57 protein-coding genes (2 of these 57 cut by a window edge) are annotated in these 55,615 nt (G+C 63.3%); 24 read left to right on the top strand and 33 right to left on the bottom strand.

The window, feature by feature from the left end; translation table 11 throughout:
• The 7 genes from FNA67_RS16485 to FNA67_RS16515 all read left to right on the top strand — a co-directional run.
• Positions 1-455, top strand: the 3' end of a protein-coding gene (locus FNA67_RS16485) for an ABC transporter substrate-binding protein (RefSeq protein WP_147657023.1). 655 nt of this gene lie to the left of the window's left edge; 455 of the gene's 1,110 nt are visible here — the last part of the coding sequence; its start codon lies off the left edge, out of view; it ends in the stop codon at positions 453-455.
• Between the two features lie 100 nt (positions 456-555).
• The gene (locus FNA67_RS16490) at positions 556-1,395 is read left to right on the top strand and encodes an ABC transporter permease (protein ID WP_147658225.1); all 840 of its coding nucleotides are present in this window, start codon (positions 556-558) and stop codon (positions 1,393-1,395) included.
• Entirely contained in the window at positions 1,392-2,186 is a 795-nt protein-coding gene (locus tag FNA67_RS16495; protein ID WP_147657025.1) for an ABC transporter permease, read from the top strand. The genes FNA67_RS16490 and FNA67_RS16495 overlap by 4 nt, the downstream gene beginning before the upstream one ends.
• On the top strand, positions 2,186-3,250 hold the full coding sequence (locus FNA67_RS16500) for an ABC transporter ATP-binding protein (RefSeq protein WP_147657027.1): 1,065 nt from the start codon (positions 2,186-2,188) through the stop codon (positions 3,248-3,250). Before FNA67_RS16495 ends, FNA67_RS16500 begins: the two co-directional genes overlap by 1 nt.
• Positions 3,251-3,332: 82 nt before the next feature.
• Positions 3,333-4,163 (top strand): 3-mercaptopyruvate sulfurtransferase, encoded by an 831-nt coding sequence (sseA, locus tag FNA67_RS16505; protein ID WP_147657030.1) that lies wholly within the window; start codon positions 3,333-3,335, stop codon positions 4,161-4,163.
• A 164-nt stretch (positions 4,164-4,327) separates the two neighbouring features.
• Positions 4,328-5,623: an efflux RND transporter periplasmic adaptor subunit gene (locus tag FNA67_RS16510; RefSeq protein WP_147657032.1), complete on the top strand. Its 1,296-nt coding sequence runs from the start codon at positions 4,328-4,330 to the stop codon at positions 5,621-5,623.
• A 14-nt stretch (positions 5,624-5,637) separates the two neighbouring features.
• The gene (locus FNA67_RS16515; RefSeq protein WP_049706193.1) at positions 5,638-8,826 is read left to right on the top strand and encodes an efflux RND transporter permease subunit; all 3,189 of its coding nucleotides are present in this window, start codon (positions 5,638-5,640) and stop codon (positions 8,824-8,826) included.
• Between the two features lie 53 nt (positions 8,827-8,879).
• Here the strand turns inward: FNA67_RS16515 and mmsB are convergent, their stop codons facing one another.
• The 3 genes from mmsB to chvE form a co-directional block, all read right to left on the bottom strand.
• The gene (gene mmsB, locus FNA67_RS16520) at positions 8,880-10,094 is read right to left on the bottom strand and encodes a multiple monosaccharide ABC transporter permease (protein WP_049706194.1); all 1,215 of its coding nucleotides are present in this window, start codon (positions 10,092-10,094) and stop codon (positions 8,880-8,882) included.
• Entirely contained in the window at positions 10,091-11,623 is a 1,533-nt protein-coding gene (gene mmsA / locus FNA67_RS16525; RefSeq protein ID WP_049706195.1) for a multiple monosaccharide ABC transporter ATP-binding protein, read from the bottom strand. The genes mmsB and mmsA overlap by 4 nt, the downstream gene beginning before the upstream one ends.
• Before the next feature lie 115 nt (positions 11,624-11,738).
• Entirely contained in the window at positions 11,739-12,791 is a 1,053-nt protein-coding gene (chvE, locus tag FNA67_RS16530; RefSeq protein ID WP_049708096.1) for a multiple monosaccharide ABC transporter substrate-binding protein, read from the bottom strand.
• A gap of 468 nt (positions 12,792-13,259) precedes the next feature.
• On the opposite strand from chvE, the gene FNA67_RS16535 reads away from it, so the two are divergent.
• Entirely contained in the window at positions 13,260-14,042 is a 783-nt protein-coding gene (locus FNA67_RS16535) for a FadR/GntR family transcriptional regulator (RefSeq protein ID WP_147657034.1), read from the top strand.
• Here FNA67_RS16535 and FNA67_RS16540 read toward each other — a convergent pair.
• The 7 genes from FNA67_RS16540 to FNA67_RS16570 all read right to left on the bottom strand — a co-directional run bounded on the left by FNA67_RS16540 (position 14,035) and on the right by FNA67_RS16570 (position 21,000).
• Positions 14,035-14,526, bottom strand: a complete 492-nt coding sequence (locus FNA67_RS16540) for an ester cyclase (protein WP_147657036.1) — start codon at positions 14,524-14,526, stop codon at positions 14,035-14,037. The two genes, FNA67_RS16535 and FNA67_RS16540, sit on opposite strands and share 8 nt — an antisense overlap.
• A 17-nt stretch (positions 14,527-14,543) precedes the next feature.
• A complete protein-coding gene (locus tag FNA67_RS16545) occupies positions 14,544-15,971 on the bottom strand; it encodes a gamma-aminobutyraldehyde dehydrogenase (protein WP_147657038.1) in 1,428 nt (475 codons plus the stop codon).
• Between the two features lie 19 nt (positions 15,972-15,990).
• The gene (locus tag FNA67_RS16550) at positions 15,991-16,803 is read right to left on the bottom strand and encodes an ABC transporter permease (protein WP_147657041.1); all 813 of its coding nucleotides are present in this window, start codon (positions 16,801-16,803) and stop codon (positions 15,991-15,993) included.
• Positions 16,793-17,749: an ABC transporter permease gene (locus FNA67_RS16555; protein ID WP_147657043.1), complete on the bottom strand. Its 957-nt coding sequence runs from the start codon at positions 17,747-17,749 to the stop codon at positions 16,793-16,795. The genes FNA67_RS16550 and FNA67_RS16555 overlap by 11 nt, the downstream gene beginning before the upstream one ends.
• Complete coding sequence (locus FNA67_RS16560; protein ID WP_049706201.1) at positions 17,746-18,735, bottom strand: ABC transporter ATP-binding protein; 990 nt, start codon at positions 18,733-18,735, stop codon at positions 17,746-17,748. The genes FNA67_RS16555 and FNA67_RS16560 overlap by 4 nt, the downstream gene beginning before the upstream one ends.
• Positions 18,736-18,808: 73 nt before the next feature.
• A complete protein-coding gene (locus FNA67_RS16565; RefSeq protein ID WP_371874371.1) occupies positions 18,809-19,924 on the bottom strand; it encodes an ABC transporter substrate-binding protein in 1,116 nt (371 codons plus the stop codon).
• Between the two features lie 152 nt (positions 19,925-20,076).
• Positions 20,077-21,000 carry a LysR family transcriptional regulator gene (locus tag FNA67_RS16570; protein WP_147657047.1) on the bottom strand — a complete coding sequence of 308 codons (924 nt, stop codon included), beginning with the start codon at positions 20,998-21,000 and terminating at the stop codon, positions 20,077-20,079.
• 123 nt (positions 21,001-21,123) lie between these two features.
• On the opposite strand from FNA67_RS16570, the gene FNA67_RS16575 reads away from it, so the two are divergent.
• A complete protein-coding gene (locus tag FNA67_RS16575) occupies positions 21,124-21,318 on the top strand; it encodes a hypothetical protein (RefSeq protein ID WP_145976777.1) in 195 nt (64 codons plus the stop codon).
• On the opposite strand, the gene FNA67_RS16580 is transcribed toward FNA67_RS16575, so the two are convergent.
• A complete protein-coding gene (locus FNA67_RS16580) occupies positions 21,310-21,846 on the bottom strand; it encodes a hypothetical protein (protein WP_147657049.1) in 537 nt (178 codons plus the stop codon). The two genes, FNA67_RS16575 and FNA67_RS16580, sit on opposite strands and share 9 nt — an antisense overlap.
• Positions 21,847-22,069: 223 nt before the next feature.
• Here FNA67_RS16580 and FNA67_RS21980 point away from each other — a divergent pair, with 223 nt between their 5' ends.
• From FNA67_RS21980 to FNA67_RS16595, 4 genes are all read left to right on the top strand, one after another.
• Entirely contained in the window at positions 22,070-22,219 is a 150-nt protein-coding gene (locus FNA67_RS21980; protein WP_170267341.1) for a hypothetical protein, read from the top strand.
• A gap of 27 nt (positions 22,220-22,246) precedes the next feature.
• Positions 22,247-22,405: a DUF3309 family protein gene (locus tag FNA67_RS16585; protein ID WP_082202202.1), complete on the top strand. Its 159-nt coding sequence runs from the start codon at positions 22,247-22,249 to the stop codon at positions 22,403-22,405.
• 174 nt (positions 22,406-22,579) lie between these two features.
• A complete protein-coding gene (locus tag FNA67_RS16590) occupies positions 22,580-22,960 on the top strand; it encodes an ElaB/YgaM/YqjD family protein (RefSeq protein WP_147657051.1) in 381 nt (126 codons plus the stop codon).
• Positions 22,961-22,963: 3 nt separating this feature from the next.
• Positions 22,964-23,410 carry a phage holin family protein gene (locus tag FNA67_RS16595; protein ID WP_049706206.1) on the top strand — a complete coding sequence of 149 codons (447 nt, stop codon included), beginning with the start codon at positions 22,964-22,966 and terminating at the stop codon, positions 23,408-23,410.
• Here FNA67_RS16595 and FNA67_RS16600 read toward each other — a convergent pair.
• Complete coding sequence (locus FNA67_RS16600) at positions 23,407-24,831, bottom strand: sensor histidine kinase (protein WP_170267342.1); 1,425 nt, start codon at positions 24,829-24,831, stop codon at positions 23,407-23,409. The two genes, FNA67_RS16595 and FNA67_RS16600, sit on opposite strands and share 4 nt — an antisense overlap.
• Positions 24,832-25,047: 216 nt before the next feature.
• Between FNA67_RS16600 and FNA67_RS16605 the strand changes: the two genes are divergently transcribed.
• Positions 25,048-25,287 (top strand): hypothetical protein, encoded by a 240-nt coding sequence (locus FNA67_RS16605; protein ID WP_049706207.1) that lies wholly within the window; start codon positions 25,048-25,050, stop codon positions 25,285-25,287.
• Here FNA67_RS16605 and FNA67_RS16610 read toward each other — a convergent pair.
• Together FNA67_RS16610 and FNA67_RS16615 are read right to left on the bottom strand one after the other, a co-directional pair.
• Positions 25,243-26,187, bottom strand: a complete 945-nt coding sequence (locus FNA67_RS16610) for a diacylglycerol/lipid kinase family protein (RefSeq protein ID WP_147657055.1) — start codon at positions 26,185-26,187, stop codon at positions 25,243-25,245. The two genes, FNA67_RS16605 and FNA67_RS16610, sit on opposite strands and share 45 nt — an antisense overlap.
• Positions 26,188-26,202: 15 nt before the next feature.
• Complete coding sequence (locus FNA67_RS16615) at positions 26,203-26,955, bottom strand: Crp/Fnr family transcriptional regulator (protein WP_147657057.1); 753 nt, start codon at positions 26,953-26,955, stop codon at positions 26,203-26,205.
• A gap of 92 nt (positions 26,956-27,047) precedes the next feature.
• Here FNA67_RS16615 and FNA67_RS16620 point away from each other — a divergent pair, with 92 nt between their 5' ends.
• Positions 27,048-27,425 (top strand): response regulator, encoded by a 378-nt coding sequence (locus tag FNA67_RS16620; RefSeq protein ID WP_147657059.1) that lies wholly within the window; start codon positions 27,048-27,050, stop codon positions 27,423-27,425.
• On the opposite strand, the gene FNA67_RS16625 is transcribed toward FNA67_RS16620, so the two are convergent.
• Together FNA67_RS16625 and FNA67_RS16630 are read right to left on the bottom strand one after the other, a co-directional pair.
• Entirely contained in the window at positions 27,406-27,954 is a 549-nt protein-coding gene (locus tag FNA67_RS16625) for an RNA polymerase sigma factor (RefSeq protein ID WP_147657061.1), read from the bottom strand. The two genes, FNA67_RS16620 and FNA67_RS16625, sit on opposite strands and share 20 nt — an antisense overlap.
• A gap of 4 nt (positions 27,955-27,958) precedes the next feature.
• Positions 27,959-28,168, bottom strand: a complete 210-nt coding sequence (locus FNA67_RS16630; RefSeq protein ID WP_049708099.1) for a NepR family anti-sigma factor — start codon at positions 28,166-28,168, stop codon at positions 27,959-27,961.
• Between the two features lie 150 nt (positions 28,169-28,318).
• On the opposite strand from FNA67_RS16630, the gene FNA67_RS16635 reads away from it, so the two are divergent.
• Positions 28,319-29,113 carry a response regulator gene (locus tag FNA67_RS16635; RefSeq protein ID WP_147657063.1) on the top strand — a complete coding sequence of 265 codons (795 nt, stop codon included), beginning with the start codon at positions 28,319-28,321 and terminating at the stop codon, positions 29,111-29,113.
• A 119-nt stretch (positions 29,114-29,232) separates the two neighbouring features.
• The gene (locus FNA67_RS16640) at positions 29,233-29,397 is read left to right on the top strand and encodes a DUF1328 domain-containing protein (protein ID WP_049706213.1); all 165 of its coding nucleotides are present in this window, start codon (positions 29,233-29,235) and stop codon (positions 29,395-29,397) included.
• Between the two features lie 58 nt (positions 29,398-29,455).
• Here the strand turns inward: FNA67_RS16640 and FNA67_RS16645 are convergent, their stop codons facing one another.
• Positions 29,456-30,205, bottom strand: a complete 750-nt coding sequence (locus FNA67_RS16645) for a YdcF family protein (RefSeq protein WP_308499087.1) — start codon at positions 30,203-30,205, stop codon at positions 29,456-29,458.
• Positions 30,206-30,362: 157 nt separating this feature from the next.
• Here FNA67_RS16645 and FNA67_RS16650 point away from each other — a divergent pair, with 157 nt between their 5' ends.
• The 5 genes from FNA67_RS16650 to FNA67_RS16670 all read left to right on the top strand — a co-directional run bounded on the left by FNA67_RS16650 (position 30,363) and on the right by FNA67_RS16670 (position 34,033).
• A complete protein-coding gene (locus tag FNA67_RS16650; RefSeq protein ID WP_147657067.1) occupies positions 30,363-31,181 on the top strand; it encodes an ABC transporter ATP-binding protein in 819 nt (272 codons plus the stop codon).
• 47 nt (positions 31,182-31,228) lie between these two features.
• Positions 31,229-31,978, top strand: coding sequence for a transporter substrate-binding domain-containing protein (locus FNA67_RS16655; RefSeq protein ID WP_147657069.1), 750 nt, complete (start codon positions 31,229-31,231; stop codon positions 31,976-31,978).
• Positions 31,979-32,026: 48 nt separating this feature from the next.
• Entirely contained in the window at positions 32,027-32,869 is an 843-nt protein-coding gene (locus tag FNA67_RS16660) for an ABC transporter permease subunit (protein WP_147657072.1), read from the top strand.
• A 2-nt stretch (positions 32,870-32,871) separates the two neighbouring features.
• Complete coding sequence (locus FNA67_RS16665; protein WP_147657074.1) at positions 32,872-33,618, top strand: ABC transporter permease subunit; 747 nt, start codon at positions 32,872-32,874, stop codon at positions 33,616-33,618.
• 94 nt (positions 33,619-33,712) lie between these two features.
• The gene (locus FNA67_RS16670; protein ID WP_049706219.1) at positions 33,713-34,033 is read left to right on the top strand and encodes a hypothetical protein; all 321 of its coding nucleotides are present in this window, start codon (positions 33,713-33,715) and stop codon (positions 34,031-34,033) included.
• 14 nt (positions 34,034-34,047) lie between these two features.
• Here FNA67_RS16670 and FNA67_RS16675 read toward each other — a convergent pair whose 3' ends face one another.
• A complete protein-coding gene (locus tag FNA67_RS16675) occupies positions 34,048-36,468 on the bottom strand; it encodes a putative bifunctional diguanylate cyclase/phosphodiesterase (RefSeq protein ID WP_147657076.1) in 2,421 nt (806 codons plus the stop codon).
• A 171-nt stretch (positions 36,469-36,639) separates the two neighbouring features.
• Here FNA67_RS16675 and FNA67_RS16680 point away from each other — a divergent pair, with 171 nt between their 5' ends.
• The gene (locus FNA67_RS16680) at positions 36,640-37,950 is read left to right on the top strand and encodes an aminotransferase class I/II-fold pyridoxal phosphate-dependent enzyme (RefSeq protein ID WP_147657078.1); all 1,311 of its coding nucleotides are present in this window, start codon (positions 36,640-36,642) and stop codon (positions 37,948-37,950) included.
• Here the strand turns inward: FNA67_RS16680 and FNA67_RS16685 are convergent.
• The 8 genes from FNA67_RS16685 to FNA67_RS16720 form a co-directional block, all read right to left on the bottom strand.
• Positions 37,935-38,309 carry a response regulator gene (locus FNA67_RS16685; protein ID WP_049706222.1) on the bottom strand — a complete coding sequence of 125 codons (375 nt, stop codon included), beginning with the start codon at positions 38,307-38,309 and terminating at the stop codon, positions 37,935-37,937. The two genes, FNA67_RS16680 and FNA67_RS16685, sit on opposite strands and share 16 nt — an antisense overlap.
• A gap of 3 nt (positions 38,310-38,312) precedes the next feature.
• Entirely contained in the window at positions 38,313-40,202 is a 1,890-nt protein-coding gene (locus tag FNA67_RS16690; RefSeq protein ID WP_147657080.1) for an ATP-binding response regulator, read from the bottom strand.
• 67 nt (positions 40,203-40,269) lie between these two features.
• Positions 40,270-40,665: a DUF4326 domain-containing protein gene (locus FNA67_RS16695; RefSeq protein WP_412761877.1), complete on the bottom strand. Its 396-nt coding sequence runs from the start codon at positions 40,663-40,665 to the stop codon at positions 40,270-40,272.
• Positions 40,622-41,272, bottom strand: coding sequence for a trimeric intracellular cation channel family protein (locus FNA67_RS16700; protein ID WP_049706225.1), 651 nt, complete (start codon positions 41,270-41,272; stop codon positions 40,622-40,624). Before FNA67_RS16700 ends, FNA67_RS16695 begins: the two co-directional genes overlap by 44 nt.
• A gap of 68 nt (positions 41,273-41,340) precedes the next feature.
• Entirely contained in the window at positions 41,341-42,351 is a 1,011-nt protein-coding gene (locus tag FNA67_RS16705; RefSeq protein WP_147657082.1) for an ABC transporter ATP-binding protein, read from the bottom strand.
• 5 nt (positions 42,352-42,356) lie between these two features.
• Positions 42,357-43,202, bottom strand: coding sequence for a carbohydrate ABC transporter permease (locus tag FNA67_RS16710; RefSeq protein WP_049706227.1), 846 nt, complete (start codon positions 43,200-43,202; stop codon positions 42,357-42,359).
• Positions 43,202-44,176 (bottom strand): carbohydrate ABC transporter permease, encoded by a 975-nt coding sequence (locus FNA67_RS16715; RefSeq protein ID WP_371874370.1) that lies wholly within the window; start codon positions 44,174-44,176, stop codon positions 43,202-43,204. Before FNA67_RS16715 ends, FNA67_RS16710 begins: the two co-directional genes overlap by 1 nt.
• Positions 44,177-44,281: 105 nt before the next feature.
• Positions 44,282-45,547, bottom strand: coding sequence for an ABC transporter substrate-binding protein (locus FNA67_RS16720; protein WP_049706229.1), 1,266 nt, complete (start codon positions 45,545-45,547; stop codon positions 44,282-44,284).
• Positions 45,548-46,018: 471 nt separating this feature from the next.
• Between FNA67_RS16720 and FNA67_RS16725 the strand changes: the two genes are divergently transcribed.
• The gene (locus FNA67_RS16725; RefSeq protein ID WP_147657084.1) at positions 46,019-47,041 is read left to right on the top strand and encodes a substrate-binding domain-containing protein; all 1,023 of its coding nucleotides are present in this window, start codon (positions 46,019-46,021) and stop codon (positions 47,039-47,041) included.
• 16 nt (positions 47,042-47,057) lie between these two features.
• Here the strand turns inward: FNA67_RS16725 and FNA67_RS16730 are convergent, their stop codons facing one another.
• From FNA67_RS16730 to FNA67_RS16760, 7 genes are all read right to left on the bottom strand, one after another.
• On the bottom strand, positions 47,058-47,888 hold the full coding sequence (locus FNA67_RS16730; RefSeq protein ID WP_147657086.1) for an HpcH/HpaI aldolase/citrate lyase family protein: 831 nt from the start codon (positions 47,886-47,888) through the stop codon (positions 47,058-47,060).
• Positions 47,885-49,081 (bottom strand): CaiB/BaiF CoA transferase family protein, encoded by a 1,197-nt coding sequence (locus FNA67_RS16735; protein WP_147657088.1) that lies wholly within the window; start codon positions 49,079-49,081, stop codon positions 47,885-47,887. Before FNA67_RS16735 ends, FNA67_RS16730 begins: the two co-directional genes overlap by 4 nt.
• Before the next feature lie 153 nt (positions 49,082-49,234).
• Positions 49,235-51,334, bottom strand: coding sequence for an ADP-ribosylglycohydrolase family protein (locus FNA67_RS16740; protein WP_147657090.1), 2,100 nt, complete (start codon positions 51,332-51,334; stop codon positions 49,235-49,237).
• A gap of 19 nt (positions 51,335-51,353) precedes the next feature.
• A complete protein-coding gene (locus FNA67_RS16745; protein WP_147657092.1) occupies positions 51,354-52,565 on the bottom strand; it encodes an ADP-ribosylglycohydrolase family protein in 1,212 nt (403 codons plus the stop codon).
• Complete coding sequence (locus FNA67_RS16750) at positions 52,555-53,973, bottom strand: extracellular solute-binding protein (RefSeq protein WP_244616373.1); 1,419 nt, start codon at positions 53,971-53,973, stop codon at positions 52,555-52,557. Before FNA67_RS16750 ends, FNA67_RS16745 begins: the two co-directional genes overlap by 11 nt.
• Positions 53,974-54,018: 45 nt before the next feature.
• Positions 54,019-54,921, bottom strand: a complete 903-nt coding sequence (locus tag FNA67_RS16755) for a carbohydrate ABC transporter permease (protein WP_147657094.1) — start codon at positions 54,919-54,921, stop codon at positions 54,019-54,021.
• Positions 54,921-55,615 carry the 3' portion of an ABC transporter permease gene (locus FNA67_RS16760; RefSeq protein ID WP_244616374.1) on the bottom strand. The gene runs 268 nt beyond the window's last position, so 695 of the gene's 963 nt are visible here — the last part of the coding sequence; its start codon lies beyond the right edge, outside the window; the stop codon is at positions 54,921-54,923. The genes FNA67_RS16755 and FNA67_RS16760 overlap by 1 nt, the downstream gene beginning before the upstream one ends.

Raw genomic sequence — 55,615 nt, forward strand, 5'->3', positions numbered from 1 at the left:
CCAAGGGCAACTTCGTGCCCGTGATCGGCAAGGCCGCCTCGCTTGCCCAGGGCACCACCCCGATTGTCATCGCCTGGGATTACAACGCCCTGGCCTGGCGCGATGGCTTTGCAGGCAACCCCAAGGCCGAAGTCATCATCCCGTCCGATGCGGTGGTCGCCGGTGTCTACGTCCAGGCCATCTCGGCCTACGCCCCGCACCCCAACGCGGCCAAGCTCTGGATGGAGTATCTCTATTCGGACGAAGGTCAGCTTGGCTGGCTCAAGGGCTATTGCCACCCGATCCGCTTCAACGACCTGGCCGACAACGGCAAGATCCCGCAGGAACTGCTCGACGCACTTCCGCCGGCCGCCAACTACGCCAAGGCCGTCTTCCCAACCGTGGATGAACAGAACGCCGCCAAGGCGATCATCACCAAGGATTGGGACTCGGTCGTCGGGGCCAATGTCCAGTAATACGGACACCGCTGGCCCGATCGCCAACAAGACGGCCGGCTCGGAGCAATCCGGGCCGGTTGTCGCCGCCTCCCCCAACCCCTTGAGCTTTTTCGGCGGCATGCGCCTGAGCGAGTTCCTCGGGGTTGTGCCGTTTCTCGTCTTTGCCGTGATGTTCCTGATCGCCCCCACGCTGTTTCTCGTGGGCGCGGCGTTCCTCGACGATGCCGGCAACTTCACGCTTCAGAACATCCTCGACCTGGGCTCTCCCCAGATCGTCGCCTCCTTCTGGATTTCCATCCGCGTTTCGGCCGCCTCCGCCTTTCTCGGCGCAGTGATCGGCCTGGTGATCGCGCTCGCCGTGATCCGCGGGCGGCTCCCGGAGGGTATCCGCTCGGCCGTCCTCACCTTTTCGGGCGTGGCCTCGAACTTCGCCGGCATTCCGCTGGCCTTCGCCTTCCTCGCCACCCTCGGGCGGTTGGGGCTGATGACCGTGATCCTCAAGCTGATCGGCCTGGATATCTACAAGGCCGGCTTCAACATCCTCAGTTTCTGGGGCCTGACGATTACCTACCTCTACTTCCAGATACCGCTGATGATCCTCATCATCGCGCCGGCCATCGATGGCCTCAAGAAGGAATGGAGCGAGGCAGCGGCGACGCTTGGCGCAACACCGGCACAATTCTGGCGCTATGTCGGCTTGCCGGTGCTCTGGCCCAACCTACTGGGCACGCTCTCGCTGCTCTTCGCCAATGCCTTCGGCGCCATCGCCACGGCCTACGCGCTGACCGGCTCCTCGCTCAACATCGTGCCGATCCTGCTCTATGCGCAGATCCGTGGCGACGTCCTGCACAACCCTGGCCTCGGCGCCGCACTGGCTCTGGGCATGATCGTGGTCACCGCGTTCGCCAACGTGCTCTATCTCATCGTCCGGACGCGGGCGGAACGGTGGCTGAAATGAAGAAGCGCGGACAACCCTGGGCCTGGGTGATCTTCGCCCTAGGCGCCGCCTATTTCCTCATCCCATTGCTGGCAACGTTCGAATTCTCCCTGCGCATCCGTCGCGAGGGCTACACGTTCGATGCCTACATGAACGTCTTCTCGGACGGTCGCTTCCAGGCGACGTTCACCTACTCGCTCGTGGTGGGGTTGGCGGCCATCCTGGTCGGTGTCTTCATCGTCGTGCCCGCCGCCTACCTGGTGCGCCTGCGCCTTCCGGCCCTTCGGCCGATCATCGAGTTCGTGACGCTCCTGCCGTTGATCATTCCCGCCATCATCCTCGTCTTCGGCTACATCAAGCTCTACAACTCCTCGAGCTGGCTGCCCCTGACGGGCAGTGCGCTGGGCACCGACATCCTGCTGACTTTCGGGTACGTGGCGCTGGCGCTGCCCTACATGTATCGGGCGGTCGACACGGGCTTGCGCACCATCGACGTGCAGACGCTCACCGAAGCGGCCAATATCCTGGGCGCCAACCAGTTCACCATCATTTCCCGGGTCATCTTCCCCAACATCATCGTGGCGGTGCTCTCGGGCGCCTTCCTGACGCTCGCCATCGTCATGGGCGAGTTCACCATCGCCAGCCTCCTCAATCGCCCGGCCTTCGGCCCCTACCTCCAGAACGTAGGCGCCAACCGCGCCTTTGAGCCGGCAGCGCTGGCGATCATTTCGTTCGTCTTCACCTGGGGCGCCATGGGCATGATCCAGCTTCTCGCCCGCTTCGCCCCCAAAACCGCCGCCAGGACCGATTGATGGCCACGCCGTTTCTTTCCATCGAGAACATCGTCAAGAAATTCGGCGAAAACACCGTCATCCACGGAGTCGACCTGGCCTTCGACAAGGGCGAGTTCATCTCCCTCCTCGGCCCCTCGGGCTGCGGCAAGACCACGATCCTGCGCATGATCGCCGGCTTCGAGCGCCCGACGACCGGACGCATCGTCGTGGACGGCAAGGACATTACCGACCTCAACCCGAACCAGCGCCAGATCGGCATGGTCTTCCAGGCCTACGCCCTCTTCCCCAACATGAATGTCGCCGACAACGTCGCTTTCGGCCTCAAGGTCGCCGGCGTCGGCAAGGAAGAGCGGCAGTCCCGTGTGGCCGAAATGCTCAAGCTGATCGGTCTCTCCGGCTTCGATAAGCGGTTTCCCTTCGAACTGTCGGGAGGCCAGCAGCAGCGCGTTGCCCTCGCTCGCGCCCTGGCCCCGCGCCCACGCATGCTGCTACTCGACGAGCCGCTCTCGGCGCTTGATGCCAAGATCCGCGTCTCGCTGCGCCAGGAGATCCGGGCCATCCAGCGTGACCTGGGCATCACGACCGTTTTCGTGACGCACGATCAGGAAGAGGCGCTCTCGATCTCCGACCGCATCGTGGTGCTCAATGCCGGCCATGTCGAACAGGTCGGCGCCCCGTTCGAAATCTATAATCGCCCACAGACGAAATTCGTCGCCCAGTTCGTCGGCACCCTCAATACGATCGAGGCGACGGTGACTGATGCTGCAGCGCGGCGCGTTTCGATCGATGGGCAATCCGCCGTGCTCGCCAGTCTGCCTCCCGACATCGCCACCAATTCCGCGATATCGCTGACATTGCGCCCCGAGGCGGTGACGCTAGGCAAGCCCAATGGGCAGGACATCGAACTCGAAGGCACGGTTTCGGAAGTGCATTTCCTGGGGTCCGTCATCCGCCTGCGCGTCGACCTCGGCAAGAACTCGGTGAGCCTGGATACGTTCAACGACAAGCATACCCCGCCCCCAGCCCTCAACGAGCGGGTGAAAGTGGCGATCAATTCCGACGACATCCTGCTTCTCAACTGAGATACGCCACTGAGGCGCGGCCAGGCCCCTTGCATCAACCGTGGTGCTCCGTATCCTTCCGGGCAGCTCTGGAGTCTCGATCTTGTCCCCTTTCGTCACTACCGATTGGCTCGCCGCCAACCTGCATTCTTCGTCTGTCGCGCTTGTCGACGCGAGCTGGTACATGCCAGCGGCCAAGCGCGACCCGGCAGCCGACTTTCTCGTCAGCCATCTTCCCGGCGCCGTCTTCTTCGACATTGACGCGATAGCCGACAAGACCACCGACCTGCCGCACATGCTCCCCACTCCGGAGGAGTTCGAGCGCATGGTCGGCGCCCTCGGCATCAGCGACAGGCAGACGATCGTCATCTATGACGAGATCGGGCTCCAATCCGCTCCGCGCGTGTGGTGGACCTTCCGGGCCATGGGTGCCCCAGATGTGCGTATCCTCGAGGGCGGAGCGCCCAAATGGCGCGCCGAGCAGCGCCCGCTCGAAAGCGGCGCGCCCAGCATCGAGTCTGCCAGCTTCTCGGCGCATTTCGATGCCGACTTCGTCCGCTCGCTCGACCAGATGCTGGACAATGTCCAGACCAACGCCCGCCAGGTGGTGGATGCACGATCGGCTGGGCGCTTCGCGGGCACCGAGCCCGAACCGCGCGCGGGGCTCAGGTCCGGGCACATCCCGGGCAGCCTCAACGTCCCCGTGGGGCTTCTGACGCAGGACGGCATCCTCAAGCCGGCCGATGAGTTGAAGGCCCTGTTCGCGCAAAGCGGCATAGACCTGGAAAAGCCCATCACGACCTCATGCGGTTCGGGCATTACCGCATCGACGCTGGCCCTGGCGCTCGAAGTTGCCGGGGCTCGCGACGTGGCGGTTTACGACGGGTCCTGGACGGAATGGGGCGGTGCGCCCTCCACGCCTGTCGAGCGATAGCTTCCTTACCAAGCGTTAGCGCGCCTTACCGCGATTTAACGTGCAGCGTTTCAAGGCGCTGCTAGGCTTTTCGCAGGTCCGCCCTTTCTCGCGGCCGCTGGTACCGGCGCGGCCGCGATACTGGCAATTGCGACCATTTTTGATAAAAGCCAAGGAATATCAGCTTGTTAAAGCAACTGCTCGTAACCATTGTCGTTTTGGTCCTGGCGGTTGCCGGCTATGTGTTCCTGGTGCCCGGCGCGCGCGAAAACCTCGCCCGGGTCGGGATCACCCTCCCCGGCGGCGAAACGTCGCAGCAGAGCGGGGGGCAAACGGCAGGCGCGCCCCAGGGTCGCGGCGCCGGCGGCCAGGGCGGCCAGGGTGCTCCCGGCGGGCAACGGGGCGGCGGCGCGCGGACGATTACGGTCGCTACCAAGCCGGTCACCTCCTCCATCATCAACAACAAGCTTTCTGCCATCGGCGACGGCTCGGCGCTGCACTCGGTGACCGTCACCTCGCAATCGGGCGGTACGCTCAATGAGCTGCTGGTTTCACCCGGCGACGTGGTCAAGGCAGGCGACATTATCGGCCACCTCGACTCCCAGGCCGAACAGATCGCGTTCGACAAGGCCTCCCTCGCTGCCAAGAATGCAGAGGACGCACTCAAGCGCAGCACGGAACTGCAGAAGTCCAACTCGGTCTCGGCAGCGGCGCTCACGACCGCCCAACTCGCCAACGACCAGGCTGCTCTCGACTTCCGCAACGCCAAGCTGGCACTCGATCGTCGCTCGATCGTGGCCCCCATCGGCGGCACTGTGGGGCTGATGCAGGTGACGCCCGGCAACTATCTCAGCTCGAACGCCGCGGTGACGACGATCGAGGACGATTCCCAGCTCCTGGTGACCTTCTGGGTACCCGAGCGTTTCGCTCCCCTGATCAAGCCCGGCATGGCCATCGAAGCCAGCGCCACGGCGCTCCCCGGCCAGACCTTTACCGGTTCGGTCAATGCCATCGATAACCGCGTCGATCCGGCAAGCCGCACCCTGCAGGTCCAGGCGCTCATTCCCAACGATCAGAAGCTGATGCGCGCAGGCATGTCGTTCGCCGTGACGCTCGACTTCCCCGGCGAGCAGTTCGCTTCGGTCGACCCCCTGGCGATCCAGTGGTCGGCAGCCGGGCCCTATGTCTGGAAGCTGGCCGAGGGCAAGGTCGGCAAGGGCATGGTGCAGATCGTCCAGCGCAACAGCGATGGCATCCTTGTGACGGGCGACGTCAAGGAAGGTGAGGAGGTCGTCACCGAAGGCGTGCTACAACTTTCCGACGGCAGTGCGGTCCGCGTGCTTGGGCAGGGTGGCGGACAGCAAGGCCAGGGGAACGGGCAGCAGGGTCAGGGACAAGGCCAGGGCGCGCAGGGCCAAGGCCAGACCCAGGGCAATACCCACAAGGGCGGCGGCCAGCAGCCCGCGGCGACACAGCAGTAATTGGGGACAGGCCGATGTCGATCAAATCCCAAAATGAGCGCGGCGGTGTCCTCGCCCAACTGTTTGTTCGCCGCCCGGTTCTGGCCGTCGTCATCAACGCGCTGATCGTGGTGGCAGGCATCGCCGCGTTCTTCGGCGTCGAAGTGCGCGAACTGCCCAGCGTGGAGCAACCCCAGCTCTCGATCCAGACAAGCTATACCGGCGCGGCGGCTGAAACCGTCGACCGCGAGATCACCTCGGTCATCGAAGGTGCCGTGGCCCGCGTTCCGGGCGTCGCCTCGATCTCATCGAGTTCCTCATTCGGCAACTCGCGCGTTTCGATCGGCTTCACCGATGGCACCAACCTCGATAACGCCACCTCCGACGTCCGCGACGCGCTTTCGCGCATCACCAACCGTTTTCCGGACAACGTCAACACGCCCACGATCGTGAAGGCGGATTCGAACGCCAGCGCCATCATCCAACTCGCCGTGACCTCGGACACAATGAGCATCGGCGATCTGACGGACCTGGTGAACAACACGATCTCCGAGCGCCTGGCGGCCGTGCCAGGCGTTGCCGACGTTCAGATCTACGGGACGCAGAACAACGTGTTCCAGGTCGATATCGACCAGGTCAAGCTCGCCAGCCTGGGCCTCACCGTCGCCGACGTGCGCAATGCGCTCTCCACTGTCGCGTTCGATACGCCCACGGGGTCGCTCAACGGCGCCAACCAGAACATCAACGTCCGCGCCGTCGCCGACGTCAACACGCCCCAGGAATTCGAGAACCTCATCATCAAGGGCAAGACCCGGCTGGGCGATGTCGCCACGGTGGTCTTTGCGCCGAACTCCGCCTCCTCCGGCCTGCGATCGGATGGCAAGCAGGGCATCGGCCTAGGGATCATCCGCCAGGCCCAATCCAATACCGTGCAGATCTCCCAGGGCATTCATGCCGCCGTCGCCGCCATGCAGCCCTCGCTGCCGCCCGGTGTCAGCGTCAAGATTTCCAGCGACGATTCCGTCTTCATCAACGGTGCCATCGAAGAAGTCCAGCGCTCCCTGATCATCGCCGTGGTCGTGGTGGTGGGCGTCATCTTCCTGTTCTTGCTCGATTGGCGCGCCACTCTGGTGCCCGCCATTTCCATGCCCGTCGCCCTGATCGGGGCGATGGCCGGCATCTATCTGGCCGGTTTCTCGATCAACATCCTTACCCTGCTGGCCCTCGTCCTCGCGACGGGCCTGGTGGTGGATGACGCCATCGTCGTGCTCGAAAATATCGTGCGACGAAGGGGCATGGGCATAGGCCCTCGCGCTGCCGCTGTTCTCGGGACGCAGGAGGTGTTCTTTGCTGTCATCGCGACGACCGCCACCCTCGCGGCCGTTTTCATCCCGCTTTCGTTCCTGCCCGGCCAGACCGGACGCCTTTTCCGGGAGTTCGGCTTCACCCTCGCCATGGCGGTGGGCCTGTCTGCCGTCGTCGCCCTCTCGCTCGGGCCGATGCTCGCCTCGCGCATGCTCAAGCATGCTGACGACATGCACGGTTCGGCTGGCAAGCCCGGCTTGTTCCACCGGGCGCTTTCCTATGTGGGCAACCTCTTCGGCGGCTTTTACCGCCGCACGGTCCATATCTGCCTCAACTATCCCTTCCCGGTGCTGATGGTGGCCGTACTGTTCGCCGGCTCCGCCTACCTGGTCTTCGGCACGCTCAAGCAGGAGCTGACGCCCACCGAGGACCGCTCGGCGATCATGCTGCGTGTGCAGGCGCCGAACACCGTGAGCCTCGACTTCACCCGCACCCAGATGCGCAAGATCGAGGACCTGCTCCAGCCCTACCGAGACTCCGGGGAAATCCAGTCGATCTTCTCCATCTCCGGCTTTGGCTCCAACACCAGCAATGGCTTCATGACGCTGACCCTGGCACCCTGGGACCAGCGTCACCGCAGCCAGCAGCAGATCATGGGCGAGATCAACAACCTGCTCACCCAGGTTCCCGGGGTCACGGCACGCGCCATGTCGCCAAACAGCCTCGGCATTCGCGGCGGCGGCAGTGGCCTGCAATTCGCGGTGGCGGGCAGCGACTACGCCCAGCTCTCCGATACGGCCAACAAGATCGTCGCCGAACTGCAGAAGGACCCGCGCTTCGGGCGCGTGAGCTCCAACTACGATACGACCCAGCCTCAGCTCACTCTCACGGTCGACCGTGAAAAGGCCGCGGCGCTCGGCATCGACATCAATGGCCTGGCAACAACCATGCAGGCGATGATCGACGGTACTGACGTCGGCTCTGTCTTCATCAACGACGAGAGCTACTCGGTCACCATGATGTCCACCACCAACAAGGTGAACGATCCGGGCGACCTGGAATCGATCTTCGTCAAGACCAGCGACGGCCGATACGTGCCGATCTCTAGCATCGCCACGCTCAAGGAAGCCCCGATCGCGCCCTCGCTCGGCCGCGAACAGCAGCGCCGCGCCGTTTCGGTCACGGCGAGCCTGGATGGCCTGCCGCTGGGCGACGCCTACAACATGGCCCTCGCCATCGCCAAGCCGCTCCTGCCCGAAGGGACGACCATCCTGCCGCTAGCCGAGGCGCGCACGCTGGGCGAATCCAACAACGGCCTGCTGATCACCTTCAGCTTCGCCCTCGTGGTGATCCTTCTGGTGCTGGCGGCGCAGTTCGAAAGCGTGTGGTCGGCCATCATCGTGATGGCGACGGTGCCGTTCGGTCTCGCCTGCGCGGTCTATGCCCTGTTGCTGACGGGCCAGACGCTCAACGTCTACAGCCAGATCGGCCTCATATTGGTCGTGGGCATCATGGCCAAGAACGGCATCCTGATCGTCGAATTCGCCAACCAGTTGCGCGACCGCGGCCTATCGGTGCGCGAGGCCGTCGAGCAGGCCTCCAATATCCGCCTGCGGCCAGTGCTCATGACCATGATTGCAACGGTGCTCGGCGGCCTGCCGCTCGTCATCGCCCACGGCGCCGGCGCGGAATCGCGCGCGGCCCTCGGCTGGGTGATCATCGGCGGCCTCGGTCCGGCAGCCGTCTCGACGCTCTACCTGACGCCTGTCGCCTACCTGCTGCTGGCCCGCTTCTCCAAGCCAAAGGCCGAGGAAGAGCACCGGCTGGAACGCGAGCTCGACGACGCGAATGCCTCCGGTGCGGCACACGAGCCCGAGCCCCTGCCGACGCCGGTCCTGGCGGCCAAGGCCGCCGAATAGGCAAAACGAAAGGGCGCCCCTCGGGCGCCCTTTTGCATTGGCCGAAATCCCGCTCAGCCCTTGTTCTTGTTGTAGACGTCGAACACCACGGCGGCCAGCAGCACCAAGCCCTTGATGACCTGCTGCCAGTCGATATTGACGCCCATGATCGACATGCCGTTGTTCATCACGCCCATGATGAAGGCGCCGATGACCGCGCCGGCCACCTGCCCCACCCCACCCATCGCCGAGGCTCCGCCGATGAAGACGGCCGCGATGACGTCGAGCTCGAAGCCCTGCCCGGCCTTGGGCGTGGCGGTGTTGAGGCGCGCCGCAAAAATGAGGCCCGCCAGGGCGGCGAGCACGCCCATGTTGACGAAGGTCAGGAACGTCAGGCGCTCGGTCTTGATGCCCGAAAGCTTGGCGGCCTTCTCGTTGCCGCCCATCGCATAGATCCGCCGGCCGATCGTGGTGCGCCGCGTCACGAAGACGAAAAGCGCGATAAGGATAGACATGACCACGAGGACGTTGGGCAGGCCCTTGTAGGACGCGAGAAGCCAGGTCAGCACCAGCACCAGCGCGCCGATGATCAGGTTCTTGGTGACGAAGAGCGGGAACGGCTCTGCCTCGTATCCATGGCGCTCGCGATTGGCGCGGCTGCGGATGCCGAAATAGAGCATGGCGACCACGCCCGCGATGCCGATGACCATAGTCGTGGTGTGCAACGTCACGCCGAACAGGGTCGTCGGTCCGATGACGTCGGGGATGAAGCCGGCCGAAAGCAGCTGGAACTCTGTCGGGAAAGGCCCGACCGATGCACCGCCGAGCAGCGCCAGCGACAGCCCCTTGAAGACCAGCATGCCGGCCAGCGTCACGATGAAGGACGGTATCTTGTGATAGGCGATCCAGTACCCCTGCGCCGCCCCGATGATGCCGCCCGCCACGAGGCACAGAAGTCCCGCCGGGATCGGCGGTACCTTGTATTGCACCATGAGCACAGCGGCGAGCGCGCCGATGAAGCCGGAGACCGAGCCCACCGAAAGGTCGATGTGGCCAGCCACGATCACCAGCAACATGCCGAGCGCCATGATGATGATGTAGGAGTTCTGCAGCACCAGGTTGGTGAGGTTCACCGGCTTGAACAGCGTGCCGTTCGTGGTGATCTGGAAGAACACCATGATCAGGATCAGCGCCAGCAACAGGCCATAGTCGCGCAGGTTCGCCTGCAGTGCCGACTGGATGGAGGTCTTCTCCGGCTGCGCGGCCGGGGTCGCGGTTTCGGTAGTCATGATGCCTTTCCTTCAGCGCGGACGATGGCGCGCATGATCTTTTCCTGAGAAGCTTCGTTGCCGGCCATCTCGCCCACGATCCTTCCCTCGTTCATAACGTAGATGCGATCGCAGATGCCCAGGAGCTCGGGCATCTCGGATGAGATCACCACGATACCCTTCCCCTCGTTGGCGAGCTGGTTGATGATCGTATAGATCTCGTACTTGGCCCCCACGTCGATGCCGCGCGTGGGCTCGTCCAGGATCAGCACCTCGGGGTCGGCGAAGAGCCACTTGGACAGGACGACTTTCTGCTGGTTGCCGCCCGACAGGTTCACCGTCTTCTGGTAGACGCTCGACGAGCGGATATTGGTCTTCTTGCGGTAATCGTTGGCGACCTTGAGCTCCCGCAGGTCATCGATCACCGCGCCGCTCGACACACCCTTGAGGTTCGAGAGCGTGACGTTGTGCTTGATGTGGTCGATGAGGATAAGCCCGTAATTCTTGCGGTCCTCGGTCACGTAGGCGATGCCGTTGTCGACCGCTCGCCCGACGGTCGAAACGTCGACGGGCTTGCCGTGCATGAGCACCTCGCCCGAAATGTTCCTGCCGTAGGACTTGCCGAAAAGGCTCATCGCGAATTCGGTACGCCCCGAGCCCATCAGCCCGGCTATGCCCACGATCTCACCTTTGCGCAGCGTCAGGTTGACGCCTTTGACGACCTGCCGGTCGGCGTGCTGCGCGTGGTGGACCACCCAGTTGCGCACCTCGAGCATCGGCTCGCCGATCTTCGGTTCGCGCCTGGGGTAGCGGTCATCCATTGTGCGCCCGACCATCGAGGAGACGATGCGATCCTCCGAGATATCGACCTTGTCGAGCGTTTCGATCGTCGCGCCGTCGCGCAGGATGGTGATCCGGTCGGCGACCTTCCCCACCTCGTTGAGCTTGTGGGAGATCAGGATCGAGGAGATGCCCTGCGCCTTGAACTCGAGCAGGAGACTGAGCAGCGCGTCGCTATCCTTTTCCGACAGGCTCGCGGTCGGCTCGTCCAGGATCAACAGCTTCACTTCCTTGGAGAGCGCCTTGGCGATCTCGACCAGCTGTTGCTTGCCGACCCCCAGATTGGTGATCAGCGTCTTGGGGTCCTCGTTGAGCCCCACCTTCCTGAGCAGCGCGCGCGTACGCATCTCGTTGGCATCCCAATCGATGATGCCGAACCGCGCGTGCTCGTTACCCAGGAAGAGATTCTCGGTGATCGAGAGCAGCGGGACCAGCGCCAGTTCCTGGTGGATGATGACGATGCCCAGCCTCTCGCTGTCATGGATGCCCCTGAAACGGCATTCCTGGCCCTCAAAGAAAATCTCGCCGGAATAGTCGCCATAGGGATAAACCCCTGACAGCACTTTCATCAGCGTAGACTTGCCGGCCCCGTTCTCGCCCACGATGGCGTGGATCTCGCCGGCTTCGACGGTCAGGTTGACATTCTGCAGCGCCTTAACACCAGGGAAGGTCTTGGTGATATTACGCATTTCCAGAATGGTGTTGCCCATCGCGTAACCTTTGCCTTAGCCGCGCCCGGATGAAGCACGGATCGATTTTACAAACGTGGCCCTGAATGCGGAAGAGCCCCGTGACCGGCACGGGGCTCCCCTGTTTTTCAGGACCTTACTTCAGGTCGTCGGCCTTGATGTAGCCGGAGTCCACGACAACCTTCTGGTAGTTGCTGGCGTCGACCGTGTAGGGGGTCAGCAGCACCGAGGGCACCACCTTGATGCCGTTGTTGTAGGTGGTGGTGTCGTTGATCTGGGACGGGGTACCGCCCGAGAGAGCTGCATCGACCAGCTCGGCGGTCACCTTGGCCAGCTCGCGCGTATCCTTGAAGATCGTCGAATACTGCTCGCCGGCGATGATGCCCTTGACCGAGGGAACTTCGGCGTCCTGACCCGAGATGATCGGCCAGGGCTGGTCGGCAGAGCCGTAACCAACGCCGCGGAGCGAGGAGATGATGCCGCGCGACAGACCGTCATAGGGCGACAGGACCGCATCGACACGGCTGCCGTCCGAGTAGTTGGCCGAAAGGATATTATCCATGCGGGCCTGGGCGACCGCGCCGTCCCAACGGAGCGTACCAACCTTGTCCATGCCCATCTGGCCGGACTTGACCACCAGGACGCCCTTGTCGATCAGCGGCTGGAGAACGGACATGGCGCCATCATAGAAGAAGAAGGCGTTGTTATCGTCCGGCGAACCGCCGAAGAGCTCCACGTTGAACGGGCCCTGTTTGTCCGGATAGCCGAGGCCCTTGAGGAGCGATTCAGCCTGGAGGACGCCGACCTTGAAGTTGTCGAAGGTGGTGTAATAGTCCACGTTCGGGCTTTCACGGATCAGACGGTCATAGGCCACCACGAGGGCGCCGCTGTCCTTGGCCTGCTGCAGGACGTTCGAGAGCGTCGTGCCATCGATCGATGCGATCACCAGCGCCTTGACGCCCGTGGTCACCATGTTCTCGATCTGGCTGAGCTGGTTCGGAATGTCGTCTTCCGCGTACTGCAGGTCGACCTTGTAGCCCTTGGCTTCGAGGGCGGCCTTGAGTTCATTGCCGTCGCTGATCCAGCGCAGCGACGACTTGGTCGGCATGGCAATGCCGATGGTGCCCTTGTCCTGGGCGAAGGCCGCGGTGCTCAGCGACAGCGCACCGGCGATCGCCAAGGTAACCATGGTTTTGAAAAGCTTCACGTCTCAACTCCCTGAGTTGTCGGATCGATTTTGATCTTGCACGCATGCGGGCGGCCCGCCGGACGGGTTCCACGCAGGTCGCCACCGTCGCCGTGCTTTGCGCACGAAGACAGGGGCGCGAGCGCCAGACGGCGCGCACTGCACGAAACCGATTTCCAGAAATCCTCCCAGCAAATGGTCCTGTTGCGGACCATGACCAGCCCTCCCAGGCCGATCGACCAGAACTTATTTAAGTCAGATATCTTTGTAAAGCGCATGCAGTGATGACAACGTCACCATGAGCAAAGTCCGCTGCGACGCAGCAGTGATTTTGCTCACACAGCAAGTGAAAGACGCCGATTGCACGCCCACGCCGCGCTGCTATATGGTTCAAAAATAAGTCAGACATCGTCGGGCTGTTCGTGCTAGCAAGCCGAAACCGGCTACACTTATCTGACAAGTGGAGGAAAATTGACCCGCATCGCCGAAGGCGGAAAGGCCGAAGGGCCCACCGCAGCGGAAGCCGTTGCCCATGAACTGGCCACTCTGATTCTCGGCCAGCTCTCGCCCGGTGAAAAGCTGCCCAGCGAAGCCGAACTGGCCGCCCGCTACGGGGTCAGTCGCCTGACGATGCGCGAGGCGGTCAAGATGGTCGCCGGCCGCGGCCTGCTCGAAGTTTCGCGCGGCCGCCGCGCCGTGGTGCGCGAACCGAACGGCGCGGTGTTTTCCGATTTTCTCACCGCGATCGTGCAGTACGACGCCAAGGGGCTGTTCGACCTGGTGGAACTGCGGCTTTCGCTCGAGGTCCAGTCCGCCACCCTGGCCGCCAAGCGCGCCAGCCGCCCGGCCATTGCCGCGATCGAAGCAGCGCTACAGGGCATGCGCGTGGCCGAAGAGGAATTGCGCAGTGGCCGAGACCCCGCCGGCTCGGAACTGCGGTTCCAGGGATACGACATGGGCTTTCATGAAGCCGTCGCCCTGGCGAGCGGCAACCGCATCCTGGTCTACCTCTTCGAAGCCATGGCCGACCCGCTGCAGGAGAGCTTCTTCATCAGCCGTCGCGGCAACGAATTGCGGGGCCACACCCTGGCCGACACGATTGCCGCCCACCAGCGCATCCTCGACGCCATAACGCAAGGAAGCCCCCGCAAGGCCGGCGAGGCAATGCGCGTCCACCTGGAGAACACCGAAGGTGACATTCGGGCGGCCTTGAGCCTGCTTTCAGCCACGCCCTCGGCGCGGACAGCTACATGAGCCCGAGCTGCTTGTAGAACCCCAGGGCGTCGTAGTAGTCGCTCTGTAGCGTGATCTTGCCGTCGTGCACCTGCATCACCGACGCGCCGGTGAACTTGAAGGGCTTGTTGGTGGGCGCAGTGCCGTCGGCCCAGGCACCGGTATTGGTGCCCGAGAACTCCCATTCGAATGCCACCTTGCCGTCCGAAACCACCGGCTCGCCCTTGAGAAGCCACAGGGCATCGGGCGCGGCATTGAGGAAGTTGTCGATGACCCCCTCCTTGGCTCCCTGCTTGCCCTGGATCGGCCTGCCGACCGAGGCGTCGTAATACACCACGTCGTCGGCAAAAAACTCGGCGGCCCGGCTTGCGTCATGGGCATTCCAGGCCGCGAGATATCCATCGAGCACGGCACGGGCGTCCTCGGCCGCCAGTGCAGCCCCGGCAAGAAGAGGCGTGCCCAGGCCCAATGCCAGGGCAATGCCGATCAAACTCCGACGACGCATGGCGCCTCCGCTATTCACTATCCATGGTTGATCATAACATGCCGCACAGCGGTGTAGTCTTCCAGTGCGTACATGCTCATGTCCTTGCCATAGCCGGATTGCTTGAGACCGCCATGCGGCATTTCGTTCACGAGCATGAAGTGCGTATTGATCCAGGTGCACCCGTATTGAAGGCGTGCTGCCGTCTGCATGGCCTTGTCGATATCCTTGGTCCACACAGACGATGCGAGGCCATAGTCTGAGTCATTTGCCCACGCGATGGCATCTTCGGGATCCGAGAAGCGCGTTACCGAGACCACGGGCCCGAAGACTTCACGCCGAACGATTTCGTCCTGCTGGAGAGCGCCGGCGATGACCGTGGGCTCGTAGAAGAAGCCTTTGTCGCCCGACACATGCCCGCCCGTCGTGATCTGGATATGTGGCAGCTCGGCGGCGCGCTCGACGAAACTGGCCACCCGATCGCGCTGGCGCCGCGAGATGAGCGGACCGATCTCGTTCAGGGTGTCGTCGGCCTGGTTGTACCTGATCGAGGCAACCGCCGATGAAAGGTCGGCCACCAGACGATCGTGTATCCTGGGACCGGCATAGATACGACAGGCTGCGGTGCAGTCCTGGCCGGCATTGTAGTAGCCGAAGGCCTTGAGTCCGGTGACGACCTGCTCAAGATCGGCATCGTCATAGACGATGACTGGAGCCTTCCCACCCAGTTCAAGATGCGTCCGCTTGACCGATTTCGCAGCCGCCTGCAGGACCTTTTTGCCGGTCGCGATGTCGCCGGTAATCGAGATCATCCCGATCTTCGGATGGTTGATGAGGGCGTTCCCCACGGTATCGCCGCGCCCGAGAACCACGTTGACGACGCCTTCGGGCAGAATCTCCGCCATGACCTTTGCCAGCTTGAGCGCGGTGAGCGGGGTCTGCTCGGATGGCTTGAAGACCACGGTATTGCCGCCCGCAATGGCCGGCGCCAGCTTCCAGGCCATCATCATCAATGGGTAATTCCAAGGCGCGATCGATCCGACGATGCCGACCGGATCGCGGCGGATCATCGAGGTATGGCCCGGTAGGTACTCTCCCGCCACCGCCCCGTGCATCGAGCGCACGGCGCCGGCAAAGAACCGGTAGCAATCAACGATCGCCGGGATCTCGTCGTTGAGAACGGCATTGATGGGCTTGCCGCAATTGAGCGCCTCAAGCGCCGCGAAGGCCTCAGCATCTGCCTCGATGGCGTCGGCGATCCGCAGGAGATAGCCGGCGCGCTGGCCCGGCGTGGTCCGCGACCACGAGGCGAAGGCCTTGTCCGCGGCCTCCACTGCCGCGTCTATCTGGCCGAGCGAAGCTTCGGGGAGAGCGAGGATCGTCTCGCCCGTCCGGGGATTGAGGATCTTCTCCTCCGCCTCCGTCCCTGCTTCGAAGCGCGCTCCAATCAGCATGCCCGTTTCCATCGAAAGACTCCTCCCAACACTATTTGCCGGCGCCGGCGACCTGGTCGCCGTCGCGCGTGAGATAGAAAGCCAGCAGGATGGGCAGGAACGTCACCAGCACCACGACCATCGCCACCACGTTGGTGACCGGCCTTTGGCGCGGGCGGATAAGTTCCTCGAGCATCCAGAGCGGCAGGGTCTGCTGCTGTCCGGCGGTGAATGTCGTGACGATGACCTCGTCGAAGCTGAGCGCGAAGGCGAGCATGCCGCCAGCCAGAAGCGCGGTGCCGATATTGGGCAGGATCACGTATCGAAAAGTCTGGAACCCGTCGGCGCCCAGATCCATCGACGCTTCGATGAGCGATCCGGAAGTCCGCCGGAAGCGGGCAACGGCATTGTTGTAGACCACCACTACGCAGAACGTGGCGTGGCCCAGGACGATGGTCCAGAACGAGAAGGGAATCTCGAACATCGAGAAGGCCGAGCGTAGCGCGATGCCGGTGATGATGCCGGGCAGCGCTATGGGCAGGATGACGAGCAGGGAAATCATCTCCCGCCCGAAGAACCGGGTCTGGCTGACCGCGGCGGCGCAGAGCGTCCCAAGGACCATGGCGATCGCCGTGGCGACGGCGGCGACCTGAAGCGAGAGCGAGAGCGCCACCCAGACATCGGGCCGCCCCCAGGTGACGGCGAACCACTTGAGCGTCAGGCCCGGCGGAGGCCAGACAAAGCTCTTTTCCTCGGTGGTGAAGGCGTAAACGAAGATGATGAGCAGCGGCACGAAAAGATAGAGCAGCCCTGCCCCGGCGGCCAGCTTGAGCCCCCACGGGGCCTTGTCGAGATCAGAGCGCATCGAATGCCCCCTGCCGCTTGGCCATCCAGAGGTAGAAACCCATGATCACGATCGGCACGACGGTGAAGGCGGCTGCCAACGGGATATTTCCCGCCGTTCCCTGTTGGGTGTAGACGGCCTGGCCGATGAACAGCCGCGAGGAACCCACGATCTGCGGGATGATGTAGTCGCCCAGGGTCAGCGAGAACGTGAAGATCGATCCGGCGATGATGCCCGGAAGCGCCAGCGGAAAAATCACATGCCGGAAGGTCTGCCAGGGATTGCCACCCAGGTCTGATGACGCATCGGTCAGGTTGATCGGCACGCGCTCGAGCGCCGCCTGCGTCGGCAGGATCATGTAGGGCATCCACACATAGACGAACACGAGAAAGGTGCCGATGTAGCTGACGGAAAGCGAGTTGCCGCCGATGACCGGGATCGCCAGGATCGCATCGAGTATGGGCGTGATGTGGAGGACCTCGAAAAGCCAGGTGAGAATGCCCTCCTTGGCCAGGATCAGCTTCCAGGCATAGACCTTGACCAGGTAGCTCGACCACAGGGGCAGCATGACCCCGAGATAGAACAGCGCCTTCCATTTTCCCCGTGCATAGCGCGCCGCCATGTAGGCGATGGGGAAGGCGATGATTGCCGAGGCCAGTGTCACCAGCGCCGCCATCACCACGGTGCGCATGATGATGTCGAAGTTCGACGGCCGCAGGAGTTCGGCATAGGTCTTGAAGGTGAATTCGGGGATCACCAGGCCCGAGAACTCATCGAGCGAATAGAAGCTCTGGATGAGCAGCGTGAAGAGCGATCCGAGATAGACGATGCCCAGCCAGAGCACCGGCGGGGTGAGCATGAGGAAGACAAGCAGCCCGGGTCGCTTCCAGAAGAGATCGGAGAGCCGGCCGGAGAGGCCACCGCGCTGCGGCAGGATCGCGCCAGTGTCCGCCGCTTCCGCGCTCATGCCTCATCCTCCATCAGATGCAGCGCCGATTGCGGAAAGTCGATCGCGACATGCGCTCCCTCCGCCGGCACCCGGTCATCGGACGGCACGACGGCGTGGAGCCGCGTCCCGTTGAGGTCGATCCCGAGCCGGGTTGTCGAGCCGAGATAGCTACGTGAGATCACAGTTCCGCTGAGTATGCCCTCGCCGTTGAGGTGAATGGATTCCGGCCGCAGACTGGCCCATTTACGCTGCCCCGAAACGCGTTCGACGAATTCGGGCGGCAAGACGTTGGACGAGCCGACGAAGTCCGCAACGAACCGCGAATTAGGTTTGCCGTAGATTTCCTCGGGCTTGCCCACCTGCCTGACCCTGCCCTCGGAAAACACCGCGACCCGGTCGGCCATCGACAGGGCCTCGCCCTGATCGTGGGTCACGAAGATGAAGGTGATGCCCAGGGTCTTCTGCAGGCTCTTGAGCTCTTCCTGCATGCTCTCGCGCAGCTTGAGATCGAGCGCGCCCAGCGGTTCATCGAGCAGCAGCACCTTGGGCCGATTGACGATCGCCCGGGCCAGAGCAACGCGCTGGCGCTGCCCGCCCGAAAGCTGACCCGGACGGCGCTCGCCATACCCGGCGAGCTTGACCAGCTCCAGCGCCGCCTCGGCCTGCCGGTTGCGCTCCTCGCGCCCAACCTTGCGCAGCATCAGGCTATAGGCAACGTTGTCGAGCACGTTGAGATGCGGGAAGAGCGCGTAGTCCTGGAATACCGTGTTGACGTTGCGCCGGTAGGGCGGCACGCCCTCGGCCGTCTCGCCGAAGATCTCGATATGCCCGGAGGTCGGTTGCTCGAAACCGGCGATCACCCGCAGGCACGTTGTCTTGCCCGAGCCGGAAGGGCCGAGCATGGCGAAGAACTCGCCAGGGGCGATATCGAGATCCACCTCGTCCATGGCCTTGATCGGCCCGAAATGGCGCGACACCTTTTGAAGAGAAACCGCTGCAGTCATTGGGTGATGTATCCCCGGCTCGCTGCACCCTCCCCGCCCGGCGGGGAGGGCGTTTGACAGGCTGGTGTGCGGATCAGCCGCCCATCACGGCGATGTAGTCCGAGACCCAGCGCGAATAGGGCACGCAGGTTCCCTGGCTGCAGGTCGCCGTCGGCGTCTTCCAGAACTTGATCTTGTCGAAATTATCGAAGCCGTTGGTCTTGCAGCCCTCCGGTCCCAGCAAGTCGCTGGCCGTGCAGGCCGCTGGCACCACCGGCACCGATCCGAACCAGGCCGAGACATCGCCCTGTACCTTGGGATCGAGGGAATGCTCGATCCAGAGATAGGCGCAGTTCGGGTGAGCCGCATTGGCCGCCAGCATCGTTGTATCGGCCCAACCCGTGGCGCCCTCCTGGGGAATAGTCGAGGCGATCGGCTGCTTGTCGAACTGAAGGGTGTTCACCTGGAACGGCCAGGAGCCGGAAGCGACGACGCCTTCGGTCTTGAAGTCGTCGACCTGCACCGCGGCGTCGTGCCAATAGCGGCTGACCAGTGCCCGCTGCCCCTTGAGGAGCGCGATTGCCGCGGCGTACTGATCCTCGTTGAGCTCATAGGGGTCCTTGATGCCCAGTTCCGGCTTGGCGGTCATCAGGTAGTTTGCGGCATCGGCGATGTAGATCGGCCCGTCATAGGCCTGCACCCTGCCTTCGTTGGACTTGCCGTCCGGAAAATCCATCTTCTCGAACACGACGTTCCAGCTGGTCGGCGCTTCCCTGAAGACATCGGTGTTGTACATCAGCACATTGGGCCCCCACTGGTAAGGGACGCCATAATGCTGGCCATCGACGGTGAACCAGGCGCCATCCTTGAGCCTGTCGTCGACGCTCGCCCAGCTCGGGATGAGATCGGTATTGACCGGCACGACCTTCTTGCCTGCCACCAGGCGGAGCGACGCATCGCCGGAAGCCGTCACGAGATCGAACCCGCCCTGGTTCATCAGCGTGACCATTTCGTCGGACGTGGCTGCCGTCTTGACGTTGACCTTGCAACCGGTGGCCTTTTCGAACCCAGTCACCCAGTCATAGGCAGGGTCGGACTCGCCGCGCTCGATATAGCCCGGCCAGGCCACGATATTGAGTTCGCCCTCTCCGGCCCCCACGGCGGTCATGGCGTTCTGCGCCAGCACCTGCCCGTTGAACGCCGCTACCATAGTCAGGGCCAGTGAAGTCTTGATTATGGATTTCATGACGTAGTCTCCCGTTCCCTTGGCGGGCATCCGGCGTCCCTCCGCCCAATGCCTTGAGAGAACAGTATCCCTGCGGTTACCGTTCGCAAATTCATTCGAGAGAATGGTAATATCGATTATTCCGATACCACACGCCCGCGCTGGCGCGCGTGCTGGGCCTGGGCAATGCCGATGAAGTCACGTGCCGCCTGCGGCAGGGCCGACCCGCGCCGCCAGACCATGCCGACCTGCACGACCGGCAGGGAGCCGGCAATATCCCGGCTTTCGATGCGGTCCCCTTCAAGCGACCACGGCCGATAGATGAGGTCGGGTAGCAACGCTATGCCGGCGCCCGTCGCCACGAGGCTGCGGACCGCCTCGACCGACCGCGTCCGAAATGCCACGTGGGGACGGGCACCCAGGGCCCCCAGCAGCTTGCCGGTATATTCCTCTGTCTCGTCGACCGTGAGCATGATCAGCGGCTCGCTGGCAATGTCGGCGACGTTGATGATATCGGCTCCGCCCAGGCGATGGCCGAGCGGCAGCCAGAGGCGATAGGGCGATGTCTCGAAAATCTCCGCCTGCAACGCAACCCGGTCGCGCAGGTTCGAAATCACCATCACCGCCACATCCAGTTCGCCGCCGATCAGTAGGTGCTCGAGGTAGTCGCCATTGTCCTCGATCGCCGTCACTTCCACACTTGGAAAGGCCCGGCGATAACGCGCCAGCAGGTCCGAAAGCACATAGCCCGCCACCAGCGAGGTAACGCCAAGGTGCAGGAGCCCGGAAGCCGGTTCCTCCTCGTCGGTGAAGCTGCGACGCGCGTCCGAGACACTGGCCAGGATGCGGGTGGCGTGGCGCATGAACTGGTGGCCCTTCTGGGTGATCGACAGCCCGCGCCGATGCCGCTCGAAGAGTTCCACGCCCAGGTCCTGCTCGAGGTCCTTGATGGCTTCGGTCACCGCCGACTGGCTGATCGACAAGGTCTGCGCCGCACCCGACACAGTCCCCTGCTCGGCAACGGCAATGAAGTACTGGAGCTGCCGGATCGTGAAAGCCATGAACACTTAAAGCATTGGCACAAGCGCCGCTCAATCGCTATGGAAGCGAACCAACCGAGGCAAGGAGCAAACATGGGCAGCCGGGCCAACAGCCAAGCCGCAGTCGAACGCCGGATACGCAGGGTGGCGCAGCGCCGCGGGCTGAGCCTGCTTATCGCCCAGAAGCGCAACCCCAAGATCGACGCCCATGGTGGCTACATGCTGCGCGACGACGACACCTTCGCGATCGTCTTCGGTAATGTCGGCTATGACTTCAGTGCCGACCTGGAGGAAATCGAGGCCTGGCTCGACGAGGCCGACGAGGAAGGCTCAGCGTAGCGACGCGATAACGCCGCGCAGCCAGGCGCGCGCTGCCCGGACGTGTTTCGCCGCGGCCTGCCAGAGGCCAGTGGACCTGACCCAGCCCAGCGCCTTGTCGCGCAGTCCCACCAGCCACTCCATCAGCCGCCGGAACCAGCCGATCTTCATCAGCTGGCCGTGCCCGGTGTGGTAGATGCGGTCGCACGTAAAGATAGAGAGAATCTCGGCCGCAACGAGCAGCACCGTTCCCTCAACGACATGGCCGGTGGCGCCCCAATAGAGGGCGAAAACCTTGGCGGGCTCGATGATGACAAAGGGCACCGCCAGGAGCACAAGCACCACATAGGGTGGCAGCCGCGCGATGATGGCGCCCACCAACTCGAAGATACGCAGACCCGAAAGCCACCCGATGAACGGCCGGAACAGCGGGAACAGCAACTCGTCCAGCGCCATGTAGACGATGACCACCACGGCGACGACAAACCGGGCCAACGCGCGCAAGGCACGCAGATAGGCAGGCCGGCGGGGAGGTTGGCGTTGGCTCATGCCAGTCCTTTCGAGTGCTGGACGTAAGCATGCCGCCCAGCCTTGCAAGGGGCGGCGCCACGGCCATCGCTGCACCCGGCCGTAGCCGGGGACGACTAAGGTCGTACCATCGCTTCGAATTTTACGATGGAACTATTCGCGCGGAGCCGCCGTTTTTTCACCAGCGCGTATCGACGCGTCATCTCAAGAGCATCGGGCGGCGCGACCGCCAGGAGGCAAGACGATGTACGACACGAACCCCATCCGGCGCGGTGCGACAGCTCTCGCCACTCAAGAAGACACCCGGCGTGCACGTCTGATGGTGCTCATGGCCGCGATCATTCCTGCGGCCGCCATCCTCGTCGCCTGCGCCACCATGCTGGCGGCCATCTAGGCCGCCCTAGACCAAGGACTGTGTCCCATGACCCTTGGCACCATACTGCTCATCATCATCATTCTGGTGCTCGTTGGCGCCCTGCCGACCTGGGGTTACAGCCGGGGCTGGGGTTACTACCCATCAGGCATCGTCGGCATCATCCTTGTGGTGGTGCTCATCTTGCTGCTGATGGGACGCATATAGTTCAGAGCGCGGCAACGGCGGTCCCTGCAAACCGTCGGCGCTCAAGCGGGCAAGGTCGCCCCCCTTGTGCCCGCAACGCCACCCCGGTCCAGACGGCCGGGGTGGCTTGATTTTCGGGAACTTTTTGCCGTTGTGGCCGTTCTAGTCGGGAGCCTTTTCCGAGGAGAATTGATTATGGCCAGCACCGGCGACCTAGCACCGAACCGCACGACCCAGCGCAAGGCGAGCACCAGCAACGGCGCAGCCAATCGCGCGGCTCTCGCCAAGCGCGAGGAACATCTTGAAGAGATGGTCAACCAGCTTCAGGAAGACATCAAAGCCATTGCCGCCACCCTGGCACGCATGGGCAACGACAAGGTCTCGACCGCCAAGGAAACCGCCAAGCACGAAGCGAGCAAAGTGGTGGCCCAGGGACAGCAGATGGTTGACGATCTTTCCGGCCAGGCCGGGGAACTCGAACGCCAGCTCAAGGACACGATTCGCGAGCGTCCGCTGACTGCCGTCGCTAGCGCGGTCGGCATCGGTTTCATCCTGGCCCTGCTTGCCCGGAAATAACGCATGCACCTGTTCGCCCAGTTCGCAACGCTTTTCGGCCTCGAAGCCGAAGCGCTGGTGGATCGCGCCAAGAGCCAGGCCATCGTCGCCGGAGCGATCGGCTTTTTCGCCCTGATCGCCGTGGCGTTCCTGCTGGTGGCGGCTTATCTGGGGCTGGCCGGTTGGCTTGGCCCGATCTGGGGTGCCCTCGCTATTGCCGGAGCGGCCATCGTCATCGCGCTCGTGATCTATGTCTGGGCGCGCATGGCCGAAGCCAATCGCAAGCGGATCGCCGCGGAACGCCGCCGGCAGAGCGAGGCCAACAGCCTCATCACCACGGCGGCTCTCACTGCCATCCCCATGGCCCTTTCCTCCCCGACAATCCGGCGTGTCGGCCTGCCGTTAGCCGCGCTGGCGGCGGTGATCTTCTTTTCGCGCCACGAGCGACCGCCCGGCGAAAGCCAGGATTAGGCCGATAGCGGAAACGAGATACGGGCTTCCGCGCCTTCGGGCGGGAAGCCCAGCTCCACCGAACTCTCCAGGACCTTGGCCAGGCTGCGCTCGATGAGGCGCGCGCCGAGGCCGTATTCGATGGGCTCGGCGATTTCCGGCCCCCCCCTCTCGCGCCAGGTCAAATCCACCCAGCGTTGCGGGCCGCTGCGGACCGTCCAGGTGACGTCCACCCGGCCGTTGGGCACACTTAGGGCCCCGAACCGCAAGGCATTGGACATCAGCTCGTTCAGGATGATGCCGAGGCCAAGGGCATGATCGGGCGGCAACGCCACCTCCGGCCCCGCCAGGCGGAGGCGGTCGGTATCGTGTTCGAGCTGGTCGCCCATCTGCATGTAGATGAGTTCTTCCATGCCGATGCCGGACCAGTCCCGGTCGGACAACGCGGCGTGCGAATCCGAAAGTGCCCTGAGCCTGCCGGAAAAGGCATGAATGAACGCCTCGGGATCCGGGCTGCGCCGCATCGTCTGGCGCGCCAGCGATTGAATCATGGCCAGGGTATTCTTGACCCGATGGTTGAGCTCGAGCAGCAGCAGGCGCTGGTGCTCGGCGGCTTCCCGCGTCTCGGTCACGTCGAGATTGATGCCCATCATCACCAGTGGCTTGCCGGCCCCATCGCGCTGATAGACGCGCCCGCGCGCCACCAGCCAGCGATCGGTACCGAGCACCCGGAACTCGGCATGATAGTCGACCCCCTCGCCGAACGAAGCCTGGATTGCCTTGTCGACTCCCTCCCGGTCATCGGGGTGTATCTTTTCGATCAAGGCCTGCGCTGAGATATTGCGCACCCCTTCGAGTCCGAACATGGCGCGCAGGATGTCGTTTACGACCATCTCGTCGGTTCGCAGGTCCCAGACCCAGCTGCCCACCTGGCCCGCCTCGAGCGTAAGGGCATGCCGCCACTCCTCCCGGGTGAGCGCCGCAGCCGTTCGCGCGCTCGCCCGCGCCTCGTGCTTCAGTTCGAAGCAGGAGCCCATGAGGTCGGCAATATCGTTGAGCTGCCCGATCTGATCGGCGTCGGGCGCCAGGCCCGGCTCTTGCGAAAGCACGCAAAGTGCGCCGACCCGCTGCCCCCGCACGGTTACTGGGTAGGCCAGGAAAGAGCGCACCGCCGGCTCGTCCCTGACGATGGCGTCGCTGGAAAAGCGGGCATCGCCGACGGCGTCGGCCACCAGCAGAAAAGGGGCTTCATCCGCAATGGCATAGGCGGCGGGCGAAAGCCCATACGCATGCGTCCAGCGTGACACGTCAAGGCCATAAGCCGCGCGCACCTGCAGCCCATCGGGCCCCACTATGCCCAGATAGGCCAGGGATGCGCCTAGCGCTCGTGCCCCCAGTCGGGTCAGCCGGTCCAGATCGGTGTCTGCGTCTGCTTCCAGCACGGATAGCGCCGCAAGTGCGCTGCGACGGTTCTCGTTTTCAACGGCTTGCCTGATCTGTTCCGGCAGTGACCGTATGGCAGGTGTTACCACAGGTTCGTTTTCTTCATAAGCGCCCCCAAACACGGCCCAAACGCTTCACCGCGTCCATGGTTCCGCCTTATTTCCACAAAAGGTCTGGCGCGCTAAGATGAACGAAGTCTGAACGAGGATGTCGTCATGCCTGAACCTGGTGTCAACGAAGCCATCGCAAGCGTTCTCGGTGACGCCTCGCTGAGCAGGCAGAGCAAGGTCGCAAGGCTGCGCCAGCTCGAGGCCGATGCCCTGGCCAAGCAGCGTGGCGGCACCGAAGGTCTCGAGCCTGACCGGCCCGATGACGGAGAGGAATTGCGTGCCATCGAACGCGCCTTGATGTCACTGGGCGAGACCGCCGTCGACCAGGGTCCCGCTTCGCTCTAGCTGGCGCGGCGGCACCACCACGACCAGCGCGCCAGGGTGGATCTTGAGTTCGATCCGCTCGTCGAGTGGAATCAACTCGCCATCGATAACGGCATTGGCCGACCGCTTGCGCTTGGGAAAGCTCAGCGTCACTTCGCGCACTTCGCGCTCCGAGACATCCGGATGCGTGCGCCAGCGCCCGAACAGGACGGCCACCAGAAGCTTGGCGAGCGTCCATTCGGACATCGGCTTGGCGATATAGACCCCGAGAACGCCACGATCATGCGTGTCGGCATAGGGAATGTGCCAGTCGCCCACCGGGTTGTTGGAGACTTCGATTCCCGCCGCCTCCCATCGCTCGACGCCTCTGGGCGTTTGCACTTCGGCGAGGAACCGCGGCGGGCGGATGATCGTGGCGCCGACCGCCCGCACGCTGGCCGCCATCTTTCCGATCCGGCTGTGATAGGTCAGCCCGTCGCGGATGCGCACCAGGCGCGCGTGGACGCCGACCCCGAACTGATGCACGAAGGCCTGGCCATTCGCCGTTGCAATATCGGCCTTGCCGAACTCCCCGGCCGCCAGCGCCTCGAGGGCATCGGTCAGGACGAGCGGAATACCGAGTGTGCGCGCGAAAAGGTTCATGGTCCCGGCCGGCAGGACCGCCAGCGGCACCCCGGTGCGGAAGGCCACCGCGGCGGCCGTCGAGATCGTGCCGTCCCCGCCGCCTGCGAGAAGAACGTCGACTTCTCCCTCGCCCGCGGCCTCTGAGAGTGCGTCGGAAACCTCGCGGCCCGCCACGATCCGGCAATCAAGGGTGTGGCCGTGCCGGGCGAAAATGGCGCGCGCCTCCTGGCAGAACGCCTCCATGTCCGTGGTCTTGAAGGTGCCACCGTCCCTGTTGAAGATGCCGACGAAATGCAAGCCAGACCTCCTGGGTCAGATAAGGGGTCTCGGCCCCTCCGGCAGGCCGTCCCATCCCGCGATTGCCTTGAGTTCCTCGACATCGAGCACCTCGCATGCCCGATCGTGCCATTTGATGAGATTGCGGGCCGCCAGCTTGCGCAAGGTTTTATTGGTGTGGACGATAGAAAGCCCGAGCGTATCGGCTACGTGCTGCTGCGTGATGGGGATCAACAGCCGCGCGGGCGGCGGCGCGAGGACCGAACGCGCGCGCTCGTGAATGAAGGCCAGAAGATAGGACGCCCGCTCGAGCGCCGTGCGCCGGCCAACGCTGAGCAGGTTCTCGTCCAACATGCGTTCTTCACGCGAGGCGAGCCAGGTCACATCGAACCCCAGGCCAGGATGGTTCCGGAACAGTTGCGGCAGGCGGCTGCGCTGAAAGATGCAGAACGCGGACGGCGCAAGCGTTTCCACGGAATGCTCCATCTCGCCCAGCACCGACCCCTGCAACCCCACGAGATCGCCCGGCACCAGGTAGTTGAGGATTTGCCGGCGCCCATCCTCGAGGGTCTTGTAGCGGAAAGCCCATCCGGAGAGCAGCGTGAAGAGGTGTGCGCTGTGCGCCCCCTCTGAGAGAATCACGGCTCCTGCTTCGGCCACCAGTTCGCCGGTCTTGAAACTGGAAACGAATTTGAGCTCGGTGTCGGTGAAGTTGCGAAAGTGCGGGAGGGCGCGCAACGGGCATTGCTCGCAGGCCACTTGCCGGGTCGTTGATGGCGTCCGATTCAACCGCGTCTCCCGATCCACCACATGTCTTAGTTAAATGACGCTGCCCCGCGACGCGCTCCATAGTCACCCATTGCGAACAAGGGACTTGCAGCATGCTCCGCGGAAAGCGTCTCCTCGTTGTCGAAGAGGAGTTCCTCGTCGCCATCGACATTCAACACATCCTGGAATCCGGCAACGTGGCCAAGACCACCTTTGCCCGCTCGACTGAAGAGGCGCTGGCCCTCGCCGACCAGTTTGCCGACTTCGACATCGCCGTCGTGCAGGTCCCCGATTCCAGCCCCACGGCCGAAGCCCTGGTCTCCAAACTGGATGCAAGCGGCGTCGCCGTCGTCCTCACGTCCTTCGACGCCACCCACCGCCATGGCCATCCCGGGCATCCCGGACTGGCCACGGTGATAAAGCCCTTCATCGCCGAGGAGCTTTTGCGGGCGTGCCTGCAACCGCAGCCCGTCAGAGATTGTGAGTCATGACCTGGGAGGAAACGGCGTCAGGTCCGAAGTCGGCTTCCCCGGAAATCTCGAGCATTTCCTGAAGCCTGGCACGCGCCCGGCTGACACGGCTCTTCATGGTTCCGATGGCGCAGTCGCAGATTTCGGCGGCCTCTTCATATGAGAACCCGGACGCGCCGATCAGGATCAGCGCCTCGCGTTGATCGTCCGGCAAACGATCGAGCGCCTTCTTGAAGTCCTGCATGTCCATCGAGCCGTACTGGCTCGGATGCACGGATAGCCGGTCGGTGAAGACGCCGTCGACGTCCTGAACTTCGCGGCCGCGCTTGCGCATCTGGCTGTAAAATTCGTTGCGCAGGATGGTGAAGAGCCACGCCTTGATATTGGTGCCGAGCGCGAAGCTCTCCTGCTTGGCCCATGCCTTGAGAACAGTGTCCTGCACCAGGTCGTCGGCACGGTCGTGCCGCCCGGCAAGGGACACTGCAAAAGCACGAAGGCTCGGCAGCGTTGCCAGCAACTCACGCTTGAAAGACAGTTCGGGAGCGGTCATGCCGTCATTCCCCCTGAGGGATCTTCTTCTGCCGGGTCTCAGCCTGATCGAGCTGCTCCAGCAAATCCAGCAACTTGGTCGGTATGCCCTCGTCCTGCACAGCCCCGTAGAGCGAGCGCAACCGAGCCCCGATATCGGTGTTTGGACCGAGCCCGTCGTCCACCTGGCCATACCGCACGCGGCCTTGTGCCCGTGTCGAGCCCTTTTCCTTCATAATCATTGCCCTGACCGTCTATTTATATTCGCCTGTGCGATCCAAAATGCGCTCGATCAAAAAAAGTTCCAACTTTTGCGGAACGAGTTTGCAGCATCACACGTTTTACCCCGCATTAAGGACCAAAGCGCGATCGGGGAGATCATTAGAATGACGCTTTCAACGCGGATCGCACCGCACCTTCCTTACTTGCGGCGCTTCTCGCGCGCGACCACGGGATCGCAATCTTCGGGCGATGCCTATGTGGCCGCCACCCTCGAGGCACTGATCGGAGACACATCCATCTTTCCAGAGGCCAGTAATGACAGAATCGCACTCTACAAGCTGTTTTCGGCCCTCTTTTCAGCCACCGACGTAAAGGTGCCCGAACCGGCCTCCTCGCTGGCCTGGGAACAGACGGCAGCGATGAACCTCGCGGCTCTTGCGCCCGTTCCGCGCCAGGCATTCCTTCTCGTTTCCGTCGAAGGCTTCACCCACGACGAGGCTGCCGAAATCCTGGGCGTCAGCCCCGAGGAATTCGAGTCCCTGCTCGAAGAGGCTTCCATCGAGATTTCGCGCCAGGTGGCGACCGACATCCTGATCATCGAGGATGAACCACTCATCGCCATGGATATCGAACAACTGGTCGAGAGCCTCGGTCACAACGTGGTCGGCATTGCCCGCACGCACCGCGAGGCCGTGGCGCAGTTCGCCAAGAACCAGCCCAAGATGATCCTGGCGGATATCCAGCTTGCCGACGGCTCCTCGGGCATCGACGCGGTCAACGAAATCCTCAACAGCCACTCGGTCCCGGTGATCTTCATCACAGCGTTCCCCGAGCGGTTGCTGACCGGTGAACGACCGGAACCCACGTTCCTCGTCACCAAGCCGTTCAACCCCGACATGGTCAAGGCGCTCATCAGCCAGGCGCTCTTCTTCAACGAAGGCTCGCGCGCCGCAGCCTGACCGCCATTTACCGAGAGATTTCAAAGGGCCGGGTCGCATCCCGGCCCTTTGTATTTGGGAACTGGCCAGCGCTCAGAGGCGTTGATCAACCGGTACGAAAGAACAAAGGAGCCTCAAAAATGCTCTATTACGCACTGGTCTTCCTCGTCATTGCACTGGTCGCCGGCGTCCTTGGTTTCGGCGGCATCGCCGGCGCGGCCACGGGTATCGCCCAGATCCTCTTCTTCCTGTTCCTGGCTCTGCTGCTGATCTCGGTGGTCGTGGGCCTGATCAGGCGAACTTAGGCGCAGACCCGAACCTCGTCCATCCAGGCGGCTTCAACTCTCGTTGGAGCCGCCTTCTTCATGGAGCAGGAAAGAGCGCGTCGGTGCGGCCGCTCCAGTAATAGGCGAGCAGCCCGATCCACTCCTTGATGGCCACGGAGGCCGTATTGACGTTGAAGGACGGCTCGGCGAGTTCGAGACCAAAGCCCGGCTCGGGCACGGCCCGATAATCGACGGGCCACGGCACGACATCGACACCCGCCTGGCGGAAGATCCCCATCGAACGCGGCATATGGAAGGCCGACGTCACCAGCAGTACGGATTGGCCTGGCGCCACCTCGAGGAGAGATTTGGTGAACTCGACATTTTCGGCGGTGTTGCGGGATTCCCCCTCGAACACCAGACGGTCCGCCGGCACGCCCAGGCGCTGGTAGAACCGTCGCGCAATATCGGCGTCCGTTTCCCCGGGTTGGAAAGGATTGCCTACCCCGCCAGTCACCACGATCTTTGCGTTTGGGTACCGATTGGCGAGATAGAGGGCTTCCACGAACCGGTCACCGGAATCGCGCAATTCCTCGTTGCCCCGCGCCAGGCTCACCACACCTCCGAAGCCGCCCCCCAGCACCAGGATGACGCCGACGTCGTCGGGTGCTGTCGCGGGCCGCGCGAACCGGTTCTCCAGGGGAGCGATCAGCAAGGCTCCCAGGGTCGTGAAGGCGAACAGGCCAAGCAGGACCAGCGCCCCCAGCGACAGGCCCGCTCCGAGCCGGCGCCAATTGCGCCAATAGGCGAGAATTCCAGCCAAAATCAGCAGAAAAACCAGTGACAAGGGTTGCGCCACCAGCCAAAGAACTTTTGAGAGCATGAAGAACATGCCCAGACGAATAGCCGAGCGGCGTCCGGCACGAAAGCAGGGAACGGACTTTCCCTCTTGCTATCTGCGTGCGTTCTGCTTTGCTGGCGCGCCGAGGGGCCAACAGGATTCAATGACAAGCGTTGATTATTCCGCGACACCCAGCGTGACGCCCGGCAACGAAAAAAAGCCGGTCATCGAACTAGATGACTTGCACAAATCCTTTGGCTCGCTTGAAGTTCTCAAGGGTATTTCTCTTGCCGCACGCCAGGGCGAAGTCATTTCGCTGATCGGCTCGTCAGGCTCGGGCAAGTCTACGCTGCTGCGTTGCATCAACATGCTAGAGGTGCCCGACCGCGGAACCGTCGCCATCGACGGCGAGGTCATCGACCTCGCGGGCACGCCCCCGCATCGCCATCCCGCCAGCGAGCAGCAAATGCGGCGTATCCGCTCCGAACTCGGCATGGTGTTCCAGTCGTTTAACCTGTGGAGCCACATGTCCATCATAGAGAACGTGATGGAGGCTCCTGTCCGCGTGCAGAAGCGCGATCGCGACGAGGTGCACGCCCAGGCGCTTGCCCTGCTCGACAAGGTCGGCATCAGGAGCAAGGCGGACAGCTATCCTTCCCAGCTTTCCGGAGGGCAGCAGCAGCGCGCCGCCATCGCGCGCGCCCTGTGCATCAATCCCAAGGTAATGCTGTTCGACGAACCGACATCGGCACTCGACCCGGAACTCGAGGGCGAAGTGCTGCGGGTGATCAAGCTGCTGGCCGACGAAGGATCGACCATGATCCTGGTTACCCATGACATGAAATTCGCCCGCGAGGTCTCGGACCGCGTCGTCTTCCTGCACCAGGGGCTGATCGAGGAGATCGGCACCGTCGAGGAAGTCTTCAACGCCACCAAGTCCGCGCGTCTCAAGCAGTTTCTCAGCGCGGCCGGTCACGGCTGAGCGAGAAAGAACCAGAACAAGAATCCCTAAGTCAGAAAGTGACAGACATGAAGAAGCTACTTCTCGCGGCCGCGGCGCTCCTGGCGCTCTCCGGCGCTGCCAACGCTCAGACCGTCCGCATGGGTACCGAAGCTGCCTACGCGCCCTGGAACTTCCTTGACGATTCCGGCAAGCCCGCAGGCTATGACGTCGATGTCGGCACCGAGCTGTGCAAGCGCGCGGGCCTGGAATGCACCTGGGTCGCCAACGAGTGGGATACGATCATCTCGAATCTGGTGGCGGGCAACTACGATGCCATTGTGGCCGCCATGTCGATCACCGACGAGCGCAAGCAGACCATCGACTTCTCGGAGGCCTACTACCCGCCCGATCCGTCCCGCTACGTGACCAATGCCGGCGCCAACTTCGATTTCAACGCCCTCAGCGGCGTCAAGATCGGCGTTCAGGGCGGCACCATCCAGGCTGCCTATGCCGAAGCCAACCTCAAGAACGGCAACACCATCCAGTCCTACGCCACCTATGACCAGGCCATGGCCGACCTGGCCGGCGGCAACCTCGACATCGTTCTCGCCGACGGCCCCTACCTCGACCCGATCGTCTCTGCTTCGAACGGCGCGATCGTCTATGCCGGTCCGGAAGTCTCGATCGGCGAGGGCTACGGTATCGGCCTGCGCAAGGGCGACACCGAGCTCAAGGACAAGCTCAACACCGCCCTCGAGGCCGCCAAGGCCGATGGCACCATCGACGCGCTGATCGCCAAGTGGTTCCCGGGCAAGGGCCCGTTCTACAAGAAGTAAGCCGCTTTTCCGGGCGGGCCCTCGGGCCTGCCCGGCACTGGCTCCGCGATGACCGATCTCCTGCCGCAATGGCTCCAGGATTTCCTGGGCAACGACATCCTGTTCTGGCTCGGCTATCTGACGAACGGCAAGCACCTGGCCTGGTACGCCAGCGTGCAGTTCACGTTGTTCGCCGCCGTCGCCGGCGCCGCCGTGGCGCTGGCCATGGGGCTGGCGGGCGCGACGCTGCGCAATTCACGCTTCGTGCCGGTGCGGCTCTTGGGCATGGCCTACACAAACATGACGCGCGGCATACCGGACGTGCTCTTCTTCATCTTCTTCCCGCTCGCCTTCGAGCAGACGGTGGAGTGGATCATCAGCCGGTCGGCCTGTTCGGCCGAGGAGATCGCCACCGCCACCCTCTGGCCGCCCTGCCCCGCGGCCAACCTGCATTTCAATACCTTCGAATACCTCGTGCTCGCCTCGGTATCGCTGGGCATCGTCTACGGAGCATTCACCGCCAACGTCATCTTCGGGGCCATGCACTCGGTGCCGCCGGGGCAGATCGAAGCGGCGCGCGCCTTCGGCATGTCGGAGTCCCAGGTCAACTGGCGCATCCGTATCCGGCAGATGTGGATCTACGCGCTCCCCGGGCTCTCCAACGTCTGGATGCTGCTGATCAAGTCGACCTCGCTGCTTTCGCTGGTCCAGATCACCGATATCGTACGCTGGGCCAATAGCCTGGGCGCCCCGAATTTCGTGCCCACGGCCGGGCTCATGCACCCCGATTGGCGCTGGCGCTACTATCTGGTGCTGCTGGTCTTCTACATTATCCTGACCTTCGTTTCCGAGAAGGGCTTCGCCGCCCTGCGGCGGCGCGCCGGTCGCGGCATGATCAGTGTGGAGGGCTGACGGTGGACTGGTTCTTCGCCCCCCTCCTTACCGACCTGGGCCTGCTGGCCAAGCCGGCCCTCTTCAACATCTACTTCGCTGCCGCTTCGATCCCCATCGGCTTCGTCGGCGCAGTCTTCATGGCCCTCGGGAAAGCCTCTTCCAACCCGCTCGTCTCGCGGTTCTGTCGGGGCTACATCTATATCTTCCGCGGCTCGCCCTTCTTCATCCAGCTCTTCATGTTCTATTCCATCGCGCTGGCGCTGAACCTGACGCTCTGGAAGCCGCTGGGCATCGACTGGCTCGTGCTCCATCCCCTGTTCATGGGACCTGCGATCCTGGCGCTGAACACCACCGCCTATGCCGCCGAGATCTTCCACGGCGCCCTGCTGACGGTGCCCAGGGGCGAGGTCGAGGCGGCGCGCGCCTTCGGCATGAGTCGCGGCCAGCAGTTCCGCTCGGTCATCTGGCCGCATCTGATTCGCATAGCCTGGCCGGCCTACACCAACGAGGTGGTGTTCCTTTTCCACGCTACGGCCCTCGTCTATTTCACGCTGCCGGTGATCGATGACCAGAAGGACCTGATGAACAAGGCCGGCGAGCTTTTCCAGAAGGATTACAATGCCTTCCTGCATTTCTCCGTCGCCGCGCTCTACTTCCTGGCCATTTCGCTGGTGATCTTTTACGTCTTCGGCCTGATTTACAGGCGCATGACGCGGCACATGCCGCAGCGGCAAAAGATCGTCTTCAAGCCAAGATGGTTGGGATAACTGTTCTTATCGTCCATTTGATTGATGACGACGCGCGTTAACTCCTGTTAATTTCGCTTAACGATGGGCATCGGCCAGGGGGCGCCGACAGCGCATGCACAGCGACAAAGCGAAGTACTGCACCTATGTGCTCTGGTTGAGCGGCTGCTCCAAGCAGACGATTGCCTGTTGGACCGGGCTGGCCGAAAGCCAGGTTCGCGGTATCATCTACCGCTCGCCTTGGCACGATCGCTCCGCCATCCCCGGGGACATGCGCCAACGCTTGCTCGATGACTATCGGGCCGTGCGCTTCAACGAGGACGGCACATCCCTCGACGGCGGTCTACTCGATGGCCACGACTGGGTCATGCACTGCGAGCCCGCACGCCGGATCCACCACCCGGCCGCCTCGCACACTTCGATTTCAGCGTGTTGAGAAGCGCGTAGGCCTCACGCCTCCGCCTGCCTGACCACGCGTCCGGCAATGGCATCCTCTGCCTCGCGCCGCACGTCGCCGGCCCGGCTTCTGACCTGCGTCAGCAGGTAGTGCGCCAGCCCGATGGAATCCAGGGGCTTGGCGAAGTGGAAACCCTGGAGCTGGAAGAACAGCATCTCACTGATGAACTCGGCCTGTTCGAGCGTCTCGACGCCCTCCGCCGTCATCCGCAGCTTCAGGGTCCGTCCGATCGAGGCGATTGCCCGCAACAGATCCCTCGCCACCGGATCGCGCGGCGCGGCCTCGATGAGGGAATGGTCTATCTTGATCTTGTCGAAGGCGAACTTGAGCAGATAGGCCAGGCTCGAATAGCCGGTGCCGAAATCGTCGAGCGCGATGGTGACGCCCAGCTCGCGCAACTCCCCGAGCTTGACCAGCACGGCATCCAGGTCATCGACCAGCAGCGCCTCTGTCACCTCGATCTCGAGCCGGTCGGGCTTGAGCCCGGAGACGGTGAGCGCCCGGCGGACGGAACCCGCAATATCTGAATCGCGGAAATGGCGCGCCGACAGATTGACCGAGACCGTAAGATCAGCCGGCCAGCTCGCCGCCGCCCGGCACGCACGATCGATCGTCCAGTCGCCGATTTCGACGATCTGGCCGTTCTGCTCGGCAATGGGGATGAACGCGCTGGGCAGGATCACCCCCTTGATCGGATGCTGCCAGCGAATGAGAGCCTCGAACCCCATCGGTTGCTTGTCCACGGCCGAAACGAGCGGCTGGTAGTGCAGCACCAGTTGCCCTTCCGCCAGCGCTTCGCGTAGTTCGGCCTCGAGCGCTTTGCGCTCGCGCTCTTCCCTATCCATGTGGGACTCGAAGAACCGGAAGGCGCCCCGACCATCGGCCTTTGCCCGGTAGAGAGCCATATCGGCATTGCGCAGAAGCTCCTCGGGCCCCGAACCGTTGGCAGGCGCCACGGCGATCCCGATGCTGGCGCCGATGGTGATCGTCTCCCCATCGATCTCGAAGGGCCGCTTGATGCTTTCGATAAGCCGCGCGGCTACCGAGGCACACATGTCCGGTGCACAGTCGTTGGAGAGGATGATCGCGAACTCGTCGCCTCCCAGCCGCGCGGCGATATCGCTCTCGCGCAGCGCCGCCTCGATGCGGCCGGCCACCTGGATGAGAAGCCTGTCGCCGAACATATGCCCGCGGCTGTCATTGACCGTCTTGAACTGGTCGAGATCGAGATAGAGTAGTGCGAACGGTGCGCCGTATCGGCTTAGCCTCGAAACGCACAACCCCAGATGCTCGGAAAGCTTGGCCCGGTTGAGAAGGCCGGTCAGCGTGTCGTTATGCGCCAGCGCCGTCATCTGCTTTTCGGCTGCCTTGCGCGCGGAGACGTCCGTGACAGTCCCTACATAGCCCACATACTCGTTCTTGTGGTCCCGAATGGGCTTGCCGCTCAATCGCCACCAGCGCTGCTCGCCTCCCGCCGTGACGCACAGTTCGACATCGGCAAAGCTCTCGCCTGCCTCGAAATCGCGCGCCAGTTGCGCCATCAGGGTGTCATTGGGCGGCGATATGCATTGCAGGAAGTGCACGAAGTCGGCGCCGATCAGGTCCGCTGCCGGCAGTCCGGTAGCCGCCGTAAACCCCTTGGACACATTATCGATGCGCCCTTCCCTGTCGAACCCCCAGACCCAGTCGGAGGCCGTGGCCTCGAACTCCTTGAGGAGCAGGCCAATGATCTCCTTCTTCTCGTCGACCTGACTGCGCGAGGCCCGATGCTGAACGAAAGCGCGCGCGTGGCGCACGGACATGGCGAGCATCACGATGATGAACGCCGCGAGGAGCACGGTCTGCACCCAGAACTCCGCCATGCCCAGGCGCATCACCGCCACGGTTGCCCCCACGGCCAGAGGCACGACAAGCGCAATCGCACCCAGCGGCAAATTGACCAGCGAAAGCATGGAGATGAACAGCATCCCGCCAATCCCGATAATGGCCGCAGCGCGAATAGCGGGCACTTCGATCGGCAGGATATTGGCGACGATCCCCCAGAGCGTCCCGGATACGAAGCATCCGGCGACGGCGAACTTGACGGTCGTCGGTATCGAAAGGATGTGGCGCGGCCCCTTGCGGTCGCGCCACCAGACAAGCGAGGCGAAACTGTAATAGGAGACGGCAGTCACCGCCCACCAGAAGACCGGATCGAAAGCGGGCGTACCGGCCGTCACGACCAGGAAGACGATCGATGTAATCAAGACCGCCGCCAAGAGCAGCGGCGCCATCTGAACGACGGTGCGAAGCTGCTCACCCAGCAATTGCTGGCGGATGTGAGGTTTGAGATGATCGGCACCAACTATCCGGTCGATCGTTGCTTCGACCCGACCGAAAAACGCCGATACTCCTGCCCGAACCCCATTTCCCATGGGGGCTTTATGCAGGGCCTGCGCTTAATTTTACGTATGCGGAAATCCCTACAAATTGCAGCATTTTGTCGACGAAGTAACTAAAAATAAACCATCGAGGAGCTGCGAGACCGATAGACTTCAAACGGTTACGCGCTACAATTAACAAATAGTAAATGTGCGGAGAGCGTCATGTCCCTTGAGAGTGTACCCGAAGCCGCGTTGACCGGCAGCCTGCGAGACTATCGCAGTCCGATAGGATCCGATCTTGTAGGGAGGACGGCGCCATTCTACCAGTGGCAGAACCTGCGCCGCCAGCACAGCGTCTGGCCCTATGCACGCTCCACCGCCACCGCGCCCACCGCCCGTTGCCAGGCCCGCACCGATTCCGGGTCGCCCTTCACGGGTATCAACTTCGCCAGCCAGGACTATCTGAGCCTCTCAAGCCACCCGGAAATCAAGCAGGCGGCGATAGAGGCGATCCAGACCTACGGCGTTCACAGCGCCGGATCGGCCGCCCTGCTTGGCAACACCGCCAATTCGATCGCCCTCGAGAACGACCTCTCGGATTTCGTTGACGGCCGCGAGATCGTGCTCTACCCGACCGGTTGGGCCGCCGGCTTCGGCGCCGTCCAGGGTTTCGTGCGGCCCAACGATTACGTGGTCCTGGATGTGCTGGCGCATTCCTGCCTGCAGGAAGGTGCCCGCGCCGCCACCCAGAACATTCACCACCACGGCCATCTCAACCTCGAAGGCCTTACTCGCAAGCTCGAGCGCATCCGTGCCAACGACACGGAAAACGGCATTCTCGTGGTGACCGAAAGCCTCTTCTCGATGCACTCGGACACGCCTGACATTGGGGCGATGCGGGCAATCTGCGACCAGTACAAGGCCACCCTGCTCGTCGACTGCGCCCATGACCTGGGCAGCATCGGGGACGATGGCCGGGGCCATCTCGGCCTGCAGAACATGTTTGGCGCCGCCGACATCATCATCGGCAGCTTTTCCAAGACCTTTGCCTCCAACGGCGGCTTCATCGCCGTCAAGGACCGGGCAACGGCCGAGTACCTGCGCTATTACAGCGCCACCCACACCTTCTCCAACGCCCTTTCGCCGGTCCAGGCTGCCACCATTAGCAAGGCACTCCAGATCGTCCGGTCCGACGAGGGCCGGACGCTGCGCCGCAAGCTGATGGACAATATCCTCTACCTGCGCGCCCGCATGCAGGAAGCCGGACTCGAAGTCCTCGGCGATCCCTCCCCGATCGTGCCGGTTCGCGTCGGCACCGAGGCTCTGGGCCGCTTCGCCTCGCGCGAGCTTGCCGCCAAAGGTGGCATCGCCAATCTCGTGGAGTATCCGGCCGTGCCGCAGGGCGGCGCGCGGTTCCGCTTCCAGGTGATGGCGGCCCACAGCCGCGAGGACATCGAGGAAGTCGTGCGCGTTCTCGAACAAGCGATGAAATCGGCCGACCTCGAATACCGCGCCAGCTACGAGAGCGTCTGACCCAGCGCCGCCTCGATCTTGCCCAGGAGCCTGGGCAGGTCGACCGGCTTGGTATCGAAATCGTCGCAACCGGCGGCGAGCGCCTTTGCTCGATCGGACTCGAAGGCGCTTGCCGTGAGCGCGATGACCGGGATGCCGGCCGTATCGTGATCGGCCTTGATGGTGCGGGTGGCCTCGTAGCCGTCCATCTCGCCCAGACCGATATCCATAAGGATCACGTCGGGTTTGAGGGCCTTGGCCGCCGCGATGCCCTCCGGCCCGTCCTCGGCGAAGCGGATTGCAAAGCCGCGGCGTTCCAGGCGCCGGCCGAGCACGTCGCGGTTGATCGGGTTGTCTTCGACAATCAGTACGAGTGTCATGCCCTACCCCATGGCTCTTCGGTTGGCGCGCCCGTGCCCGACGCGGCTCGACTTGATCGCCGCGATCGCCGCCTTGACCTTTGACGCATCGAGCGGCTTGGCAACCACTCCATCCGCCCCCGCCTGCATGGCGCGCGCCCGGTCGGCAAGAATGGAGATCATGAAAACCGGAATATGGCTGAGCGCCGGATCGGCCCGCAGCGCCGCCAGCACGTCCCAGCCGTCAAAACCGGGCATCATGATGTCGAGGAAGATGGCAGCCGGCCTCACGGTCCTGGCGATCTGAAGCGCCGACTGCGGCGCGTCGGTCACGATCGGCTCATAGCCTTCGCGGTGGAAGAGACGCTCGGCCAGTTCGAGAAACCCGCGGTCGTCATCGACGAAGAGCAGGCGCTGGCGCGGCTCGGAGAGGTTGGCCGCTGCCAGCTCGGGGTCGAGCGGCACCACCGGACTGGCATTGGCCGCGCTGCGCGCCGCTTCGACCGGTTCGCCAGCCTTGGGTTGAGGCGCCTCTGCAGGCCGAGCCATCGCGGTCGGCAGACGGATCGTGAATCGCGACCCATAGCCGAGTTCACTTTCAACCGTGATCGAGCCACCCATCAGGCGGCACAAATTCTGGCTCAGCGCTAGGCCGAGGCCGGTGCCGCCATAGGTCGCGGCAATCCGCGCATCCGCCTGGGTGAAGCTTGAAAAGAGCTTGCTTTGTTGCTCGCGCGAAATGCCGATGCCGGTATCGGCCACCGCGATCTCGATCCAGCCGCCATCGGCCTCCGCCAGCCGGCGGGCCGAGAGGGTGATCTGCCCGTTCTGCGTGAACTTGGCAGCGTTCGATATGAGGTTGAAGAGCGCCTGGCGCAGCTTGGTCGCGTCGGCCTGCATGAGCCCGACCTTGGGTCCCTCGACCACCACGAAGCTGTTGGCGTTCTTGGAGGCAAGCGGGCGCGCCGTGGATTCGACATCGGAGATCAGCTCGTCCACGTCGATCGTTTCGACATGCAGCACCATCTTGCCGGCCTCGATCTTGGAGATATCGAGGATGTCGTTGACCATGGCCAGCAGGTGCTTGCCGGCTGCGCTGATCTTTTGCAGGTCCGATATCTGCTGGCCGCGCCCATCGATCTCGGCGTCTTCGAGCAGCAGTTCGGAATAACCGAGTACGGCGTTGAGCGGGGTACGCAGTTCGTGGCTCATCTTGGCCAGGAATTCGGACTTGGCCCCGTTGGCGCGCTCGGCCTCGTCCTTGGCGTCGATCAGCATCTTGGTGGTGTCGCGATGCCGCTCGATCTCGCGCATCAGCTCGGACTGGCTGTCGACCACGTTGGCGTAATAAGCCGCCATGAGGAACGTGTAGGTGGTCGCGCCCAAAACCGACAGGACGCCCGGAACCACCATTTCCTGAACCGGTACGTGCAGGGGAAAACTCGAAAAGCGATAGCAGAGGTAGAATATCCCCATCCCCCCGAAAATCTGCCCGAGGACGAAGAGGCGATTGGTCCAGGTCGACCCGAGATAGAGGAAGGCCAGGAGGGGAGTGAGGATGAACCAGACGAGGAACGGAGAGCTGGTGCCCCCGTAGTTGAACGACCCCCAAAGGATCGCGAAACTGAGGTTGCAGACTGAGAGCATCGACAGCGCCGTATAGTGGCGCGGAAAGAACTTGAGCAGCGGCAGGAACAGCCAGAAGCCATAGATCGATGCCGCCAGGATATGCACCTGCGGCCACGGGTTCGGATCGACGAACGCCAGGCAGAGCGGAATGGGTGTGGCGATGAACGGCCCGAAGATATGGCTGATGAGGAACATCTGCACGCGCTTGCGCACGTTCATGTCAGCCTTGAGCGCGTCCGGGGTCAGCCAATCGGTCAGTGTTTCCAGTCTCGACAAAGCGCTCATGGATCCATGCAAGCCCGCGGAAGGTATCGGCGGAGCCTAAGGCCTCAGGCTTTGAGAAGTCGTAAAGCTAAAGGTTAGCAATCCGCAGCAGGGTATCGGCATGGCAGGGGCCATCCAGCGAGCACCAGCAGGCCAGGTTCCTGCCCGCCAGGTCGGCGCGAACGGCGTCTGGTGTTGGCGCTCGCCCGGCGACAGCGCCGGCTCGATCGTTCCCTCCAGCCACTGCCGGTGCAACTCTACCGCCTTGGCGCGGGCCGCAGCCGCGTCCAGCCCGAACCGCGCCTGCATGTCCGGGACCGAAAACGGGTTGCCCCATCGACTGGGCCGTCCCACCACCCGCGCCGGAAGACCATTGATACGCGCGGATTCCGCCTGAAGATCGAAGCCCCTGCGGCGGGAAAGCACCATGCGCTGCGGCATCATCGAGGATCGCGCTCATAGCTGAACTTGGGGATCTCGACATTATAGACGATTGCGACCACGCGGAGCGTCATGCCCACCGCGATGCCCGAGATCAGGGCGACGTCGTAGCTCATGCCGAGAACGGTAGCCCCGTAATAGACCCCGCCGGCGATGATCGAGACGATGGCATAAAGCTGGCCGGTGAAGACCAGCGGCACGTCGTTGCACAGGATATCGCGCAGGATGCCGCCGACGATGCCCGTGATCATGCCCGAAATGATGACAATGATCGGATGCAGCCCCATCGAAATAGCCACATCGCACCCGATCGTCGAAAAGATCACCAGCCCCAGCGCGTCGAGCAGCAGGAACGTCCAGCGCAGGTGATGCATGAAGCGGGACAGCATCACCGTTGCCAGCGCCGCTATGCAGACGACGACGAGCAGATGGGGAGCGGCAACCCAGGAGAGCGGATAGTGTCCTAGTATGACGTCGCGCGTGCCGCCGCCTCCCAGCGCCGTCGCACAGGCCAGCACGCACACGCCGAAGAGATCCATGTTGCGACGCCCCGCCGCCAGCGCCGCCGAAGCGGCCTGGGCCACGATGGCGACGTAGAACGCCACGTTAAAGAGGAGCGTTGAGGTCTGGTAGACGAGAATGGCAGGCATCCTTCGGCGCTTGGCTGGCCGAAGGATGCCATTGTCGGGGTTAAGAACCGGTCAGCGCCTGGCTCGGGTCAGGCCGCCATCGGCCGGCCCTGGGCGTCGAACCGGTAGACCTGGTCTCCCATCGGCGAAATCGAAAGCGTCTCGCCGGGCTGATGCCGCGTCGTGCCTTCCTGGCGAACGATCAGCGGCTCCTTGGAGCCGATATCGACATAGACGTAGCTGTCCGAACCCAGGTTTTCCGAGTGGACGACCTGCCCATTCCAGATGCCGTCCTTGTTCTCCTTGATGACGAGATGTTCGGAGCGCACGCCCAGCGTGTGCGCCTTGAACGCGTCGGCGAACTGGCCATTGAGGAAGTTCATCTTGGGCGAACCGATGAAGCCGGCCACGAACAGCGATTGCGGACGTTCGTAGAGCTCGAGCGGCGTGCCCACCTGCTCGATGATGCCGTCGCGCAGCACGCAGATACGGTCGGCCAGCGTCATTGCCTCCACCTGATCGTGCGTCACGTAGATCATGGTGGTCTTGCCCATGTCATGGTGCAGCTTGGCGATCTCGAGACGCGTTGCGACGCGCAGCGCCGCATCGAGATTGGAAAGCGGTTCATCGAACAGGAACACTTTCGGGTCGCGCACGATGGCGCGCCCGATGGCGACGCGCTGGCGCTGGCCACCCGAAAGCTGCTTGGGCAGGCGATCGAGGTAAGGCGTGATCTGGAGCATCTCGGCCGCTGCCTCGACGCGCTTGCGGATCTGCTCCTTGCTGCCCTTGGCCAGTTGCATGCCGAAGGCCATGTTGTCGTAGACCGTCATGTGCGGATAGAGCGCATAGCTCTGGAACACCATGGCGATGCCGCGCTTGGAGGGCGTGAGGCCGTTGACCACCTGCCCGTCAAAGCTCAGCGTGCCCGACGTGATGTCTTCCAGGCCCGCAATGAGGCGCAGGAGCGTGGACTTGCCGCAACCGGACGGGCCGACGAAAACCATGAACTCGCCCGAGTGAATCTCGAGGTTCACACCCTTGATGACTTCGACCGTGCCGAAGGACTTGCGGATATCTTTGAGCTGCAGTTCAGCCATTATTCTTAGCCTTTCACGCCGCCGGCCGTGAGACCGGAAATGATCTTGCGCTGGAAGATGAGAACGAGCACCACCAGCGGCACGGTGACGATGACCGAAGCCGCCATGATGTTACCCCACGGGATTTCGTACTGGCTGCCGCCCGAGAGCAGGGCGATTGCGACCGGCACGGTGCGGGTGGCGTTGGACGAGGTGAAGGTGAGCGCGAAAAGGAACTCGTTCCAGGCCGCGATGAAGGCCAGCAGCCCCGTCGTCACCAGCGCCGGCCACATCAGCGGCATGAAGACCCGAGTGATGATGACCCAGGGCGTCGCCCCATCCACGATCGCCGCCTCTTCGATCTCGATCGGCAGGTCACGCATGAACGTGGTCAGTACCCAGACCGTGAAGGGCAGCGTGAAGATCGTATAGGAGAAGATCAGGCCCCAGAGCGTGTTGAAGAGCCCGAAGAAGCGGATGACTTCGAAAAGGCCTGCAAGCACGGCGATCTGCGGAAACATCGAGACCGAAAGGATGGTGAGGAGCAAGAGCCCCCGCCCCCTGAAGCGAACGCGGGCCAGCGCGAAGGCGGCCGTGATGGCCAGCAGCAGCGCCAGCACCACCACCGCCGTCGAAACGATGATCGAGTTGAGCAGGTTTTGCGGGAAGCTGCCGGTGGTGAGCACCGAGGCATAGTTGGCCAGCGAGAAGGACGTCGGCCAATAGGTGACCCGGAACAGGTCGGTGCCCGATTTGAAGCTCGTCAGGATCGCGTAATAGAACGGGAACACCGCGATGACGACGATGGCGATGACCAGAAGGTAGAACGCGGTCTTCTTGGTATAGGTCCAGATTTGAGCGGTTGCGTCCATCAGCGGTCTCCCCCGTCGAAGCGCACGCGGCCGAGCCAGATATAGAGCACGGTCATGATCGCGATGAGCAGGAACAGCAGCGTCGATTGCGCCGAGCCATAGGCGAACTTGTCGAACTCGATGAGGTTCTCGCGCGCCACCACAGACATGGTCTTGGTCTGTGAGCTGTTGGGCGTGAGCACGTAGATGAGATCGAAGATGCGCATGGCGTCGAGCAGGCGGAAGATGATGGCCACCATCAGCGCCGGCCGCACCAGCGGCAGGGTGATGCGGAAGAACTGCTTGACCGGATGTACGCCGTCGATTTCGGCAGCTTCGTAGATATCCTTGGGGATCATCTGCAGGCCGGCCAGGATCAGCAGCGCCATGAAGGGCGTGGTCTTCCAGATATCGACCATGAGCACCGCGGTCATGGCGGTATCCGCATTTGCGGTCCAGGCGATCTTCTGGGAGATCAGGCCCATGCGCAGGAACAGATCATTGAGAATGCCGAACTGGTCGTTGAGCATCCAGCCCCACATGCGGGCCGAAACGATGGTCGGGATGGCCCAGGGAATGAGGATGGCGGCGCGCACCAGGCCGCGCCCGACGAAATTGGCATTGAGCACCAGGGCCACGATCATGCCCAGGATGGCTTCGAGCGTCACGGAGATGACGGCGAACCGCACCGTGTTCCAGACAGCGTTCCACCAGACCGGGTCGACGAGCGTCCCCGAGAATATGGTCTTGCCACTCTTGAGGGTGGTCCAGGACAGGTAGTTCCTGAACCCGACCCACTCGGCCCCGTAGAGGTTCGTAAGCGATGCGTTCGTCAGCGAGAAGTAGATGGTCCGCAAAAGCGGCCAGCCCGCGACGATGAGCAGCGCCACCAGCATTGGCACCAGGAAGAACATCGCCGAGCGCACGCGCTGGGTCAGTAGTTCCGACTTGATCTGAATATGCGGCGTGGCGATCGCCCCCGCAGCCGGCTCCATGCTTTCGGTGGTCATGCGACGGTACCGCTCCCTTGGAACTAGACGAATGCTGAGGGCGCGACCGGCACGGATGCCGTTCGCGCCCGGGTGCTAGAGCCGTAGGACTTACCAGCCGGCACCCTTGAGTTCGGTCAGCTTGGCCTCGAGGTTGTCGAGGTTGTCCTGAGCGGAACCGTTACCCGAGAGGGTGTCGTGGACAGCCGACCAGAACAGCGAAGACACTTCGTTGTACTTGACCTTGGTCGGAGCGGACGGACGCGGCACGGCGTTCTGGAATACATTCTTCCAGTTCGGGATGATCGGCTGTGCGGCGGCGATGTCCTTGTCGTCGTAGAGCGAGATGATCGTGGGCAGGTTGGACTGCTTGATCGCGCGCTCCTTCTGGACTTCGGGCGAGGCCAGGAACAGGGCCAGCTTGATGGCTTCGTCCGGGGCCTTGGAGTACTTGGAAACGGCAACGTTCCAGCCGCCGAGCGTCGCAGCCGACTGGTCGCCTTCCTTGGCGACCGGGAGCGTGGTCACGTCGAACAGGCCCTTGACCTTGCTGTCGTCGCCATTGCCGAGCTGGTAGGCATAGGGCCAGTTACGCATGAACACGGCATTGCCGAGCTGCCAGACGCCGCGGCTTTCCTCTTCCTGGTAGGCGAGCACGCCTTCCGGAGAAATGGTGCCGACCCAGCCCTTGGCACGCTCGAGAGCGGCAACGGCTTCGGGGTTGTTGATCGAGATGTCGCCATTGGCTTCCACGATCTGGCCGCCACCCGAGGACTTGACCCACTCCAGGGCATTACAGGTCAGGCCTTCATAGGCATTGCCCTGGAACACATAGCCCCACATGTCCTTGTTGCCGGCTTCGCGTTCCTTGTCCTGGATGAACTTGGCCGTCTCGGCCATCTCGTCCCAGGTCTTGGGAACCGGCTTGTTGTATTTTTCCAGCAGGTCCTTGCGGTAGTAGAGCGCCGGAGCGTCGGTGAAAGCCGGCAGCGCGACGAGCTTGCCGTTCACCGTCTGCGACTCGATGATCGAGGGGAAGTGCTGGCTGACGACGTCCTTGGCGGCGTCGGTCAGGTCCAGGAACTGGTCAGCGAGCTGGGGAGCCCAGATCACGTCGGTCTGGTAGACGTCGATGTCGGTGTTGCCGGCGGCGAGCCACAGGCGGTACTGGCCGAACTGGTCGGTGGTCGAAGACGGCATCGGCACGACGGTGACCTTGTTGCCGGTCTCCTTCTCGAACACGTCGAGCTGGCTGCGCAGGAACGCCAGGCCGTTGCCCGTGTCACCCGACACGATGGCGAGGTCGGCGGCCGAGGCGGCGGTGGCCAGGAGCGTGACACCCGTGAGCAGTCCCGCGAGCAATGCATTGAATTTCATACTGTCCTCCCAAAGGAACCCTTTGACCAAGCGGGAGGCAAGCACAGGCGTACGCGCACCACTGGTGCTGACCGTCGCAACTCCCCTCCCTGAAAAGCCCTCTGAACTCGCGGTTGATCCGCAGATATTCTCCCAAAGCGCTTTGAACAAAAAGTTGTCAGAGCCACAAATCGCTGTCAAGCGTGATAATTATTTCGAATGACCGTCCGTGCCGGGGCAGAATGGATTTCGTTGCAACATCAAAGGCCTACGCACGTCTTGTACGCGCGCGCGAGAAACGAGACCGTTAATGGCCTGAGGTACGATAGCCAAGCGGCGGAACGCTTGCGGAAAAATTTGAAATCGCTTTGAATGCGGCCATTTCGAACGAGGGGACGCAATGGCTGGTGAAAAGCGGGCGCCTGCCTTAAAGCAGCGTCGCGGGCAGGTTGCGAGTCACGGGACTGGCCGCCTGACCAAGGACGAAGCCCAATGAAACTCAAGGAACTAGCGGCCGAACTCGGGCTGTCCCAGACCACGGTGAGCCGGGCGCTGAACGGCTATCCCGAGGTCAACGAGGCCACCCGGCAACGCGTGAGCGAGGCTGCACAGCGGCTTGGCTACCGCGCCAATGTCAGCGCGCGGCGCCTGGCGACAGGACGCGCCGGCGCAATTGGACTGGTGCTCCCCACCGAAGGCAACGTGCAGTTCGGCCCGCATACCAACGAATACCTCTCGGGCGTCGCCGGCCGGCTGGCGCGTGACGAGATCGACATCCTGCTCTCCCCGCTCGAGACAGATGATGAAATCCCTGCCTTCAAGCGCCTGATTTCGAGCAAGCGCGTCGATGCGCTGATCGTCGGCTCGCCCACGCTCGCCGATCCGCGCGTCAAGTTCCTCACCGAGATCGGTTTCCCCTTCGTGCTGCACGGTCGCACCGAGGTCGATAAGCCGCATGCCTGGCTCGATATCGACAATGGCGGCGCCTTCTTCCGCGCCACTTCGCATCTGCTCGACCTTGGACATCGGCGCATCGCCATGATCAACGGGCCCGCCGGCATGACCTTCGCCGAGCACCGCGAAAAAGGCTATCGCGACGCCATGCTGGCCCGGGGCGTGACGCCCGATCCGCGCTTCATCGCCAACGGCCAGTTCACCGATGAAACCGGCTTCCGCTTCGCCCAGTCCTTCCTCGAGCAGAACCCTCGCCCCACCGCCATTCTCGCCGGCTCGATGATGACGGCCCTGGGTGTCTTCCGCGCCATCCGCGCGGCGGGGCTGACGCTGGGCCAGGACGTCTCGATGATCGCGCACGACGATGTGTTTCCCTATCTCAACGCGGACAACATGGTGCCCTCGATGTCGACGACGCGCTCGTCGATCCGCGCGGCCGGCAACCGCATCGCCGAACTCGTGCTTCAGGTTCTCGCGGGCAAGCCGGTGGAACAGGTGCACGAATTGTGGCCCGTCGAACTGGTGCTGCGAGAGAGCACGGGGCCGGCGCCGCGCGATTAGAGGTCAGCGACCGTCCTCAGGCCTGGGCGAGAATATTGCGCGCCCGCGTCACGATGGGCGCGTCGATCATCTTTCCGTCGAGCGCGAAGGCGCCTTCACCGTTGGCCTCGACCGCCTCGATGACGCGACGCGCCCAGGCGACCTGCTCATCGGAGGGCATGAATGCGCCGTTCAACACCGGAACGACCGAAGGGTGCACGCACGACGCGCCATCGAACCCATGCATCCTGGCCTCGCGCGCCGCTGCTGCGACGCCATCGAGATCGCTGTAGTTCGTCGTGCTGCCCAGCGTGCCGAGCGACAGGCGCCCCTCGGCCTTGGCCGCCAGATGGATCATGAGCTTCGGCAGGCGCAGCACGTCGGGCAAGGGTTCGGCCCCCATGCTGGCGGCCAGGTCTTCCCCGCCCGAAGTCAGGGCCAGCGTGCGGTCGTAGCGCGCGAAGGTGCGCGCCTCCAGCACCGCCGCCGCGTCTTCGATCAGCGGCACGAAGGCCAGCTCCGCACGGCCGAGCTCGCGCTCCAGAGGCTCGATATGGTCCGAGAGCCGCCAGAGCTGCTCGAGCGAGCGCGTCTTGGCGACATAAAGACCGAACGCCCCTGCCCTGCAGGCGGCCTCGGCATCGGCGAGTTGCATGTTCGGCTCGGCATTGACCCGCACGAACACCTTCGCCCCACTCCGCCCGACCGCGGGCACCGCTTCGGCCAGCGCCGCCCGGGCGCGATCCTTATCGGCAGGCGCCACGGCATCTTCGAGATCGAGGATGATGGCGTCGGCACCGCGCTCATGCACCTTGGCAATGAACTTTTCGGACGACGCCGGAACGTAGAGCAGCGAGCGAAGCTTCATGCGGTTTCCGTCTGCAGGGTTTGTGCGTCAATACCGACTTCGGCGAGGATCTCGGCCGTGTGCTCGCCAAGCGCGGGGGCGGGACGGCGCCAGGTGCCGGGGGTTTCCGAAAGACGCGGGACGATGTTGTGCATGGGGAGCGCGCCGAACTGGGTGTCCTCGACATCCACCACGATCTCGCGTTCGACGAAATGCGCGTCGGCGACAGCGTCGGCGATGTTGTAGATCGGACCGACCGTGGCACCGGCATCGCGCATGATGCGGAGCGCCTCGTCGTGGTCATGCTCGGCGAACCAAGCGCCGATGGCGGCATCGACCAGTGGACGATTTTTCACACGATCCGAATTGGTGGCGAAGCGCGGATCGGCGTTCATGTCGGAACGCCCGATGATCTCGAAGATGCGGCGGGCGACCTGCGGGGTGGAGCCGGAAAGCGCCAGGTACTTGCCGTCACGGCACTTGTAGACGTTGCGGGGCGAGGCGGTGTTGGAGGCGCTGCCGACGCGTTCCTTGATCTTGCCGGTGGTCTTGAAGATCGCCGCTTCCGGCCCGAGGACGGAGAACATGGGTTCGAGGAGCGAGAGGTCTATGACCTGGCCCTTGGAGTGGCCGCGCTCGCGGGCGAAGAGCGCCGTAAGAGTGGCCGAACTGCCGTAAATCCCGGCGATCATGTCGGCGAGCGCCAGCGGCGGCAGCACCGGCTCGCGGTCGGGGAAACCGGTGCGATAGGCAAAGCCGCTCATGCCCTCGACGATGGTTCCGAAGCCGGGAAGATGCGCATAGGGACCGGTCTGGCCGAAGCCGGAAATGCGTACGATGATGAGCTTGGGATTGCGCTCGTGGAGCTTTTCGGGCGCGAGACCCATCTGCTCGAGCGTGCCCGGGCGGTAGTTTTCGATGAAAACGTCGGCGGTGTCGACGAGGGCCCATAGAGCCTCCATCGCCGGTTTGTCGCGGAGGTTGAGTACCACCGAGCGCTTGTTGCGGCCGTAGGTCTTCCAGAAAAGCGAATGGCCGTCGTCCTTCCAGTCGCGCAGGGGATCGCCCACGGGCGGCTCGATCTTGATGACGTCGGCGCCGAAATCGGCGAGCTGAAGTGAGAGCATGTTGCCGGCCATGAGCCGCGAAAGATCGAGCACGCGGATGCCGGCGAGCGGGCCGGTGGCTTCGGGGTCGAAGTGGCGGGTGGACATGCGGTGATAGCTCCGAGTCTTGGCTCACATAGAGCCGGCGGGTCTCCCTCCCCTTGTGGGGAGGGAACAAGGGTGGGGGTTGCCTCCCACTCCCGTTGTTTGTGGCTCACCCCCCACCCCGGCCCTCCCCACAAGGGAGAGGGAGGGCAGAGGTCAGCCCTCTACGATCTCGAACTTGCCGATCGACATGCGGCCAGCCGAAGCGATGCGCAGCCCGGCCATGCCGTATTTGAACTGGCCGTCCTGAGCCGAGACGAGTTGCTTGCCGTCAACCGTGAGGGTCAGCGTATCGCCCTCGACCTTGAACTCGATCGCGTAGCTCTTGTCGAACTCCGGCTTGAACGGAACGCTGGCCAGAACCGTCGTGCCGTGGTCCTCGCGGAGGATAACCGCCTCGCCATCCTGGAAGCCCGCTGCATAGAAACGGCTGGTGCCCTGGACACGAGCGGAAACGAGGTGCGAGGCACCCGAGAGCGGCATCATCTCGGCCTTGACTGTGGCATCGCGGAGGTACGCGTTGCCGGTCCAGGCGTCGGCATCGCCAGCGGTGTGGGCATGGATGCGGCCGTTCTGCAGCGTCCAGTGGCCACGGTTCCAGGTGAAGCGGGTGATACCGCCCCATTCCTGGACTTCCTTGGCCGGGTCGATGACGACGTTGCCTTTGCCGGAGACCGAGAACTCGGAGAGGAACAGCCGGCCGAGGAACTTGAGGCGTCCAAAATACTCGACCAGGATACCGATCTCGTCGATGGCTTCGCCGTTCCCATCGGGGATGGTGAACGCGTAGTCCTGCCAGCCTTCCGAGGACGGAACATGCCAGGCGCCGGTCTCCTGGATGGTGCCGGACATGGCGCGACGGACATAGGGCGCTACACGCAGGTTGCCGTCGCCGTTCCAGGGATCCAGCCAGAGCTTGAACTTCACCAGCTGACCGTCATCGGCGAGCGGGGTGAACATCGGGCGGTAACGCTCGTCGTCGAAATCGGAGCGGCGGTAGAAGGGCTTCCAGAAGACACGACCACCCTGCCCGCGCTCGAGCCGGTCGAGCTGGATTTCGAGCGAGCCTTTGGCCCCATCGGTGTGGCGCTCCGACGAACCCTTGAGCGAGATCTGGTTGAACGGCTCGGTGCGGAAGGCATGGGTGGCGCCCGGCGCGTCGAAATCGAAACGGACGCCGCGGCGCTCGAAATCCTCGACCCAGAGAGCCGGCGCTTCCTTGCCCGCAAGGCGCAGGGCCAGCACCGTGAGTTCGCGGGCAAAGGACGGAATATCGACGACGTTGACGGTGCCGAGGATGCCCGAGGCGATGACAAAATCGTTGATCGGCTTGCGGTACTTGTCCCAGCCCGGCTGCACCTGCTGGAGCGTCCCGACGATGGCGCCCGCATTGCCGGCGTTACAGTCGGTGTCCCAGCCGCCCATGGTGGCGATCTCGACGGTCCGCGGCAGGTCGCCACGACCGTAGATGAGGCCCATCATGGTGATGCCGGCATTGGGGATGATGTGGCAGACGCCCGGATAACGGTCATAGCCCCATTCGGCGGTCAGCATGTCGCGGCAGCTGCGCCAGTCGTCGGGATGCGCCTCGTAGTGCGCGAGGACGGCGCGGCAGACCTTTGCGTAGAGCGAATCCGGGGAAATGGTCGCGAGGCCTGCCTCGATGACGTCTTCGATGGTCTTGGAGACGAAAGCGGCGGCGATGGCGGCGGCGCAGAAGCGCGCGCCATTGAGGCCTTCGCCATCGTGGGCGACGCTGGCGGCGCGCGCCGAAGCATCGGCGGCCTTTTGCGGTTCGCCCGGATGAACCCAGCCCCAGCTGTCGATGAAGATCTGCCCGCCGATCTGCTCGGCTACCGTATGGCCGTTCTGGGCGATGGAGCCCGATTGCGGCGCGGGAATGCCGGCGCGCAGGTTCCGATAGGCGGTATGCTCGGTCGAGACGCCAAAACCGCCCCACCAATACATGCCATGCTCTTCGGCGGCGTAGTTGAGCCAGGTCTTGCCCACATCCTCGGCGGTCGCGCCAAGCCCGTAGTCGCGCAGGGCGCGGATGAAATAGACCGGGCCGTTGGTGTCGTCGTCGGCGGCGAAATTCTTGAAGTCGCGCAGGTATTGCGTGATCTCGCCATAGGTGTTCCGGATGCGGTCGTAGCTCCAGATGGTCGGCTCGACGGGCGCGCCCAAGCGCACGCCGATGGCCTTGCCGATAAAGCCCGAATAGATGCGCTCGAAGATTTCAGTCGTGGACAGCATGGGGACTTTCGTTGGGTTCCTAGAGATTGACGACCTGGGCGGGTTCGGCCGAGCCGAAGAGGGAAGCACGCGCCTGGGCCTTGGCCTTTTCGCGGGCGCGGTCGGCGGCGTGGATGGCGATCACCGTATCGGTGAAGGCATCGGCGGCGGCCGTCAGATTTAGCCTGTTGGCGCGGTCCAGCTGGTCGCGGACGGGGGGCGTGATGACGCTTTCGCCATGCATGGCGCCCAGGATCGCGCCGGCCATGACGCCGATCGAATCCGTGTCGCGGCCCGAGTTGATGCCATCGACGATAGTCTTTTCGAACGCGCCGTCATTGAGAATGGCAAAGCCCAGCGCCAGCGGCAGTTCCTCGATCGAGTGGAGGCGCGAGGGCTGGTAAGCGTCGGTGGGAACGCCGGCCTTGTGCGGGGCGTGGTTCACGTCGTCGCCCATCACCGAGTATTTGCCGATGATGGTATGGAAGCGTTCGACCACCGCGGCGTAGTCGGCATCCTGGCGCCTCAGCTCGCGGGCGGCCTGGACGATGTCGGCGATGGCAGCGCGCGTGCCGTCCTTGGCAACGGCGAGGGCCTCCTCGACGATGGTTTCGATATTGGTGCCGGGCACGAAGGCGGCGGCGATGGCGGCGGCGAGGACACCGGCTGCCTCGAGGCCATAGCTCTGCTGGTGGCCGGAAGCGAAGGCGATGGCCTCGTCATAGGCGGCCTTGGGATCGCAGGCATTCACCGCGCCGACGGGGGCGATGTACATGGCGGCACCGCAATTGACCATGTTGCCGATGCCGCCCTGTCGGGGGTCGCAACCGGACAGCTGGTGGCGCTGGAAAATCCATTTCTCGGGGTAGAACAGGCGCTCGATGAGCAGCGTCTCGCGCTGCATCTCCGGAATCCAGCGCGGCTTCCAGGCGATCTCGCGCACCATGCCGGTCGCCATGTCCCAGGCGTCGATATGGCGCTGGACGTCGCCATAGACGGTCATGAGGCAGAGCGTCATGAGCGTATCGTCGGTGACGATGCCGTTGCCGCGCATGCGCCCGTTCCGGGCCACGGGATCCAGGCTCATCTTGTGCCACTGCGTATCGACCGAGGTCACCCGGCCATAGCGCTTGGCGATCTCGGCGGCAGAGAGTTTTTCGACCGGCGCTCCGATGGCGTCGCCGTAAGCGACGCCATGGAGAAGCGCACGAACTCGTCCCCGAAGGGACGAGCCATTTGCATCATTGGGCATTAAGGACGGTCCTTGCGTAGTCAGTCATGCGCTGGCCACCGGCATTGTTCCACTCGGCGACATAGGCATCCCACTGGTCCATGCCGGCTTCGCCCGAGATGAACTTGTAGACCCACGAACGATAGACGTTCTCGGTCGCGTCGATGTCAGCCGCGTATTCGGCCGGCCAGACGAAGGCGTTGTCCGGCTTGAAGTTCGAGGCGATCACCTTGAGCGATTCCTGGGCGGCCGGGCTCATCCACTGCACCGGCGGTTGCCAGTTGGCGGCGACGAGGAAGCGGGCGTACCAGGTGGCGAGCTTGTCGGTCGGCTTAATGGTGTCGCCGTCCTTGGTGTACTGCTCGCCCTCAAAGCCCATGCGCTCGATAGCCTGCCCTTCCGGGCTCGCCACGAAATCGAGGAACTTGACGACCTCTTCCTTATGCTGGGACGTGGTCGCGATGGCGAGGCCGCGCGACTCCTTGGAAACGTCGAGCGCAAGCAGGCCCTGGCCCGCCGGGCCCTTGGGCGGAGCGAGCAGGACCAGCCCCGGATTCTCTTCCGGATGCGCCTGCTTCATCTTGCCGCCATAGATGTCGATGACTTCGGCGGACGAGCCGAAGATGACGCCGGCGCGGCCGGAATAGAACTTGTCTTCCTTCACGTCCCACTTGGTCGTGATGTATTCCGGATCATAAAGGCCCTGCTCGCGGAGCGAAGCGTAGAAGGCGATCTTGTCCTTCTCGGCATTCGAAACGCGGGCGGCGATCCACTCGCCGCCGTCGTTCTTCATCCAGGTGCCGGTGACGCCGAACGCCTGGTTGAAGATGGCATCGAGTTCGTTGGTGTTGTCGGCCGTGGTCACGCCATAAGTGTCGGCCTGGCCATTGCCGTCGAGATCGCCGTCCTTGATCGCCTTGAAGAGCGTGACGTAGTCCTCGACCGTCTGCGGCGCGGCAACGCCGGTCTTTTCCAGCCAATCCTGGCGGATCACCGGCTGCGGGATGCGGGGCGGATAGACGTAGAGCAGGTAGGGATAGTTCTTGAGGCGCTCGACGTTATGCGGGAAGAGCGCGTCCTTGAGATAGGTGGTCTTGGGAAGCCAGTTGTTCCAGTCTTCGAGGATCCCCTGCTCGGCCATCTTGGCGTCGCCGCCCTGGAAGTAGATGAGGTCCGGAATGTCGCCCGAGAGCAGCATGGCCGAGAGCTTGTCGGCATAACCGGACGAGGGCAGATCGACGAGCTGGATGTCGAGGTCGGTACCCTGGGCCTTGAGGGCCTCTTCGTACTTCTCGATGAGCTTGACGTCATCCGGGTTGGTCGAGAGCAGGTCCTTGGAGACGATGCGGATCGTCACCGGATCGGCCAGCGCAGCGCTGACCGTCAGGGCCAGGGCCGTCGAAGCCATCAAGAGCATTCTGCCAAGCATTGATTTCTCCTCCATTGAGTATGCTTTTGCTTGTTTAAGTCGATCTCAGCCCTTCAGTGCACCGCTCATGGTGCCCTTGGTGAAGAACTTGAGAATGAGGGGATAGATGGCCAGGATCGGCACGATCGTGAGCAGGATCATGCCGGCCTTGAGCGCGCGGATGTTGATCTGGCTGGCGCCCGAATAGCTGTCCGAGGCGTCCTTGCCGACGATCATGAGCTTGTCGCCCTCGACCACGAACTGGCGCAGCACCACCTGCAGCGGCCACTTGGACTGGTCGTTGAGGTAGATCATCGCCCGGAAGAACTCGTTCCAGTGGAAGACGAAGTAGAAGAGCGTGATCGTGGCCAGCGCCGGCCTGGCCAGCGGCAGCACCACCGTCCAGAACACCTGGAACGGATTGGCCCCATCGAGCTCGGAGGCCTCCAGCAGCTCGGACGGAATCTCCTCGAAGAAGCGGATGAGGATGATCAGGTACCAGGCGTTGACCAGCTTGAAGAGGATCGGCGCCCAATAGGTGTCGAGCAGGCCCAGCCGCTTGTTGATGAAGTAATCCGGAATGATGCCGGGCTCGAAGACGATGGTCACGAGCACGAGGATGAAGATGAAGCGTCGACCCGGCAGGTTCGGCCGGGATAGCCCCCAGGCCATGAGCGCGGTGAACGCGACCCCCAGCACCGTCGAGGCGACGGTGATGAAGATCGAGTTGATTACGCCCCGCTGCACCTGAGGATGCTGGATCAGGAGGCTCCAGACCTCGGGCGAAAACCCGTGCGGCAGGATGGTAAGGCCGTTCATGCCGGCGACATTGGTCGGATCGGAGAAAGAGATCGCCAGCAGGTTCAGCAGCGGCTGCACCGTCATCACCACCAGGAACAGGAGCGTCGAAACGATGATCGCGTATTCGAGGCGCTCGAGCGAGGTCTTGCGGATCGGGGTCTCGGCCATCACCACACTCCCTTCCCGGTCAGTCGCTTGGAAACGAAGTGGGCGCCGATCAGCATCAGCATGCCCAGGATCGCCTTGAAGAGCCCGGCAGCCGTGGCCATCGAGTATTCCCCGGTAAGCAGGCCGATGCGGTAGACGTAGCTGTCGATGATGTCGATCTGGCTGCGCACGGCGTCGTTGGAGAAGTTGATGACCTGGTTGAGGTCGGCCGACAGGAACATGCCGGCATTGAGGATGAAGATCGTCGCGATGGTCGGCACGATGCCCGGAATGGTGATGTCGCGGATCTTCTGCCAGCGATTGGCCCCGTCGATCTCGGCGGCGTCATAGAGTTGCTGGTCGATGGCGATGATGGCGGCGAGGTAGAGCAGGCTGTCCCAGCCGGCCGAGCGCCAGATTTCCGAGAACACCAGGACCCACCGGATCGAGCCGGTCTCGGTCATGAACGAGCGCGGCGCCATGCCGGCCATCCCCAGGATATTGTTGACCGCGCCATCGCTTGGGGAGAGCACGGCGATGAAGACGCCGGCGATCACCACCCAGGAGAGGAAGTGCGGCAGGTAGATGGCCGACTGGATGAACTTGCGCAGCGAGCCGCCGCGGACCTCGTTGAGCAGCAGCGCCACGATGATCGGCACCGGAAAGACGAAGGCGAGCTTCATCCCCGAGATGATCAGCGTGTTTGCAAAGACTT

This window comes from Youhaiella tibetensis (assembly GCF_008000755.1).
GTDB lineage: Bacteria > Pseudomonadota > Alphaproteobacteria > Rhizobiales > Devosiaceae > Paradevosia > Paradevosia tibetensis.

Coding starts and splice junctions, on each gene's coding strand:
- FNA67_RS16490 (WP_147658225.1), top strand. CDS start 556: ATGCGCCTGAGCGAGTTCCTCGGGGTTGTGCCGTTTCTCGTCTTTGCC.
- FNA67_RS16495 (WP_147657025.1), top strand. CDS start 1,392: ATGAAGAAGCGCGGACAACCCTGGGCCTGGGTGATCTTCGCCCTAGGC.
- FNA67_RS16500 (WP_147657027.1), top strand. CDS start 2,186: ATGGCCACGCCGTTTCTTTCCATCGAGAACATCGTCAAGAAATTCGGC.
- FNA67_RS16515 (WP_049706193.1), top strand. CDS start 5,638: ATGTCGATCAAATCCCAAAATGAGCGCGGCGGTGTCCTCGCCCAACTG.
- mmsB (WP_049706194.1), bottom strand. CDS start 10,094: ATGACTACCGAAACCGCGACCCCGGCCGCGCAGCCGGAGAAGACCTCC.
- mmsA (WP_049706195.1), bottom strand. CDS start 11,623: ATGGGCAACACCATTCTGGAAATGCGTAATATCACCAAGACCTTCCCT.
- chvE (WP_049708096.1), bottom strand. CDS start 12,791: ATGGTTACCTTGGCGATCGCCGGTGCGCTGTCGCTGAGCACCGCGGCC.
- FNA67_RS16540 (WP_147657036.1), bottom strand. CDS start 14,526: ATGCGTCGTCGGAGTTTGATCGGCATTGCCCTGGCATTGGGCCTGGGC.
- FNA67_RS16545 (WP_147657038.1), bottom strand. CDS start 15,971: ATGGAAACGGGCATGCTGATTGGAGCGCGCTTCGAAGCAGGGACGGAG.
- FNA67_RS16550 (WP_147657041.1), bottom strand. CDS start 16,803: ATGCGCTCTGATCTCGACAAGGCCCCGTGGGGGCTCAAGCTGGCCGCC.
- FNA67_RS16555 (WP_147657043.1), bottom strand. CDS start 17,749: ATGAGCGCGGAAGCGGCGGACACTGGCGCGATCCTGCCGCAGCGCGGT.
- FNA67_RS16560 (WP_049706201.1), bottom strand. CDS start 18,735: ATGACTGCAGCGGTTTCTCTTCAAAAGGTGTCGCGCCATTTCGGGCCG.
- FNA67_RS16565 (WP_371874371.1), bottom strand. CDS start 19,924: ATGGTAGCGGCGTTCAACGGGCAGGTGCTGGCGCAGAACGCCATGACC.
- FNA67_RS16570 (WP_147657047.1), bottom strand. CDS start 21,000: ATGGCTTTCACGATCCGGCAGCTCCAGTACTTCATTGCCGTTGCCGAG.
- FNA67_RS16580 (WP_147657049.1), bottom strand. CDS start 21,846: ATGAGCCAACGCCAACCTCCCCGCCGGCCTGCCTATCTGCGTGCCTTG.
- FNA67_RS21980 (WP_170267341.1), top strand. CDS start 22,070: ATGTACGACACGAACCCCATCCGGCGCGGTGCGACAGCTCTCGCCACT.
- FNA67_RS16585 (WP_082202202.1), top strand. CDS start 22,247: ATGACCCTTGGCACCATACTGCTCATCATCATCATTCTGGTGCTCGTT.
- FNA67_RS16590 (WP_147657051.1), top strand. CDS start 22,580: ATGGCCAGCACCGGCGACCTAGCACCGAACCGCACGACCCAGCGCAAG.
- FNA67_RS16595 (WP_049706206.1), top strand. CDS start 22,964: ATGCACCTGTTCGCCCAGTTCGCAACGCTTTTCGGCCTCGAAGCCGAA.
- FNA67_RS16605 (WP_049706207.1), top strand. CDS start 25,048: ATGCCTGAACCTGGTGTCAACGAAGCCATCGCAAGCGTTCTCGGTGAC.
- FNA67_RS16620 (WP_147657059.1), top strand. CDS start 27,048: ATGCTCCGCGGAAAGCGTCTCCTCGTTGTCGAAGAGGAGTTCCTCGTC.
- FNA67_RS16625 (WP_147657061.1), bottom strand. CDS start 27,954: ATGACCGCTCCCGAACTGTCTTTCAAGCGTGAGTTGCTGGCAACGCTG.
- FNA67_RS16630 (WP_049708099.1), bottom strand. CDS start 28,168: ATGAAGGAAAAGGGCTCGACACGGGCACAAGGCCGCGTGCGGTATGGC.
- FNA67_RS16635 (WP_147657063.1), top strand. CDS start 28,319: ATGACGCTTTCAACGCGGATCGCACCGCACCTTCCTTACTTGCGGCGC.
- FNA67_RS16640 (WP_049706213.1), top strand. CDS start 29,233: ATGCTCTATTACGCACTGGTCTTCCTCGTCATTGCACTGGTCGCCGGC.
- FNA67_RS16650 (WP_147657067.1), top strand. CDS start 30,363: ATGACAAGCGTTGATTATTCCGCGACACCCAGCGTGACGCCCGGCAAC.
- FNA67_RS16655 (WP_147657069.1), top strand. CDS start 31,229: ATGAAGAAGCTACTTCTCGCGGCCGCGGCGCTCCTGGCGCTCTCCGGC.
- FNA67_RS16660 (WP_147657072.1), top strand. CDS start 32,027: ATGACCGATCTCCTGCCGCAATGGCTCCAGGATTTCCTGGGCAACGAC.
- FNA67_RS16670 (WP_049706219.1), top strand. CDS start 33,713: ATGCACAGCGACAAAGCGAAGTACTGCACCTATGTGCTCTGGTTGAGC.
- FNA67_RS16675 (WP_147657076.1), bottom strand. CDS start 36,468: ATGGGAAATGGGGTTCGGGCAGGAGTATCGGCGTTTTTCGGTCGGGTC.
- FNA67_RS16680 (WP_147657078.1), top strand. CDS start 36,640: ATGTCCCTTGAGAGTGTACCCGAAGCCGCGTTGACCGGCAGCCTGCGA.
- FNA67_RS16685 (WP_049706222.1), bottom strand. CDS start 38,309: ATGACACTCGTACTGATTGTCGAAGACAACCCGATCAACCGCGACGTG.
- FNA67_RS16690 (WP_147657080.1), bottom strand. CDS start 40,202: ATGAGCGCTTTGTCGAGACTGGAAACACTGACCGATTGGCTGACCCCG.
- FNA67_RS16695 (WP_412761877.1), bottom strand. CDS start 40,665: ATGTCGAGATCCCCAAGTTCAGCTATGAGCGCGATCCTCGATGATGCC.
- FNA67_RS16700 (WP_049706225.1), bottom strand. CDS start 41,272: ATGCCTGCCATTCTCGTCTACCAGACCTCAACGCTCCTCTTTAACGTG.
- FNA67_RS16705 (WP_147657082.1), bottom strand. CDS start 42,351: ATGGCTGAACTGCAGCTCAAAGATATCCGCAAGTCCTTCGGCACGGTC.
- FNA67_RS16710 (WP_049706227.1), bottom strand. CDS start 43,202: ATGGACGCAACCGCTCAAATCTGGACCTATACCAAGAAGACCGCGTTC.
- FNA67_RS16715 (WP_371874370.1), bottom strand. CDS start 44,176: ATGGAGCCGGCTGCGGGGGCGATCGCCACGCCGCATATTCAGATCAAG.
- FNA67_RS16720 (WP_049706229.1), bottom strand. CDS start 45,547: ATGAAATTCAATGCATTGCTCGCGGGACTGCTCACGGGTGTCACGCTC.
- FNA67_RS16725 (WP_147657084.1), top strand. CDS start 46,019: ATGAAACTCAAGGAACTAGCGGCCGAACTCGGGCTGTCCCAGACCACG.
- FNA67_RS16730 (WP_147657086.1), bottom strand. CDS start 47,888: ATGAAGCTTCGCTCGCTGCTCTACGTTCCGGCGTCGTCCGAAAAGTTC.
- FNA67_RS16735 (WP_147657088.1), bottom strand. CDS start 49,081: ATGTCCACCCGCCACTTCGACCCCGAAGCCACCGGCCCGCTCGCCGGC.
- FNA67_RS16740 (WP_147657090.1), bottom strand. CDS start 51,334: ATGCTGTCCACGACTGAAATCTTCGAGCGCATCTATTCGGGCTTTATC.
- FNA67_RS16745 (WP_147657092.1), bottom strand. CDS start 52,565: ATGCCCAATGATGCAAATGGCTCGTCCCTTCGGGGACGAGTTCGTGCG.
- FNA67_RS16750 (WP_244616373.1), bottom strand. CDS start 53,973: ATGCTTGGCAGAATGCTCTTGATGGCTTCGACGGCCCTGGCCCTGACG.
- FNA67_RS16755 (WP_147657094.1), bottom strand. CDS start 54,921: ATGGCCGAGACCCCGATCCGCAAGACCTCGCTCGAGCGCCTCGAATAC.